Below are 57,671 nucleotides of genomic sequence, written 5' to 3'. Positions count from 1 at the left end.
ATAAAACTCTTTGAACTAAGAATTTTCAATGAGTGACCACACATTTAGACAAGCTAGATATAATAAATGCTTGACCTAAAAATGTTGTGTAGGTCAAGCATACGGAGGTTAGCAGAATGTAGTTTTTAGGATTGGTAGTTTAAATGGATAGAGTCTCGTTCTGTTTTATGTGTGATGTTGCTCCATATTTATGGCGTTTAATGTATTGACCGCTTCCTGCTTTTCCGACATATTGCTTATCACGGACAACGAACTCACCCCGTACCATAACAGAAACTGGTTCCCCCGTTATTTTCATCCCTTCAAAGGCATTGTAATCAACGGCCATATGATGGGTCGTAGCGGATATGGTCCGTTCTTGGTTTGGATCAAAAATGACGATGTCTGCATCCGCACCAACGGATATGGTCCCTTTTTTCGGGAACATACCAAATAGCTTCGCTACCCGTGTGGATACAATATCCACAAACTGGTTGATGGATATACGTCCCTTCTTCACACCCTCGGAGAAGAGAATGCTTACTCGGTCTTCAATCATAGGTCCGCCATTCGGTATCTTTGTAAAGTCACCCTTTCCGAGACTCTTTTGCCCGTTAAAGTCAAAAGAGCATTGATCAGAACCGAGGGTTTGAAGCTGACCGCTTTTGAGCGCATTCCATAAGACTTCCTGGTGCCATTTTTCACGCAATGGTGGTGACCAGACATATTTTGCACCTTCGAAATTCGGTTTTTCCAAATAACTCTGATCCAGTGCCAAATATTGAGGACATGTCTCCCCCCAGATCTCCACCCCTTTGTTCCTTGCCTCCGCAATCTTTTCTACTGCCTCTGCACAGGAGACATGCACCACATAGAGCTGGGATTCTGCAAGGGAAGTTAGTTGTGCCGCCCTGCCTGTCGCTTCCCCTTCCACCTCTGGCGGTCTCGTAAGCGCATGATAAATCGGATCTGTATTGCCTTTTTTCAATGCTTCTTTCGTCAGATAATCGATGACATCCCCATTCTCTGCATGAACCATGACAAGAGCACCGAGATCCTTGGCTGCCTTTAAAGTGTGGAATAACGTGGCATCATCCGCCTGGAATACATTTTTATAGGCCATGAACACTTTGAAGGAGGTGATCCCCTCCTCATCTATGACTTTAGGAAGTTCCTTTAAAACGTTCTCATTCATTTCTCCTATCATTAAGTGAAAGCTATAATCAATGACCGCTTTGTCTTTTGATTTGTCATGCCATGTCTGGATGGCATCTTGTAGTGGCTTGCCCTTATCTGTCAGGCAGAAATCGATCACCGTTGTCGTCCCACCAAAAGCTGCGGCCATCGTTCCGCTTTCGAAATCATCCTTTGTAACGGTCCCCCCAAAGGGCATATCCAGATGAGTATGCGGGTCGATTGCTCCAGGGAAGATATAGCAACCCCTTGCATCAATTACTTCCGCGTCTGCGGATGAAAGGTTGAATCCAATGGAGGAAATTGTTTCACCGTCAATCAAAATGTCTGCTTCATACTGGTCGCTTGCCGTTACAATTATTCCGTTCTTTATTAACTTTTTTGCTGCCATTTTATCAATTCCCCCTTATTTAACCGTATCCACTTCACATTCCTTCAATAATCCAAGGGCGGTCTGGCGCTCATTCCAAGTCATTGGCGGCTGTTCATGCGGGAGCTCCACCATGGTGATGACATCATCCACCGGACAGACGATCGAGCATAGATTACAGCCCACACAATCTTCTTCCCTCACCTGTAAATAGGATTTACCAGAAGGGTCCTTCAGCATATCGATGCACTGATGGGACGTATCTTCACAGGCGATATGACATTTATTGCAGTTAATACAGGTATCCTGGTTAATTCTAGCGACAATTTTATAATTTAAATCCAGGTTGCCCCAATCCGAGTACTTTGGTACGGATTTCCCAACAAGATCCATGACTTTAGCTAACCCTTTTTCATCCAGATAATTGTTCAGCCCATCAATCATGTCTTCCACAATACGGAAACCGTGATGCATAGCGGCTGTACAAATCTGCACGCCTGTTGCTCCCATCAGCATGAACTCCACCGCATTCTGCCAATTCGATACTCCACCCATACCTGAAATAGGCACATTGATCCTAGGATTTCTTGCACATTCCCCAACCATATTAAGTGCTATCGGTTTTACGGCAGGACCACAATAACCGCCATGAGCACCCTTGCCGCCTACATGCGGTACTGTATTCCAGCTGTCTAGATCCACCCCGGCCAGACTGTTGATTGTATTGATCATACTTACCGCATCAGCTCCACCCCTGACCGCAGCCTCTGCTGTCACGGTGATGTCCGTGATATTTGGGGTCAGCTTTACAATGACGGGAGTTTTAGCTGCTTCTTTTGCCCAGTATGTCTGCTTTTCCACCAGATCTGGAACCTGGCCTGATGCAGAACCCATTCCCCGTTCCGCCATTCCATGCGGACAGCCGAAATTCAACTCCAGTCCATCAACGCCTACCGCTTCTACCTTTTTCACAATTTCATGCCATTTTTCCCGTTTTGGCTCCACCATCAAGGACGCAATCACAGCCCTGTCCGGAAATCTCTTTTTGGTTTCCTCGATTTCCCTTAAGTTCACTTCCAATGGCCTATCCGTAATAAGTTCGATGTTATTGAACCCTGCCACTCGCTGTCCGTTGAAACTCACAGCAGCAAACCGGGATGACACATTAATGATTGGGTCCCCTAGCGTCTTCCATACTGCCCCTCCCCAGCCTGCTTCAAAAGCTCTTTGTACCTGATAGCCAGAGTTTGTCGGCGGTGCAGAAGCCAACCAAAAAGGGTTTGGAGATTTGATTCCTGCCAAATTTATCGATAGATCTGCCAATGCTTTCCCCCCTCACAAAGATTGTTAGGCCGTTTCTATTCGGCTTTTCACCAATTTTTCATAAAGTGCATAAGCGGTAATCTTGCCCTGTTCAGCAGCCGTTACCACCATCGCCTCACCTTGACCTTTTCCAAAGACGACATCTCCACATGCAAACACCTGCTCATGGGATGTTTGGTGGGTGAGCGGGTCAATTTTTACCACTCCGCCGTCGTGGGAGAGACCAAATGCATCAATTAGTTTCGTATATCTCGTCTGACCAATCGCTTTGATGACAGCATCCACTTGTAGGGTGAATTCTGAGCCTTCCACTTTTATAGGTCTTCTTCTACCATCTGTACCAGGTGCACCAAGCTCCATTTGCACACATTCTATTGCCGTGACTTCACCATTTTCATTTCCGATGATTCTATTTGGTGCAGTAAGCCAACGAAATTCCACTCCGTCCTGCTTTGCGAACTCATACTCAAAATCGTAGGCAGACATCTCTTCCAGAGTTCTGCGATAAAGAATCTTTACATTCTTCGCACCAAGTCTGACAGAACAAGTTGCACCATCAATAGCAGTATTTCCTGCTCCGATCACCACCACATTTTTCCCCTTGAGTTCAGTGGAAATTGCATTTGTTTTGGTTTCTTTGACAAATTCTATCGCGTCGAATACTCCCTTTAGCTCTTCTCCTTCAATTCCAAGCATCGGGACGCTTGCCATCCCCACCGCTAGGATTACTCCGTCATAGTTAGAAAGGATTTCTTCTACGGAAATATCCACACCCACTCTTGTACCTGTCCGAATTTCCACATCTAGGCTTCTGACCTGCTCCACTTCCCAATAAGAAACCCTCTTTGGAAGACGGAACGACACGATACCATACGTATTCAAGCCTCCAGCTTCCTTCTCGGCTTCAAAAATTGTTACTTGAAATCCGAGTAACGCAAGTTCCCTGGCTGCTGAAAGACCTGCTGGCCCCCCTCCGACAATCGCCACTTTCCTCCCATTGGAAGTGCCTTTTTCGAAAAGTAATTGATCGTTTTGTATTGCCCAATCAGTGGCATATCGCTGGAGATCCCCTATGACGATCGGTTTTGTGTGATGGTTCAGAACACAGGCTCCCTCACACAACTCCTCTGTCGGACACACACGCGAACAGCTTGCACCTACAGGATTGGCACTCATGATCGTTTTCGCGGAGCCCTTCAGATTGCCTGATGCAATCTTTTTGATAAAAGAAGGAATGTCAATACTGGTTGGACAGGCAACAATACAGGGTGCATCATAGCAGTACAAACAGCGATTCGCCTCTTCCACTGCTTCCCTTTCCGTCAATCCAGGCTTTGCTTCCAAGAAATTCATAGCCAAATTTTCAAGATCTATTCTTTTCGTTGCTCCTTTCACACAGCCACGCTCCTTTTTTGCAGATTTGCAAGAAAAAAAGTGACCCAAATCGACGCATGTGCCCAAGATTCTATGTAGGAATTAGGTTCACAAACTACGAATGAGCCACCTTTTAACCTTTACGGTAAAAGTGCTGTCATTTCTTCATATGTTTCAGGTCTTCTGTCACGATAAAACTGCCATACATCTCTCACTTCACGAATTAGTTTCTTGTTCATTTCACCGATTATCACTTCATCCTTATCTCTACTTCCAATGGATACGAAAGTCCCACGGGGGTCCACCAAGTAGGACTGTCCATAAAATTCGCCCATTTTCCAAGGTCCTTCCACGCCTACCCTATTGATGGCCCCGACATAATAGCCGTTTGCCACAGCGTGTGCTGGTTGCTCAAGCTTCCACAGGTATTCTGAAAGTCCCGCCACCGTAGCAGATGGATTGAATACTATTTCCGCCCCTTTTAAACCAAGTAAACGGGCTCCTTCAGGAAAATGGCGGTCATAACATATGTACACGCCAACCTTTGCGTATGCCGTATCAAAAATCGGATAACCAAGATTACCCGGCTTAAAGTAGAATTTTTCCCAGAAACCATGTCCCTGGTCTCCCACCCCGACCTGAGGGATATGTTGTTTTCGATATTTACCAAGGTATTTCCCATCCGCGTCAATGACTGCAGCGGTATTATAATAAGTCGCAATCCCTTCCCTTTCATAAATCGGAAGGACAATAACCACTTCCAATTCCTTTGCCAGATCCTGAAATAGCTTGGTTGTCGGACCATTTGGAATTTCTTCTGCAGCCTCATACCATTTTGCATTTTGTTCACTGCAAAAGTATGGGCCATAGAAAATCTCCTGGAGGCAGATGATCTGCGCGCCTTTTGCTTTCGCTTCTCTTACCAATTTAATATGCTTTTCAATGGCCGTCTTCTTGTGGACCTCTACAGCTTCTTTGCCATCCACATCATTCGACGCCTGAATTAAACCAATCATCACTTTATCGGACATACATGAACCTCCTTTTAATGAATTATTGGTAAATTGTTAGAATAATTAGAACTTTATGTTTATTCTACTGTCTTTAAGTAAGTATTTCACTATACATAATGTTAAATTGTAATGGGTGGGGACTGTCCAAAATGTAAAACGACAGTTACCTAGTTGATTGTAGTGGAAGGCGCGCAGACGCTCGCGGGAGGAAGGGACAGGTGAGACCCCCGAGCGGAGTGAGGAGGCTCATGGACCGCCGCAGGAAAGCGAATCGCCTGGAACGGAAATCAACTGCTCAAAAGTAAAAACCCGCTCCTATAAAAGGAACGGGCTCACATTAAGAAAACAATCGCTTGGCTTGCTTTCTCATCTTTTTCATATTCCGTTTGGAAGTGATATCTCCCAGGAAGTTTTGTACATCGTTGTTACGGCTTAGTCGAGTGGCAGCGGCTCCAAGGCCAATCATTAATAAGGATGTCATAGCTCTGTTCATGCGACTCACTCCCAAATTTTAGTTACATACTGATTTGTCGATCGTCTTCATGAAACAAATCATCCAAAGAACTTAACGTCCCGTCCTCTTCCACCTGATGAGTATGGACCATTCCTTTGGATACGGAAAGCTCAATAAAACAACCCCAACAATAATACTGGTTCACTCCGATTTTTCCGATATCTTTGCTTTTGCAGTTAGGACAACAAAGGACCATCTTAGACACCTCGCGTTAGGATAATACAGAAACGACGACGGTATCTTTTCCTATGACAAGATCAGAAGGATTCTTTACTATCTTTTTTCCTTCTGACAAATCTGCAAAAAAACCGTCCGTTACTTCATATCCTACGATTGTGCCCGTTTTCTCCTCGAAATATACATCATCCAAAAGGCCAAGTTTATCTCCTTCTCCAGTAATAAAGGACTTGCCTTTGATTCCATGGAAGTGGTGATAATATACTTGCCCCTCCTCTTTGGCAATGGGATTCAGGACATGACTTCCCACCATGATTCCTTCATCACCGAAAGAATGAATATATTCAAAGGGAAGAAACTTCGCTCGATGGAAAATGCCTTTACCATCGATAATCAGTCCTTTTACTTGTCCTGGCTCTTCAATGCAAAGATCCTTCACTCGGCCAATCTTATCCCCTGATGCCATATCGTATATTAGCATCCCAATCACTCGAGAAAATGTTCTCAAAGAATCCACCTCTTTTCGAACATTACTAGCTTTTGTCTGATTAGATCACCTCATACTGCGAAAGGTTTTCCATTTTAAAATAGGTGTTCTAAAGCAAAAACAGGCTAAAATTCTCCATCAATTGACCAAGCAGTATTTCTTAATTCGAATAAGATGTAAAGAATTCAATGGAAGGAGGTGAAAATTCATGGCAAAATATTATTACTACAAGAGTGAACGCAAAACGGTTATTGATGACAACGCAGCAGGATATGACTACAAGAAACATGATAAAAAGGGCCATTGTAAAAAGCATGATTACGATTATGAGTATGATTGTGATTATGATAAGAAGAAACATTGTAAAAAGCATGATTATGATTATGACTGTGATTATGATTATGATAAGAAGAGACATTGTAAGAAGCATGACGATGATAAAAAAGACAAGAAAAAGCACGGTTCCAAATTAGTGGAATTTGCTTATCAAACATTTGAACCAATTACTTCCACAACGCTACCACTAAATTTCCCACTCAGTACGCAACCACAAGTTGTTGCTACAGCTACTCTGAAAAATGTCGAAAAAGGCAATGTTGTATGGTTGAATGGCCTTTACCATGTGAACAACAACTCTTTTGAATTCGCTGACGTGATTACAAGAATTTACCGTGGCAACATTTCTCCTGCAAACTTGATTTATCAAAGCATCGTAGAAGTTGATGCGGAAGGAAACGATGATGCAACGGAATCTGTCACTCAGTTTGTGGATGTTATTCCAGCGGACGGAAAAGAAACAACCTATTATCTGACTGCTCAAAAGGGACAGTTTTCAGAAGACTTGAATGTCTTCGCATACGGTCCTTTCACATTCACCGCTGCAGAAATCAAACAGGAAGACTAATCTCATAAGTAAAAAGAGGCTGGCCCATAGTTGGACTAGCCTCTTTCCCGTAGTAAATTTTATCGTTTTGGAGCATCGCTTATTCGTCATCCATAAAATCATATGGACTGACGTTTTCCATGCCGATATTCGCATCTCTCCAGAATGGGATCTCTTGTAATACAGGGTCATCCATTTCCTGTTCAGTTATATGTTTTGACTGCTTCACTTGTAACCGTTCCCTTAAAGACGTTTGCCTTGCCTGCTCATCCGCTCGCTGCACACCAAGCTTCAATGCATCTTCTTCCCCGCATAATATCAAAAAGCGTTTGGCACGTGTGACAGCCGTATACAGTAGGTTCCTCCTCAACATCCTGTAATAGCTTTTCACCACTGGCAAAACTACTATCGGGAACTCACTTCCTTGCGACTTATGTATGGAACAGCAGTATGCGTGTGTAAGCTGACCGAGATCCTGTTTCGTATAGGTCACCTCATTCCCATCGAACGACACGATGACCATGTCCTGTTTTTCTGTGTTCTCTTTCGCATAGAAAATAGAAACAACTTCACCGATATCCCCGTTGAACACATGGCTTTCCGGTTGATTCACAAGCTGCAATACCTTGTCACCAGTTCTGTACACGACATTCCCAAAGCTGAGTTCACGCCTTTGCTCACTTTTAGGGTTGAACAGCTCCTGGAGCATTTCATTCAGTTTATCTATCCCCGCATTTCCCCTGTACATAGGAGCGAGTACTTGGATATCCTTTGCTGTGTACCCTTTGCTTTGTGCATTGGCACAGACCTTTTTTACTACATCTAAAATTTGTGCCTGCCCGCATTTTATAAAGGAACGATCTTTTTGTCCCGAAGATATATCAGCAGGTACTACTCCACCCTTCATATCATGTGCCAGTTCAATAATGGAGGATCCATCCGCCTGTCTGTAAATATCCGTCAGCTGCACAGTGGGAATGACTTTGGATGCCAGAAGATCCTTTAACACCTGTCCTGGTCCCACTGAAGGCAATTGGTCTTCATCCCCCACCAAAACTACTTGAATGTCATCAGGAAGGGATTTGAAAAGTTGATTGGCAAGCCAGATATCAACCATTGATACCTCATCGACTATGAGTAATTTTCCTTTTATCGGATTTTCTTCATCATGTTGAAACCCTTCCGAACCGTTCCAGCCCAAAAGCCTATGTATCGTCAAGGAAGGCAGGCCCGTTGCTTCACTCATCCGTTTGGCAGCACGGCCAGTTGGTGCCACAAGCATGATGGGAAATGGATCATCTTTGTCATAATCATTCGGTTCAAGGGAACAACCGTGCAGGTCAGCATATAATTCTACAATACCTTTGATAACAGTCGTTTTCCCGGTACCAGGGCCACCTGTTAAAAGCAGCATCGGGGTCATAAGTGCCTGCTGGATGGCTTCTTTTTGAGAGGGGGCATATTGTACCTTCAACCTGTCCTCAAGCTCACCTAATGCAAGTAGGAACTCGGACTCAGGGAACTGTTCGGCATATTGCGTTTGCTCCAGGACTTTTTTAATATTCGTGACTACACCTTGTTCGGAAAAATAAAGGCTTGGAAGGTATACTCGACCTTCCTCCGCTTTCAGCTTCCCTTCTTCTGTCAATTGCAAAATTTCCCGAGAAATGTCAGAGTCTGAAACAAGCCCATGCTGTTTCTCATTTAAAAGTCTTACCACTGCCTCTATAAGTTGGTCTTCCTTTACATAGCAGTGCCCTTCTTGCATGGAATGTTGCTCAAGCATATATAGGCAACCTGCCCTGATGCGATCTGGGTGATTTCCGGATATCCCGAAGTGATTGCCAAGTTCATCTGCACGGGCAAATCCGATGCCTTCCACCGTTTCCACTAGTTGATATGGATTTTTTTGGAGGGTTTCAATGGTCTGATCTTTATAGGCTTGATAAATCTTCATGGAAAGCTGAGGTCCGAAGCCAAATTGAGACAATGCGATCATGACCTGTTCGAGACCTTGATGCTCCATCAGGCTATCATAGAGAAGTTTTGCCTTATCCCCAGCAAGCTTTGGAATGGAATCCAATACGGAAGGGTTTTCTAGAATTTTTGAAATAGCATTCTCTCCGAGGGCATCGGCAATCTTTTCTGCCGTCTTTCTTCCGATTCCTGAAAACAAGTCACTTGATAAATACTGGATGATCCCCTGCCTTGTTTGTGGAATATCCTTACGGAAGTGCTCTACATGAAACTGAAGCCCAAACCTGGGATGATCCTTCATTTGTCCAAAAAATATGTAAGTCTCATCTTCATGTATCCGAGGGAAATAGCCTGTGACGACCGCTTCCTTTTCATCATAAGCAACATTCGTCTCCGTCACTCTGATCCGCACGACCGAATACATATTGGATTCATTATGGAAGATAGTAACAAGATGCGAACCTTTTATAAACTTTTCATGTTCCTCGAAAAGATCGAGAGAGGATTGCTGCTTTTGGTCCTTCATGGGAATTTCCCTCCGTTCCCTAGTTTTCTGTCAGGATTTTCTTAGCATGTGCCGCAAGCATGTGATCTGCCTGAACATCCAATGCTTTATCAAGATTTTTTAATGCTTTTTCCCTGTTTTCTTGATAAGCATAAGCAACTCCTAAGTTGTAGTATGCATCTGCATGCAACTCATCGGCCTCTACCACTTTCTCAAACTCCACTGTAGCCTCTTGAATCAGGCCTTGTCCGGCCAAGCAAAGACCGTACTGGAATCTCGCTTCGGAATCTTCAGGCTTTAATTCTACAGCACGTTGAAAATAAGGGAGAGCAAGTTTTGGCTGTTCAAATTGCAATAGAGTCATCCCCAGCATAAAGAAGATATCACTGTCATTAACACCTTTTTTCATCGCAAGTTCAAACTGATCTTTTGCTTCATTCCATTTTTCAAGCTGGTAAAATACATTTCCAAGCCCATAGTGAGCAGTTCCGATTGTGCCGTCTTTTTCCAATGCCCGTTCGAAAAACTTCATCGCTTTTTCTAGTTCGCCCACAGCACTCAGGACGTTTCCGAAGTTAACATACGCTACCGCATTATCTGGATTCTCTTCTATTTCTTTTGAAAAAGCAGCAAGTGCTTCTTCATATTTTCCTTCTTGAAGGTACTGGATACCCAATGCATTATTGTCTTTCATCTATTAGTACACCTCGTTAATTATTTCTTTGTTTATAGAATATTGTTGAATTATGAAAGTCTTTAGCTGTTGATTGGAGTATAGGGCGTAGACTCCTACGGGAGGTAGCGCTTAGCAGAGACCCCGCAACGAAGTGAGGAGGCTCTGCAAGCGCCCCGTGGAAAGCGTAGCCCGGTGCGTAAATCAACAGCACCGTTGAAAAGAGTCTTTTACTAGTCTTTTTAGTATATCACAGAGAAAACCTCCATTCCCTATGGAATCGAGGTTTTCACTTTTATCCTACATACCAAAGCTTTTCGTTGTCTTTGAACACATGATCAATCGTTCCCCCACCAAGACACTCGTCGCCATTATAAAAGACAACAGCCTGTCCGGGTGTGATCGCTCGTACCGGTTCATCAAAGATAACTTTTACTTTGTTATCTTCTAAGTGCTGAATGGTTACTTTATTATCGGACTGGCGATAACGGAACTTGGCTGTACAAGCTGTTCTGTCAACAGGTGGATGATCGGATACCCAACTGATATCGGTTGCGGTTATGGAATCGGAGTATAGCAACTCATTGTGGAAGCTTTGCCCCACATACAGTACGTTCTTTTCCAGATCCTTACCGATTACGAACCACGGATCTCCGCTTCCACCGATTCCAAGACCATGACGCTGTCCAATGGTATAATACATCAATCCATCGTGCTTACCTTTTACTTCTCCATCCATCGTCAACATGTTGCCTGGTTGAGCTGGAAGGTAACCGCTCAGGAATTCTTTGAAATTGCGTTCACCAATGAAGCAAATTCCCGTGCTATCTTTTTTCGTTGCTGTCGCAAGACCTGCACGCTTTGCAATTTCACGAACTTCTGACTTTTCGATATTGCCAATCGGGAACATTACTTTAGAAAGTTGTTCCTGACCGAGTTGATTTAAGAAATAGGTTTGATCTTTATTGTCATCAAGGCCGCGAAGCATTTTGTATTCGCCATCACGGAATTCCACTTGTGCATAGTGACCTGTTGCCAAGTAGTCTGCTCCAAGGTCCAATGCATGCTCAAGGAAAGCCTTGAATTTGATTTCTTTGTTACACATAACATCAGGATTTGGTGTGCGTCCCGCTTTGTACTCATCTAAGAAGTATTGGAATACTTTATCCCAATATTGTTTTTCAAAATTTACCGCGTAATAAGGGATTCCGATTTGGTTGCAGACACGAATGACATCATTGTAGTCTTCCGTTGCCGTACAAACCCCAAATTCATCGGTGTCGTCCCAGTTTTTCATGAAAATACCGATTACATCGTAGCCTTGTTCTTTTAGAAGAAGGGCTGCTACGGATGAATCCACTCCACCAGACATTCCTATTACTACACGGGTATCTTTTGGTGCTTTTGTCATCTTGATCACCCCGTATTTAATTTAAATATTCTATATGACCCTTTTGCTTTGCGTTTCAGGAGTTCGCTTATCCTTTGGGCGGTGCTTGAGCCTCCTAGCTGCGCTGCGGGGTCTCAACCTACCGCTATCTCCCTTAGGACAAGGAACGCTTCGGCAGCGACTCATCGCACGAAGAAAATGCGCTAGCATTTTCGAGGAGTCTCACACCTTGAACTTCAATCTACAGGGAGAAACTTATTTATTTCGTGTTAGTCTTTTTACGACTTTGGCTGTTTCTTTAGCAGCTTGTGTGATGTCTTCCATCGTGTTGCCAAGTCCGAAGCTGAAGCGGATGGAGGAAGCGATCTTGTCTGAGTCTTTTCCGAACATGGCTACTAGGACGTGGGATGGATCGATGGAGCCTGCTGTGCAAGCTGATCCGCTTGATACGGCTATGCCGGCCAAGTCTAGGTTCACTAGCAAGGATTCCACATTCGTCCCTGGAAAATAAACATTGAGTACATGCGGTAATGTTTCTTCCGCACTACTGTTTATTTCAAACCGAACTTCTTCTTCCTGCCATACTTGGATCATCGTTTCCTTGAAGCTGATATACAAAGATACCTTCTCTGCCGCTTCCTCTATACTGAGTTCAATCGCGGTTTTCAAGCCGACAATACCTGCCACATTTTCTGTCCCAGCACGGCGTTTCCGTTCCTGTTCCCCTCCATAGGTAAGAGTGGAGAAATTCGCTCCTGACCTTGCATATAAAAAGCCTACACCCTTTGGACCGTTGATCTTGTGGGATGACATGGAGAGAAAATCTATGCCTTGTTCCTCCACATTGATTGGAAGAAGACCGAAGGCTTGGACGGCATCCGTATGAAAGTAGGCTGGATGTTCTTTCAGCATTTCCCCTATTTCTTTAATTGGCTGCACGGTGCCCACTTCGTTATTCCCAAACATGATGGTTACAAGGATGGTTTGATCTGTCAATGCTTCTTTTAAGTCTTCTAGCCCGACCTGCCCTTTTTCATCAACAGGTAGATAGGTAACCTCAAAGCCTTCCTTTTCCAGTTGTTCACAAGTATGAAGGACGGCATGGTGCTCCACTTGCGTTGTGATAATATGCTTGCCGCGAGAGCTGTTTGCCCTGGCTACGCCAAGAATGGCAAGGTTGTCCGCTTCTGTCCCGCCGCTTGTGAAAATTATTTCCGTTTCTTTCGCACCAATAGCTTTGGCAGCAACATGTCTTGCCTCATCCACCAAATGTCTCGTTTTTCTGCCAAATCCGTGGATGCTCGAGGGATTTCCGAAATCTTCTCTCATGGCAGGAAGCATACTATCAAGGACAGCCGGGTGCAATGGTGCCGTTGCTGCATGGTCTAAATAGATCTGTTTCAATGAGGACGCCTCCTTTCATACTAGTTACTGTTCCCTTGTTCCACTCCTTGCATAACACCTTTGGCGGGAACTTAGATGTAAAACATATATGCTTCTTGATCTCCGCCTTCATAATTGGCCAGATCATCTAATGTTGTGCTATCCAATACGTCTTTCACCGCATCACGGATTCTAATCCATAGTTCACGCTTTGCCGGCTCTTCATCATCAATCACTTCAACCGGGCTGATTGGGCCTTCGAGTACACGAATAATGTCTCCAGCCGTAATTTTCGTCGGCTCATCTGCTAAGATATAGCCTCCGTATGCACCTCTTATACTTTTGACAAGGCCTGCATTACGTAATGGAGCGATTAGTTGCTCCAAATAATGCTCTGACAAATCATGCGTCTGAGCAATGGTTTTTAAGGAAAGCGGTCCTTCCCCTACATTTTTTGCCAGTTCAATCATAATGGTTAACCCGTAACGTCCCTTGGTTGAAATTTTCATTTCCGAACACCCCTACTTTTTCGATTCAGTTCCTATATTTGAAGAGTAACTTTTTTATCGTTTCTATGTTGAATTTTATAAAGTATTAAGTCCGTGGCTTTTTGACAGGCTGGCAAAGTCAAGCCGACGATGCTTCCAATGGTAAGACTGAAAAGTATGGTACCGATGAAAATCGGACCACCCAATAGCCAACCTAAACATAATACTACTAATTCCATTCCTAATCTAATATATTGCACTTTCCAGCCGGTCACTTGGGTCAAGGAAATCATCAAGCTGTCCCTTGGCCCGGCACCGCAACGCGATGAAATATATACACCAATACCAATTCCGATGATCATGATCCCCAAGACAAGCATCGCAATTTTACCCATGATTGTATCTGGCGTATGCAACTGCGGAACCATCAAGTACAGATCAATGAAGATCCCAACCATAAGCATATTCAGAAATGCTCCAATCTGAGGCAACTTTTTGGAAATAATGGAAGAAATCATCAAAATAAAAAAGCCTACAATGATGGACCATGTACCGATCGTCAAACCAATCTGGTAGAAGAGTCCAATATGAAAAACATCCCATGGCGCACTGCCAAGATTTGCACGTATCATCAGTACAATCCCAAAGGCCATGATGAGTAGGCCGATGAAATAGATGGACCATTTCGCAAAAAACAATTTTCTCCCTAAACTCCGCTCTCCTTGCATGCTTCTCTACCCTTCTGTCTTCGCTAATTTCTGTCTCTATTTAAAATCTATCCCATTATAGCATAATTCCATAGGTTTTACATTTTAAACCATGATGATAATTGTGGTACATTGGGTATGGGACATTACATGTCATTGTAAGCAGGAAGGTGTTTATTTCAATGAATAACAAACCACTGGCCTTTCGGATGAGGCCGAGAACGATAGATGAAATGGTTGGTCAGGAGCATCTTGTGGGAGAAGGGAAAATCATTCAAAGAATGGTAAAAGCCAAACACCTCTCTTCCATGATCCTTTACGGGCCGCCCGGGATAGGAAAAACGTCGATAGCAACAGCCATTGCCGGTAGTACCCAATATGCTTTTCGCACATTGAATGCGGTCGTCCACAATAAAAAAGACATGGAAATAGTGGCAGAAGAAGCGAAAATGTCTGGCAAGGTCATCCTTATCCTGGATGAGGTGCATCGCTTGGACAAGGCAAAACAGGACTTTTTGTTGCCTCACCTTGAAAATGGCCGAATCGTTCTGATTGGGGCAACCACAAGCAACCCCTATCATGCCATCAACCCTGCCATCCGGAGCAGATGCCAGATCTTTGAGCTACACCCCTTGTCAGTAGAAGAAATCAAGCATGTCATCATGCAAGCATTGCAGGATAAAGAACGGGGACTTGGAGCACAACAGGTTAATCTTGATAATGGAGCACTAGAACATTTTGCAAACGGGTGCGGCGGGGACGTGCGCTCGGCGCTGAATGCATTGGAACTTGCAGTACTTTCCACAAGTCCAAATGAGGATGGAAGTAAAGTCATTAATTTGGAAACGGCCGAAGAGTGCCTGCAGAAAAAAAGTTTTTACCATGACAAGGACGGAGACGGGCACTATGATGTTCTCTCTGCTTTCCAAAAGTCCATCCGGGGTAGTGATGTAGATGCGGCCCTTCATTATTTGGGTAGATTGATTGAAGCGGGAGATCTCGTGAGTATCGGAAGACGGTTGCTTGTCATCGCATATGAGGATATCAGTTTGGCCAACCCACAGGCGGGTGCACGTACACTCTCTGCCATTGAGGCGGCAGAAAGACTCGGATTTCCAGAAGCACGTATTCCTTTAGCAAATGCAGTCATTGAACTTTGCCTGTCTCCTAAATCCAATTCTGCCTATAAAGCGTTGGATGAAGCATTGGCCGATATCCGGAAAGGGCTGGTCGGGGAAGTGCCCATCCACTTAAAGGACGCCCATTATAAAGGGGCGGCTGATCTTGGCAGAGGGATTGAATATAAATATCCACATGACTATCCAAGCGGATGGGTTGCACAGCAATATTTACCTGACAAGTTGAAGCACAAATCTTACTTTAAACCGAAGGATACAAGTAAATTTGAAACGGCCCTAGGTCAGATATATGAAAATACGAAGAAGAAAAAGTAAGGGGGGATCAACTCCCTCCTTATTTCTTTTCAATAAGTCCTATTCCATTTCCAGTAGGGTCCGCGAGATATGCTAGAAAGAAAGTCTCAAACTCCATCTTTTCTCTCACAACCATCGCGCCGCTCGCCTTTGCTTTTTCAAGGGCTGTTTCGATGCAATCCACTTCAATCTGGATGCGCGTTCCTTTAGGATAATCACTCGGACCTTTTGCAATTCCACCATTAATGCTGGTTTCACCCGTACTGACAGGCCAATAATCCCAGTTTTCTTCACCGATGTTCCAACCGAAGACTTCTTGATAAAATTTCGTTGCCTCTTTCGGATTTTGGCTGCTAATCTCGAATCCTACCACTTTTCCCATATCCATTCCTCCCACTTTTCTCATGAATGCTATACATCTTCTCGTAAACTAAAGAGTTTCCCTCTTTTTTCTAGTAATCTTCCGTATATTTCTTTAGTTTTGTGGAAATGATGGGTAAAAAAGAGCGTTTCAAGGAGTGGATAAAGATGAAAGTAAGACAAGATGCATGGTCTCACGAAGATGATTTATTACTTGCGGAGACTGTTTTACGATACATACGTGATGGCGGTACACAGCTTGCCGCCTTCGAAGAGGTTGGCGATGCGTTAAACCGCACTTCAGCTGCTTGTGGATTCAGATGGAATGCAGAGGTCAGGAAGAAGTATGAACCTGCCGTTGCCATAGCCAAAAAGCAACGAAAAGAAAAAAAACGTGCGCAAGAAAAATTAGCTAAACTACAACAGAAACAAAAAGGAGAGCCGGTTTCCGTTAAAAAAATTACCACACCTTCTTTGGAAATGGAATGGCTGCCAGCACCTAAAACAGCTTCAAACGAAAATGAAAACAAGCTTCCGTTCGAATATGACATGGAAGATGAAGAATATGCACCTCTTCCTGTAAGGAATGCAGCAGTTGATACTTCAACTTCGATTACCTTGGATGACTGCATTCATTTCCTACAAAACTTCCAACAAAATCAAAACTCTGATTATCGTTTGCAGTTGGAAAGTGAAAGATTACAAAAGGAAAATCAGTTACTAAAACAGAAGAATCAGTCCCTTGAACAGCAGCTTAAGAATTTAGAAGAACAGCAAGTTGCCATAAACGAAGATTACGAAATGCTCGTCCAGATCATGGACCGTGCAAGAAGAATGACCGGCGGAGTTCAGGATGAAGTGATGTAAGTACATGTAGGGAGGTCTTCATCAATGTGATGAAGATCTTTTTCTTGTGGGATTTAGGCAAACGGAGGTCTTCAGGTCAGTGATGAAGACCTCTCTAAATGGAAAATGACGCAAACGGAGGTCTTCATCACAACAACCATGAAGACCTCCGAATCAATTATAAGTTTATTGCTGTCCACCAACACGTTGAATCTTAACATCCTTCAGGATATCGTTAATCACATATCCGCCAAGAATAAGCCCTGCAACTGATGGTACGAATGCATTGGAGGAAGGTGGCATTTTTGCTTTGCGAATTTCTGCATTATCGTTCCCAACTGTTTTACGAACATCTTCCCTAATAACAATCGGGCTTTCATCCGAGAAAACCACTTTGATGCCACGGTGAATACCCTCTTTGCGAAGTCGTGTACGTATAACCTTCGCAATGGGATCTGTGTGAGTTTTAGAGATGTCGGCCATTTTGAATCTTGTTGGATCCATTTTATTTGCCGCTCCCATACTGGAAACCATCGGAATCTTGCGCTTTAGACACTCTTTCATTAGATGAATTTTATAGGAAATCGTATCAGAAGCATCAATGACATAATCCAAACCATAGCTGAAGAACTCTTCATAAGTCTCTTCTGTGTAGAACATTTTAAGAGCAATGACTTCACAGTCAGGATTGATATCCTGGATACGCGCTTTCATAAGGTCCGCTTTCGGTTGTCCCACTGTGGACATGAGTGCGTGAATCTGACGGTTAACATTTGTGATATCCACATCATCTTTATCCACTAAAATAAGGCGTCCAACGCCGGAACGTGCCAACGCTTCTGCTGAAAAAGAACCGACCCCACCGATTCCTAATACTGCAACCGTGCTATTTTTAAGGGTTTCCAAGCCTTCTTTTCCTATTGCCAATTCATTTCTTGAAAATTGGTGTAACATTGCATATCAACTCCATTTATCGCTTGTTTCATTTCAAATGTCTTGTAAAGATTGTACCCGAAATCGAATATAACATACTTTGGGTGAAAAGCAAGTAGTCGGATAGGAATTTTGTTTTTTTACAAAAATAGGTTTATATGCCTTATAATAAAGGGAATAGTTACTGGATATTTATTTTTATTGAAGGCGGGGAGTTTGTAATGAAAAATCTGTTTAAGGCCTTATCTTTCTTCTTAGTGATTGGCAGTGGGTTAGTAGCAATCTTTCGCTTGAACAAAACAAATAAGCAGTTAATCGTACGGGAAACTACTTCTTTTCAAGTGAAGCAGACATTGGAGGCAATTGCTGCGACACTGGAGAAAACGAAGGAAAATGAGCGTTTATCGAAGGTAGAGGGTAATCAAAGTACATTGGAGGTTACTAATGAAGAACCGAATCTCCAAAGCTCGAAAGCTTTAGAAACATCAAATGAACAAGTAGAAGAGATGGACCAACAAGAGGATCCGCCTTTGATCAAAGCCAACAAAAACGCTCGTGGAGAGTATATTTATCATGTTCCGGGAGGCGTTTTCTATAACCGGACGACCCCGGTGGAATGGTTCCATACAGAGGAAGAGGCGCAGGCAAAGGGATATCGGAAGTCTGCAAGGTAATAAATAATTATTAGACAACCTTCATTTCGGATGAGGGTTGTTTTTTTGATTACTAAGGGCAACAATCTTTGAGAAAAGAGACTAACAAAAAAACCGGCACCGCGCCATAGAGCGCAGAACCGGTTTTTGATCCGTATGTAGGCAAGTCCCAATCGTGCCGTCGTCGATGCCTTCGTTTTGATCCCCGCTCACAGCAGGTGGGTGCTCTGTTTCATGCATGTAGTAAGTCCTCACGAGGAAGGCATTTACGCAGCGACGAAAACTCTGAGCTCCCGTATAATCTATTGTTCGGTCAAAACAATAGGTTATACGACGAACACATCAGGACTTGCGACTTCTTGAAGTAATCTTAACATAGGGGAAAGCTATTTTCAAGCTATCACCGTATAGGAAAATCTACTCTTTTTTGACAGCTAGCGACAAATGTAGCTCGTCTAATTGCCCACCTGCCACAGGACTTGGGGCTTCTGTAAGGATACAGCTTGCACTCGCTGTTTTCGGGAATGCAATGGTGTCACGAAGGTTCGTTCTGCCAGCCAACAACATAACTAGACGGTCCAAGCCTAGTGCGATTCCACCATGTGGAGGTGTTCCGTATTCGAATGCTTCAAGCAGGAAGCCAAATTGTTCGGTTGCCTCTTCTTTACTGAATCCAAGTACTTCAAACATCTTCTCTTGGATATCACGTTCATAAATACGTAGGGATCCTCCGCCAAGTTCATATCCGTTCAACACCAAGTCATAGGCTTGTGCACGGACTTCACCAGGGTTTGTCTCAAGTAACGGAAGGTCTTCACGTACCGGCATCGTGAATGGATGGTGAGCGGCAAAGTAGCGGCCCGCTTCTTCGTCATACTCCAATAACGGCCAGTCTGTCACCCATAAGAAATTGAACTTGCTTTCGTCGATCAGGCCAAGCTCTTTTCCTAATTTCAAGCGAAGTGCGCCAAGTGCATCGGCCACAACGGACTTTTTATCAGCCACAAATAGGATCAAGTCCCCTTCTGCCGCGTCCAAGGATTGGATGAATCCTGATTGCTCTTCTTCGTTAAAGAATTTCGCAATTGGTCCTTTTAATCCTTCTGCTTCCACCTTTAACCATGCTAGACCTTTTGCTCCATATACAGCAACATATTCAGTCAAGGCATCAATGTCTTTACGGGAGTATTTTCCTGCAGCACCTTTTACATTGATTGCTTTTACCTGTCCGCCATTATTGACTGCTGCGCTGAATACCTTGAATCCGCAGTCTACCACTTGTTCGGATAGGTCAACAAGTTCCATCTCAAAACGAGTGTCCGGCTTGTCGGAACCATACCTGCTCATGGCATCCTGATAGGTGATACGAGGAAAGTTTTCTGGAACATCCACACCCTTCGTATTTTTCATCACCATTCTCATCATATCTTCCATCATGCCAATGATCTCTTCTTGAGATAGGAATGATGTCTCGATGTCGACTTGCGTGAACTCAGGCTGCCTGTCTGCACGAAGATCCTCATCACGGAAGCAGCGGGCAATCTGATAATAACGTTCCACACCGGAAACCATCAAAAGTTGCTTAAAGATTTGTGGTGATTGTGGAAGAGCATAGAACTCACCAGGGTGTACACGGCTTGGTACTAGATAATCGCGCGCCCCTTCTGGCGTGCTTTTGGTTAAAATAGGGGTTTCCACTTCCATGAATTGTTGGTCATTTAGGAATTCACGGATGGAGCGAGTCACATCATGGCGCATCTTCAACGTGTCGAACATCACCGGTCGACGAAGGTCTAGATAACGGTATTTCAGACGGATATCTTCATTGACTTCTGTTTTGTTGTCCAATACGAATGGCGGTGTTTTTGCTGCGTTCAGCACTTCGATCGTATCAGCTTGCACTTCGATGGCACCCGTTTTCAAATTAGGGTTCACAGTAGCTTCGTCACGCGCAACCACTTTCCCTTTTATATATAAAACATATTCATTACGTACATTTTCTGCTGTTTGAAGAGCTTCTGCAGATACATCGGGATTGAACACGATTTGAACAATTCCAGTACGGTCGCGAAGGTCTAGGAAAATAAGTCCTCCAAGATCACGGCGCTTTTGCACCCAGCCTTTTAATTCGATTACTTCACCAATTGATGATTGTGGTACTTCGCCACAGTTATATGTTCTTCCTTGCATCATTTATCTCTCCCTACTTTTCTTTTCTGAGATGAATGCAACTGCTTCTTTGAAAGAAATCTCCTGTTGCTCACCTGTTTCCATTTCTTTTATGGAGACAACGCCTTTATCCAATTCGTCATCCCCAAAGACGATGGTATACTTCGCTTGCAGACGGTCGGCCGCTTTGAATTGCGCTTTAAGTTTTTTGTCCTGATAGTCTTTTTCCGCGACAATTCCTGCTTTTCTTAGATCGAATAGTAGCTTCACTGCCGTTTCCTTCGCTTTGTCACCCAGAGCGACAACATAGCAGTCGATAGAATCTTCAAACGGGAACTTCACATTTTCCGCTTCCATTGCCGAAATGAGGCGTTCGATGCTGAGTGCAAATCCGATACCAGGTGTTTCCGGTCCGCCGATTTCTTGGACCAGTCCATTGTATCGTCCCCCACCACATAGAGTCGTGATGGCACCAAAGCCTTCGGAAGTGCTCATGATTTCAAATGCTGTGTGGTAATAGTAATCAAGTCCGCGCACCAAGTTCGGATCAATCTCATATTGAATGCCTAGTGCTGAAAGATAAGCTACCACTTTATCAAAATAAACCTTGGATTCTTCGTTCAAGTAATCAAGGATGGATGGTGCTGTTGCCATCAATTCATGATCGCGGTCTTTCTTGCAATCAAGGATTCTAAGTGGATTCTTCTCCAGACGTCCCTGGCAATCTCCACAAAATTCGTTGATTCTTGGTTGGAAATGATTGATCAACGCATCCCTGTGTGCTTGTCGGCTTTCCTTGTCACCTAAGCTGTTGATGACCACCTTTAAATTGTTAAGACCTAAGCTTTTGTATAACTCCACTGCTAATGCAATCACTTCTGCATCGATAGACGGATCATTACTTCCAAGTGCCTCTATTCCGAACTGCACGAACTGGCGGAAACGTCCTGCCTGTGGGCGCTCATAACGGAACATCTGTCCGATGTAGTAAAGCTTCGTCGGCTGTGTCGGCGAGCCGAACATTTTGTTGTTTACATAAGAACGCGCCACTGATGCCGTTCCCTCCGGACGAAGTGTCAGGCTTCTGCCACCTCTGTCTTCAAAGGTGTACATCTCTTTCTGTACGACATCCGTCGTATCCCCAACCCCTCTCAAGAACAACTCCGTACTCTCAAAGATCGGCGTCCTAATCTCCTTATAATTATAAAGCTCACAAATCTCCTTCGCCTTCGCCTCAATAAACTGCCACTTCTCCACCGTACCAGGTAAAATATCCTGCGTACCACGCGGTATCTGAATCGCCATTCGCGGTTCCTCCTTTAAAGGGGGTCAGACCCCTTTTCGTTATTTAAAGTGGTAAAGAGGGTCTGACCCCCTCTCCGTTAATACGTTACACCATTAAAGAATTTCTCTTTTATCTTTTATCCATACAAAAAACTCCCGTCCCTTGTTTATTTCTAAACAAGGGACGGGAGTTATAGATCCCGTGGTGCCACCCTAATTGAAGTATAAAGGCATTTCAAAATTGCTTTGTGCCTTCGGTTACTTCCACTCAAGCAGTTAACGCCTGCAACGTCCATCTCCTAGTAAAGCAATTGTGCTGCCTGCAATTAAAACAACTATGCAGCTGACTGGCAATGCTTTTTCAGAGCGGATCCTACGGAGTGTTCATTCATTAGGTCATCAAGGGGAAATGCTTTCAGCCCAGGGCATTTCTTCTCTTTCCATGTGGTTCCCAACTACTGTTCTCCATCATCGGTATCTAGTATTTTAGTCCATTAACGCGACTGTTTGTTATGTAAGATACTTGCTAGTATATATACTTTCAATTCTAGTTGTCAAGGCTTTATTGAATTCGGTTCAATTGTTTTTTTAATGACTTCACATCGCGCATGGTTATCCCGAACTCCGAAGCAAGCTCCATATAGGTGGAATCCTTCTCTTTTTCAATGAAATCATGAAAGCTTACTCCAAAAACATCTCTACTACCATATGCTCGGTTATGTTTATCGCTGAATTTCATCTTTTTACGCTCCTTTTTTGCTACACTAGTATCTATCCTGTCCCTTTTTTGCTTATTTCTTTCAGATTTAGCAGGAATTTTTTTCACATTTGTAGAAAAAGAAAGTTTGAACTTTCTTTAAGGAGGCCGAGTATTGCGTCATAATTTACCTATTTTTCTTACTGCACTATTATTATTTACTACCATCTTTTCCTTTGTGGATGCTTCACCCGCAGAGGCCAATAGGACCGTCGTGGTTGCGACCGACGTATTGAATGTCCGAGAAACCCCCGACGCGGACGGGGTCATCATTTCAAAAGTCCAAAGAGGAGAATCCTATCCAGTTGTGGACAACCAAGGGGAATGGCTGAAGATACAAGTTACTTCAACCAAGGCCGGATGGGTGGCTTCATTCCTTGTAACAGAAAGCAGCCAAGGAGCACGTTCCACCGCTTCAAGGGCGGCAAGTGATGCCACTGTAAAAGTATTGACAGACGATCTGAGGATGAGGTCAGGTCCCGGAACTAATTTTTCCGTGGTCGGCTATCTTCATTCTTCCTCTTCCACTGTCCAATATCTTGAAGAAAATGAAAACTGGGTAAAGGTTCATTTTGACGGTGTGCAAGGATGGGTTGCCAAAGAGTACGTTACCATCCTAGCCAAAAAGAAAGAAGAAACTGCTGAACAGCCTGAGGAGGCAGCGGAAGATGCCAATGGGCAGGTTGCCGTCATTACAACAGACGGCCTGAACATCCGAAGCGAGCCTTCCACCCAAAGTGAGGTGCTTGGGTCGTTATCGAATGGACAACAGGTGGCTGTACTGGCAATTCGAGGAGATTGGTTGAACATTTCTTATGATGGCACCGTGGGCTGGATTCACAGGGATTATGCAACGATTGGGACATCTGGTGCGGGAGGCCAAGGAAGGAACGCACCTAAAACTGGTGCAACCATCAAAGTTTCCGCACTGAATGTGCGGAGCGAACCATCACTCAATGGAAAAGTATTGGAGCAACTTTCGCAAGGAACGGCAGTAACAATTATCAACGAAAAAAATAATTGGTGTGAAATTGAATACGGCAACGGGGAAACTGGCTGGATCGCAGGCTGGTTTCTGGAGCGAAGTGGCGTTTCTAATCCCGCTCCGCCCACAAGCAACGAAGGGACAATCGTAATCGTTGACGATGGCACTAATATTCGAAATGCGCCTTCCACTAATGCCAACGTAGTTTTGCGGGCAAATGAAGGGGAGGAATTTTCAATTGTCGGCGTAGAAGACAACTGGTATAAAATAAAGCTAAAAGATGGCTCAGAAGCATATGTTGCCGGTTGGATTGTCGCCACAAAAGGTAGCACGCCTAATATTGCAAGGGCAGGTGCAGAACAATACCTGTCAAGCAAGGTGATCGTAATTGATCCTGGGCATGGCGGTAGAGATGTTGGGGCAATAGGTGTGCAAGGAACGCTAGAGAAAGATTTAACACTTAGAACCTCCTTGCTGTTGCAGGATAAGTTAAGAGCTGCTGGAGCGACCGTGTACATGACAAGGCAGCACGACACATCCGTCCCACTTCAGGCAAGGCCTCAAATGGCCAATTATCACCGTGCAGATGCTTTTATCAGCGTGCATTACGATAGCATTGACGATAGTAGTGTCACAGGTACCACCACATTCTACTATAGTCATTCCGATAAAACGCTCGCCGACAGTGTGCATTCTTCTCTCATCCAGTTCACCAACCTGCGTGACCGTAACGTTCGCCAGGAGAACTACCTAGTATTGAGAGAAAGCATGCAACCCTCCTTGCTTTTGGAATTAGGTTATATCAGCAACCGAGGAGAGGAATTAACGGTAATCTCCGGGGATTTTCAAGAAAGAGCCTCCACTGCCATCTACCAGGGATTGGCACAATATTTTAGGGGGAACTGATTAAGAGGACCTTTTTGAGGTCCTCTTAGTGAGTAGACAAAGTTCATAAATGATTGAATCTCTAGTTGATCGCAGTGGAAGGAGCGGAGACTCCTGCGGGAGGAAGGGACAGGGAAGACCCCGCAGGGCGTAGCCCGAGGAGGCTTCCGGACCGCCCGTGGAAAGCGAAGCTCCTGCAACGGAGATAAACTTTTTCAATTGGTAACTAACTACAGTCAGAGAGGACCTAATTGAGGTCCTCTTTTTTTGTTAATGGCAAGAGGTTTTATGTTATTGTGATTATTTAATTGGTTATTGTGACTTTTGTGTAGGTTATTGTGACTTTTTCAGAGCTTATTGTAACTTTTCCAGCCATTATTGTGACAATGGTACAATTTGACCACCAGTAAGAGAAGCCCCCTCCCCACACCTACAAACAGCCACACCCCAACCCACAAAAAAAGCCGGCCACACACCTTTAAATAAAGGCATGCAACCAGCTTCACAAATTATTTACTCTCGACAATCAACGTCACCGGTCCATCATTTACAAAATCCACGTCCATCATCGCACCGAACTGGCCGGTTTCCACTTTCACGCCTTTATTGCGCAACGCTTCGTTAAACGCTTCATAGATGGTTTCTGCATGGTCTGGCTTGGCAGCCTCCATAAAGTTGGGACGGCGGCCTTTGCGGCAGTCTCCATATAAGGTGAACTGGGATACGGAAAGGACCTGTCCTTCCACATCCAGCAAGGACAGATTCATTTTGTCCTGATCATCCTCAAAAATACGCAGGTTGGCCACCTTTTCGGCAACATAGGCTGCATCTTCATGGGAATCCTCATGTGTAACTCCGACTAGAAGCATCAATCCATGATCGATTTTCCCGACGACCTCACCTTCGACACGAACTTCGGCTCTTTTCGCTCTCTGTAAAACCACTCTCATATCAATAAACCTCTCTTACTGCATTATTCGACGGACCGCATATATATCGGAGATCTGTTTGATCCGATCTACCACTTTTTGAAGATGGTTGATATTATGAATGGCAATGGCCATATGGATGGTCGCCATCTTGTTTCGGTCCGAACGGCCTGACACCGCGGTAATATCGGTCTTTGTCTCATTTACAGCCTGTAGCACCTCATTCAATAATCCGCGGCGGTCGTAACCTGTAATTTCAATTTCTACGTTGTATTCGCGATTATCTTTAACATCACTTTCCCAGTCTACATCAATGAGGCGGTCGTTTGTCCCCTCTGCTTCCACGTTTGCACAGTCGGCACGATGGACGGAAACGCCACGGCCTCTTGTGATGAAGCCAACGATGTCATCTCCAGGAACAGGATTACAGCACTTGGAAAGTCGGACAAGCAAGCTGTCGATCCCTTGAACGACGACACCTGCGTCTTTTCTCTTCTTTACCGGCGCTGTTTTCTTCTTCTCGGCATTTTCGGTAATATCTGTTATTTGTTGTTCCTTGTCACGCTGACGTCTCTGTTTTTCTGTCAGACGGTTTGCTACTTGAAGAGCGGTGATTCCGTTATACCCTACTGCAGCAAACATGTCTTCCGCTGACATGAAGTTGAATTTTTCCGAAACGCGGTTGATGTTTTCGGCATTCAGGATTTCCTTCAGATCAAAGTCCATTCCTTTGATTTCTTTTTCAACTAGATCGCGGCCCTTTTCCACATTTTCTTCACGGCGTTGCTTTTTGAAGAACTGTCGGATCCTGTTTTTCGCTTGGGAAGTCTGTGCAAGCTTCAACCAGTCCTGACTCGGTCCATAAGAATGCTTGGACGTCAGGATTTCGATGATGTCCCCTGTTTTTAATTTATAATCCAGGGTCACCATTTTACCGTTCACTTTCGCACCAATTGTTTTATTCCCGATTTCCGAATGGATACGGTAGGAAAAGTCGATTGGTACAGATCCGGAAGGAAGTTCGATGACATCCCCTTTAGGTGTAAATACAAAAACCATATCGGAGAATAGATCAATTTTCAGGGATTCCATGAATTCTTCCGCATTGGTTGCGTCATTCTGCCACTCCAAGATTTCACGGAACCATGTCAACTTCTCTTCGAAGGAAGCACGGTCATCAGCTTCTTTGTCTTCCTTGTACGCCCAGTGCGCAGCAATCCCGTACTCTGCGATCTGGTGCATATCGCTTGTGCGGATCTGCACTTCTAACGGGTCTCCCTTTGGTCCGATCACAGTTGTATGCAGGGACTGATACATATTAGGCTTTGGCATGGCAATATAATCTTTGAAGCGGCCAGGCATCGGTTTCCAACATGTATGAATGATTCCAAGAACCGCATAACAGTCTTTGATACTGTTAACAATGATGCGCACGGCTAATAAATCGTAAATTTCGCTAAACTGTTTGTTTTGTTTAGCCATTTTACGATAGATGCTATAAATGTGCTTTGGACGTCCGGACAGCTCCGCAGTGATTTCAACTTCTTCCAGACGGTCGTTCACTTCATTCATCACTTCTGAAATATATTGCTCACGTTCAGCACGTTTGCGTTTCATCAGGTTGACGATACGGTAATATTGCTGTGGGTTTAAATAGCGTAAAGCAGTATCCTCAAGCTCCCACTTTATTTTACTGATACCCAAACGGTGGGCAAGTGGCGCAAATATTTCAAGGGTTTCGTTAGAGATACGGCGTTGCTTTTCTTGTGGAAGATGCTTTAAGGTCCTCATATTATGAAGACGGTCAGCGAGCTTGATCAAAATGACACGGATATCTTGGGCCATTGCCACAAACATTTTACGGTGATTTTCTGCTTGTTGTTCCTCTTGGGACTTATACTTAATTTTCCCGAGCTTTGTTACACCGTCCACAAGCATTGCCACTTCCGCATTGAAGGCTTCCTTGATCTCCTCAAGAGAAACAGATGTATCCTCTACAACATCATGAAGAAACCCAGCCGCAATGGTGGATGGATCTAGATCAAGGTCCACAAGGATTCCTGCGACCTGTATGGGATGTATGATATAAGGCTCACCGGATTTTCGATACTGTTCTGCATGAGCGTTTTTGGCAAACTCATATGCTCTTTCCAAAAAGGCGATGTCCTCACCCTTTAAATAGCGCCTCGCATTATCAATCACCTGGTCTGCAGTTAATACTTGCTCATTTGCCATATTTCTACTCACCTTTTTGACTTCTTTTATTTGAAAAAACTATTAAAAAGCGCACGCGCTATGGTAGTCTTGTTAATTTTATCATTATGGTCAAGATTCTTTCGTTCTTTACTTGGATAGAACGAAAAAGTATATTGTTATTATTATCGTGAAATTTTACGTAGATGTAAAGAGATTATGAGGGAAAAATAAAGATTTGTCGACAGATTTTTCAGGAATTAGTGTAAAAAAAATACTTTTCTAAAAATAGAAGCCTTTTTACCTATTATAACATCATATTGATTCTACCTAAAAACAGTACTGGGTAATTTACATCATATATAAAGACTGTATACGTAAACTGGGTTGCTTTTTCGACTTTTCACTAGAGAAAAGCAACAATCTTTAAGAAAAGAGACTATATACAAAAGAACTAGAGCAATCACGTTGCTCTAGTTCTTTTCATTACTACCTTAGTACTTCATCAATGTCAGGATATCAAATCCGTCCAGCTTGTCACGGCCATCCAGGTAGGATAACTCAATGAGGAAGGCAATTCCTGCAACCACTCCTCCAAGCTCTTCTACAAGCTTGATTGTCGCTTCAATCGTTCCGCCTGTCGCAAGAAGGTCGTCTGTGATCAATACACGTTGTCCTGGCTTGATTGCATCCTTATGGATGGTCAGTACATCTTTTCCGTACTCCAATCCGTATTCCACACGTGCTACTTCACGTGGAAGTTTTCCTTCTTTACGAACCGGCGCAAAACCAACTCCAAGAGAATACGCAACCGGACAACCGATGATAAATCCACGCGCTTCCGGTCCAACAATTAAATCTACTTCTTTATCACGAGCATATTCAACGATTTGGTCTGTTGCATAACGGTATGCGTCTCCATTATCCATCAACGTTGTAATATCCTTGAACTGAATTCCAGGTTTTGGCCAATCAGGAACGATTGTTACGAATTTCTTTAAATCCATCTTCTATTTTCCTCCTATGAATGAACAGTGCATTGCTTGGTTAGATGCTGATCAAACCACGCTTTTAATTGTTTATATGATGAATATAAAAACAAGTTTTCAAGCATCACTTGCTGTTGCTTTTTACGATAAGTGGGAGACTCTTCAAAGTCTCGTTTTTTCGCTGCATGGTTTAATGCGATAAAACCCTTGTCTATTGTAACAAATTCTAAGTCAAAAAACACCTGCGATATAAAATCTACCGTTTCTTTTGACCATCCACGGTGTTTGGCGATATCTTCAGCATGCTTGTTTAAATCAAACGACCCTTTTTTGGATAATAGGGCATAGAACCATTTGAAGTGCTCCCTTGTTGGGATGGTAGAGAAAAAATGATTCTCTTTTTGATAGAATGAGGCATAGATTCTCTCTGGTGCGGCTTTCTCCAACAGACTGGAAAGCCATGCTTCCTCAGCCGGGATATCTAAAATGACTACGAATTTCCCTGTTATATCCGGTGTGGCATCCCCATTTATATGGGTGGCAAACGGACGCAGTTCCGCTTGGAGCATCACGTCATCCAACGTTCTTTCATTGAAATATAGGATGTGAAGTTTCTCTTTATCTATACCTGCTAATGTCTGGTTAAGCTGTTTAATAGAACGGATATCAAATAGCTGCCAATCTGTCACTCTGATATCTTTCAGAAAAAGTTGCGGCTTGCGGAAATTATTCCATTCATTGATGGAAAGCTCCCCGAGCACATCAAGCGATGCTCCCGGTGAGACGTGATGGTAAATTTCCCCGAACCCGAATCCCACACAATCAAGGGCGCTTCCTTCCTGTTCAATGACAAGCTTCAAGTGATTGCTTTTATTTCCAATCTGACGGATCTGCTGTGGAAGCACACCTTTGACAAGCACTTTTGGTTTGGGGTTGGACACACCAAATGGAGCAAGCATCTCTAGCTGCTCAATCGTTTCCAATGTTACCTCGTCCACTCTGCACTCCATGTCCACTTCAGAAATTGGAATATAATCCTCTTCGGATAAAATTTCAGATGCCTTTTTATTCATTCTTTGTCTTAGCTCTTGCACATCTTCCATTTTCAACGTCATACCGGCTGCCATCGGGTGACCGCCAAAGTGTGGAAGGATATCCCTACACTCTGAAAGGTTCTCAAAAAGATCAAAGCCTACAATCGAACGTGCCGATCCCTTTGCCAGTCCTTTTTCCTCGTCAAGGCTCAGTACGATGGTCGGCCTATAGAATCGGTCGACAAGGCGTGATGCCACAATTCCGATAACTCCGGCATTCCAATCATGGCCTTCTACGATGATGAAGCTGTTTTCGTGGGGTGGGTATTTTTCTTCCACCTGTCGAATTGCTTCTTCCGTAATACCGGTCACTATTTGCTGCCTTTCTTTGTTGTAGCTTTCCATTTCTTCTGCAAGCATTTTGGCTTCTTCTGCATCGTCCGTCATCAGCAAATGTACAGCTGGATCTGCATTATCCAGTCGCCCTACCGCATTGATTCTCGGCCCGATGGAAAATCCTACCGTCTCTTCCGTTACCGTATGCAACTCGACGCCGCACTTTTGAAGTAGTGCCTTCAGTCCGACTCTGGTGGTCTGTTGCATCTTTTTAATTCCTTTAGACGCGAGCAGTCTGTTCTCCCCCACTAATGGGACCAAGTCTGCAATGGTTCCAATTGCAGCCACATCCAGGAGGTGTTCTGGGTTTTTCCCAAGCAAAGCATGTGCAACTTTATAGGCAACACCAACACCAGCCAGGTCATCAAATGGATAGGAACAGGTCTCTTTCTTAGGATGAATAATCGCATAAGCACTTGGCAATTCCGGGCCAGGCTCGTGGTGATCAGTGATGATCAAGTCGATGCCTAGTTCTTTTGCCACTTCTGCTTCATGAAGGGCAGAGATACCTGTGTCGACAGTAATGATAACAGAATATCCGTTTTCTTTTGCTTGTTTAAAGGCCTTTTCATTTGGCCCATAGCCTTCTGTAAAGCGGTTCGGGATATAAAAACCAACAAGTGCCCCAACTTCACGGAGGGCAGTCACCATAACGGTGGTGCTACTGACTCCATCTGCATCATAGTCGCCGAACACAAGGATCTTCTCTTCCTTTGCGATCGCCTGATTTACTCGCTCCACAAGCTTTTCCATATCCTCCATTAAAAAAGGATCATGGAATTCTTGTTCATTTGTATATAAAAATTCTCTTGCTGTATCAATTGTGTCAAATCCTCTGTTTATCAAAAGAGAAGCAATAAGAGGGGCAATATCCAATGAAGCTGCTAACTGTTCAACATGTTCACTATTTGACTCATTTACATTCCATCTAGATTTAGAAGCTAACAAACTAATTCCTCCCTTAGCCTAACTAATTATACAAGAGAGTGAAAGTAGCTTCAATAACCCCAGGTAAACCAAAGGAACCTACATCGATGATAATTTCACTTATTTCTGTGTCACTAATGCTAGAGGAGGGGATGGGGGGGACCGTAGATGCAATTATTAACAGTGTCCGAAGATTTGCTGAACTTGTCCGAAGTTTCTTGAAAGTTGACCGAAGATTTCGCATTCTTATCTGAAGTTTTTAAAAAGTTGTCCTCAAAAATTCAAATGTCCGAACCCACTACCTTCTCTGTCCGAACGATCACATCCAACTGTCCGAAGATGGAAAATAAATGTCCGAACCATATTTTCTCAGCATAAATAGGTATTTTTTTTAAATATTGATGCGATTCACCAGTAGTATCCAACCTAGGTTCCCTATGCCAAATATCCCAAATGCACTCACCGCTTTGGTCTGCAACCGCACAAAAAAAACACAGGCCCCATTATCGCGACCTGCGTCTCTTACCAACCGTTTCTACCGTATTTTCTTTGTCTGCGTCCAGCTTAGAAGCTACAGGAGTTGCTACCGTTGCCTCCGTTTCCTTTTGCTGCAGCCTCCGCTTCACCATGATCACCTGGTAGATCCCAATGGATCCTGCAATCACGATTCCCATCAGCGTGGAAAATAAAATCACGAGTACCAATGGCCATTCGGCGGTACCAAAAAGGAAATTCACTTCAACGGGAGCTACATTCAGCACGGCGAAAATGGCCACCACAATGGTGAACAACACCCCTGCCAATAAATACCATTGAGTTTTCATATTCATCCCCCCTCTACTTCTTACTATTCAGAGTATGGATTGATGTGCACGAAAACATCCTGCACCTCTTTGTTTTCCATCAGCTTGGCCTTTACCTGTTTGCCTATCAGATGGCCATCTTCCACTGTAATATAAGGGTCCACAGATATTTTCAAATCGATGATGACATAGTGGCCATGCTCCCTTGCGTGCAGGCTGTCAAGCTTCATTACACCAGGTACCGTTACGACAACATCACGGAACTCCTCTGTATCCTCTTCATGCATGACATGATCCATCGTGTTATGAATGGATTCAGAACCCAGCTGCCAAGAAATTTTGATAATCAGGAGCGCAACGACGATTCCCGCGACCGGGTCAAGATAGACAAGCCAGTCTACTCCAATATAACCGCCAAGTACCGCTCCGGCGATCCCTATTAAAGCCGCGATGGAAGAAAATACATCTGAACGATGCTCATACGCATTGACGATTATCGCATCACTCTTAATTCTTTTTCCCAAATTATACTTATATCGAAACATCGCCTCTTTGACAATGATGGAAATGACGACGGCATAGATCGCTAGCGCTTTGGGCGCTTCAATCGGTTCAAAGAAGGCCTGGAACGAAGATTTTCCAATTTCAAACCCTACAATGAGCAAAAGCACCGCAACGATGATTGCGGCAATATTTTCAGCCTTCCCATGACCATATGGATGATCCTCATCAGGAGGTTGTTTTGCCGCTTTGAGCCCTATGTATACAGCCATTGACCCTGCAACATCGGAAGCGGAATGCACAGCGTCCGCAACAAGCGCGCGACTGTTGGCCACCACCCCGACCCACCCTTTCAATATAGCCAAAATGATGTTTCCCACCACACCTATCAATGCGGCAAATTCAGCTTTTTTAAAACGTTCATTATGGTCCATACCGCACACCTCTTTCTAATCTCTTCTTCTATTGTACCCGAACGGAAGCAGAATCCCCGAAAAAAATAAAAAAACGTCGCAAAGCAACCATATGCTCTGCGACGTACTATTTATACCTCAGGTTCCGGATCTTCCACCGGTGCCTTTTTAGGTTTACTTAACTGCTTATGTTTCCAAATCAACCATAACTGTGCTGCGATGAACAAGGAAGAGTACGTACCAACGACTAATCCCACCAACAACGCGACAGAGAAGTTTGTGATTGATTCACTTCCGAAAATCAACAAGGCGATAACGGCAATCATGACCGTTCCGACCGTATTGATAGAACGGACAAAAGTTTGCTGTAAGCTTCTGTTCACCACTTCAGCCAGGTCTTCAAAGGTTTTGACACGCTTTTTACGCTTCAGATTTTCACGTATCCTGTCAAAGGTGACGATCGTATCATTTATCGAGTACCCGACAATGGTCAAGACGGCGGCAATGAAGGTAATATCAACCTCCAAGCGAACGAGGCTGAAAAACGCAATGATAAAGAAAGCATCATGGAACAGTGCGACAATGGCCGCTAATGCAAAGAGCCATTCAAAGCGGATCGTCACATAAATGATTATTCCGATAGCCGCGATTAAAACCGCAAAGAATGCGTTTCTGGCGAGCTCCTGTCCTACGGTAGGAGATACCGTGCTGACACTTGGTTCAGATCCATATTTTCCTTCAATAAATTGCTTGATTTCCGCAATTTCCGTTTGCGTGAAATCATCCACATAACGGGCAACCGCTATTTCATTATTCGTGCCAGCTAAGACAACATCCTTTGGCTCATAGTCAATGGAGGCAAGCTCTTCTGTAATTTCTTCAGCTGTCAAACGGCTGTCACTCATGATTTCCACACGCGTCCCACTTGCAAAATCAATACCCAGGTTCAAACGGAAAGCTGCAAGAAGAATAATTCCGACTACAATCATTGCTCCTGAGAACAGGAAGAACTTTTTGCGATGCTTTACAAAGTCCCAATTAGAGAAACGGTTTGGTGGCTCCGTGTTCTCATCTGTCTTGTTGATATCCAGCATTTCCTCTTTTTTCACACCAAAAAGATGAGGCTTATTATTCATAAACCTACTGCTTACCCATAGGCCGAGCAATAATCTTGTACCAAGGACCGCCGTAAGGAAGCTCAACAAGATACTCACAATCAACATGGTAGCAAATCCTTGAACAGAACTTGTTCCATAGACAAACATGACACCTGCTGCAAGCAACGTTGTAATGTTCGCATCCAAAATGGTAGACAACGAGTTGCGGTTTCCTGCACGGAACGCAGACATCGCCGACCTGCCAAGCTTTAATTCCTCTTTGATCCGTTCATATGTGATGATATTGGCATCTACCGCCATCCCCACCCCTAAAATCAGGGCAGCAATTCCCGGAAGGGTAAGGACACCATTCATCAACTCAAATACTAATAGGATTAAGAAGATATAAGCACTTAATGTCAGCACAGCTACCAAACCAGGTAAACGGTATGCTACAAGCATGAACAGAAGGATGGCACTAATACCGATCATCCCAGCAAAAACCGTTTTCTGAAGCGCTGTTTCCCCGAATTTTGCTCCTACAGATGTAGAGTAGATCTCTTCCAATTCTACAGGAAGGGAACCGGCATTAAGCAACTCGGCAAGCTCCTTTGCCTCTTCAATGGTAAAGTTACCGGTAATCTGTACATTCGTATCATTGAAAACGCGATCTACACCTGCAGCTGAAAGGTATTTTGGATCAGCCTTCCCTGCTTCTGCTTCATAGGAATCCACGCCTTCTTCAAAATCCAGCCAAATAACCATCAGGTTACGACCGGTACCAATACCCATGTCACGGACTTGACGCGTTACTTCGGCAAATTCAGAAGCGTCTTTCAATGTGAGCGCCACACTTGGACGGTTATTGGGATCAAACGATTGAGAAGCACCGTTTTCCGCCAAGGAAGAACCATCCATCAACAGATTGTCATCAACGTCCCGGAACGACAGTTTAGCTTCTGTTGATAACAGTTCCCGGGCTTTTGATTGATCATCCACCCCTGCAAGCTGAACGCGGATCCTGTCTTCGCCTTCAATCTGGATATTAGGTTCGCTAACTCCAAGCACATTGACACGTTTATTTAACGCGCTGACGGTGCTTAGTAGAACATCCCTGTTTATTTCACTATTTTCATTGATTGGCTTAACCTCATAAAGAACTTCAAATCCGCCTTGAAGGTCAAGGCCAAGTTTAATGTCTTTTGTAATTGGGTTCGTAAACACTCCTATTGTGCTTCCGATTAAAATAAGAAGTAAAAAGAATGCAACGATCCGTCCTCTTTTGACCATGCGTAAAAAATCCTCCTTCTGCTCTTACAATCGATGAAATGAATTTGTAGTATGGACACCTGGCTAACTTACACGCTTCACATTCCTGTATGTATAATTATGTAAAAATGTTCAATAAAAGCCGTTATCATGCCATCATGTACCATTATGATTCATCCATTAATGCCTGTCAATTTTTGCTGAAAATTTAATCTTTTTGTGATGCAAAGTAGTTTGGTGCCTTATATGCTTCAATCGTGATGTAGCTCATATAATCCGTGATCGATAAACTGTACACATCATTGACCAGCTCAAACAGCCTTTTCGTTTCTGGGCGCTTCCATTTCTTTTTTGTCAAGCACTCCCACAGTTCATCTTCTGATACGGTATCATATCCGAATAACTGAAATTCCTCCAGTTTACTTTGTAGAACTGGCCCCAATTCGTACCGGAAAAGATCATAAGCATGCTGTGCATCGGTTTCCTTCTTCATTGTTCATTGAACCCCCATTCAATTCACTCTCTGATCTAAATTTAAATCGGATAACCATCTTTCGCTATTCCATGCACCTTCATAATACTTGTCATGCTTGGCCTACTCCACTGCATATAGATAATTGTATATGAAATCTCCGTAATTGAGAAGGCAGGGAATCGCATGACTAAGCAAACATTTCTAAAAGGGACATTAATATTGATTGTTGCAGGACTTATAACGCGCGTATTAGGTTTTGTGAATCGAATTGTGGTGGCAAGATTTATCGGGGAAGAAGGCGTGGGACTATATATGATGGCCGTTCCAACCCTTGTCCTGACCATCACCATCACACAGCTTGGGTTACCTGTTGCCATTTCTAAATTGGTTGCAGAAGCTGAGGCACAGGGTAATCATCGCAAAATCAAAAAAATACTGGTCGTTTCCCTGGCAACAACCGGAGCACTCAGCCTTGTCTTCACTCCCGCCATGATTCTCCTCGCTCCGTATCTGTCCAACCACCTGTTTACAGACCCAAGAACCTATTATCCTTTAATGGCCATAGCACCGGTCGTGCCAATCATTGCCATCTCCTCTGTTTTGCGCGGGTACTTCCAAGGCAGACAGAACATGAAACCATCGGCCATTTCACAGGTCATCGAGCAAGTTGTAAGAATATCACTTGTAGCAGCCTGTACAAAAGCGTTACTGCCATATGGCATCGAATACGCTGCTGCAGGTGCCATGCTATCAGCTGTCGTCGGTGAGCTCATGTCATTACTGTACATGTTATTCGTTTTTAAAAACAAAAAAGCGTTCCGCTTGCGCGCAAAATTCTTTAACTATGTCGGGGAAGGAAAGGAAACCTTCCGGGATTTGATGAGAATCGCGCTGCCTACAACCGGAAGCAGAATGATTGGTTCCATTGCCTGGTTTTTTGAGCCGATCGTCGTCGCACAAAGCTTGGCGATCGCAGGTGTCGCAACCGCCATGGCCACCAAGCAATACGGGGAACTGGTAGGCTTTGCCCTGCCGCTCATGATGTTACCATCCTTTATTACTTATTCCTTATCCACCGCCCTTGTTCCTGCCATAAGTGAAGCGGCTGCCAAAAAAAATAGCATCCTGATTGAGCATCGCCTACAGCAAGCACTGAGACTTTCCTTTGTAACAGGTGGTCTTGCAGTCGTCCTCCTTTTTGTTTATGCGGAGCCCATCATGCTACTGATGTATGGCAGCAGCAAAGCAGCCATCTATATTAAAGTGATGGCACCATTCTTTTTGTTCTATTACTTCCAGGGGCCTCTCCAGGCAACCCTTCAGGCACTCGATCTTGCAAAGGCAGCCATGATCAACAGTTTTATCGGTGCAGCAGTAAAAACGGCGGTCATCTTCATTCTGGCGAGTAAACCCACATTTGGAATCATGGGGGCAGCGCTCGGAATCGTCATCGGCATGATGCTCGTTACCTTATTGCATATGGCAACCATCATGAAAGTCCTTTCCTACTCGCTTTATATACGGGATTATGTGAAGAGCTTTATTACGATGGGTGTGTGTGTGGTATTTGGTTTGTGGATGCACGACCACCTCTGGCTCACTCTTGGAGTTGGGCAACGGAGCGGGTTGATGATTTTATTGACCTGCCTATTGTATATGGTGTTATTGTTGATTTTCGGTCTAGTTAAAAGAGAGGAGCTCGCCAGGTTGCCATTTTTGAAGAAATGGCTGGCGAGGTGATTAGGAGATATTTGAGGAATCCGGCTTTTGGGCAGGGTTCTTTTTTATTGGCTATTTTTGTAAACCTTTTTGGTATGTACGTATTTTTGTGGTAACCGTTATTTTCTTGCTTTCGTGCTCTTTTCTCCATTACTGAATATGCTACGTGCAGATTTTGAGGAAGTACGCAGTAACTAATTATTAGCAACAATCTTAGAGAAAAGAGCCTTTTTATAGCTGGTCCATAAGGGTGGGTATCTCCTTGGACTTAAGGGCGAGTCTGATTTGGGAGACTTTAGGCATTTTCAGCGTTCGCCCGATTGCACTCTGCTATCGCCCGTAATGTTGAATTTTCGCCCGTAAAAACTAATAATCGCCCGATTTCTCTGATTTCCGCCCGTATTTTTGAAAAATCGCCCGTAAAATTGAATTTCCGCCCGATTACAAAAGGAGTATCAAATTCAAAAAGCGGATACCTTCCGCTCTTTTAAGTGACCTCCACCTCCCCCCCGCTATTCATCCTTCAAGTCAATGAAAAACACACCTTTATCATAGCTACAAAAAGAAATATTTTTAAAATCTTTATATCCAAGCGATCTTAATTGCTGCCTTAGCCAAAGGTTGGTTTTGTTCATCTGCTTGAGATGTTCCTCTTGTATGATTCCATCCATTATGAGTGGAAGGTTTAAAGTACCTTCTTCCTCCTGTTGTCCTTCGGTGGACGTTTCTTCCTCTTCTTTTTTCTTTTTCTCAAATACAGACAGCTTTCCGGAAGGTTCAAGAATGGCAAACTCCACATCTGCCACGTTCTTCACATTTTTATCTCTGAGCTGTACAAGCAGGTCGTCAAAGTTGTAGCGTTGCTTTTTCATCATATTTTCGTCGATTTTTCCATTGTTGATGATCACACTGGGCTTCCCGTCGATGACATCCCTGATTCGTTGATTTTTTAAGGAAACATATGCTAAGAGTATTTGTATTCCCATCAGTAAGAACATTGGCAACACGGAATGACTAAGTTTATCCTTGGGGTTTTCTATAGCCATCACGGCCATTTCGGCAATCATGATGAAGACGACAAGATCCAAAACACTAAGTTCACCTATCTCCCTTTTTCCCATGACACGGAAGATAATAAGGATGACAATATATAGAAATATGGTCCTGGCTATAATCAGCAAGTACTCTTCCATCATCCAACGCCCCCTTACTTTAGTTCCCAAAAATAAACATGATTGTATTTAGTCTTTTACCAGAAATTGAATTTTATGACATGAAGTGTTTACCAAATTAGAAAGTAAAGGTTTGGCTTGAAAAAATATTTATATTCTATTTGTATCAACTCCTGAATATGCTTGTATTACTTAGCATGTACCAAGAAAGGGGAAGAATCCAGATGGAATCAAAACGACTTGGATTGGCCATCATGTATGGTCTGATCACCGTTTTTATGTTCGCGATAGGAATCAGTCTTCTATTTTCATTGCTCTTACGTTTCACCTCTCTGCAGGAAACCAGTGTAGCCTGGATCATTGTGACATTATCTTTTATTACACTTTTCATCGGAGGCTTTGTATCTGGGGGGAAGGGAAAGGAAAAGGGTTGGTTGCTTGGGGGTGCAACTGGTGGGGCGTACACCTTGGTCATCTTCCTTTTTCAGTATTTAGGAAACGACTCCTTATTTACCCTGCACCAATTACTATTCCATCTTGGATTTATTGGGACAGCCGCCCTTGGGGGAATTATCGGGGTGAACCTGAGCGGGGGATATGTGTCCAAAGCATAACTTCATTTACTGCATGAAAAAAGAGCATGGTCCCAAGGGTTTCATGCTCTTACTTTTCCATTAGTCTTGAACTACATCTCTAACCGCTTGGCGATCGTATGTAAGACGAGATCCGTCTCCTGCTTTGATGACGATTTTGTCCTCATCCAATGCATCCACGATACCGTGTAATCCACCGATTGTGACAATCTTGTCCCCTTTTTGCAGGTTAGTCTGCATTTCACGAACTTGCTTTTGACGCTTTTGTTGTGGGCGAATTAACAAGAAGTAGAAAATAGCAAACATTAATACTAAAGGTAAAATAGCACCAGCCATTCCTTCCATGTTGTAACGCCTCCTTTCTCACTAGTCATGTATGGGAAGAGATTTTAGAAGTTTTTCGCATTCGGTTTATTGAATCCATATTTCTCAAAAAACTCTTCTTTGAAGTCCCCCAGACGATCTTCACGGATCGCTTGTCTGACATCCTCCATTAATTTTACCAGAAAATAAAGGTTATGGTAAGTTGTAAGTCTAATTCCCAAAGTTTCGTCACATTTGATTAGGTGACGGATGTAAGCTCTGGAATAATTTGTGCAAGTATAGCAGTCACACTCCGGATCCAACGGTCCAAAGTCACGTGCAAATTTTGCATTTTTCACTACCAGGCGCCCTTCACTAGTCATTAATGTCCCATTTCGGGCAATTCTAGTCGGCAATACGCAGTCAAACATATCAATTCCTCGAATTGCTCCATCAATAAGGGAATCAGGAGACCCAACTCCCATCAAGTAACGTGGTTTATCCGTCGGCAGCCAAGGTGTCGTAAACTCCAGCGTGCGGTTCATCACGTCTTTTGGCTCTCCAACAGAAAGACCACCTACCGCATAGCCAGGGAAGTCCATGGAGACAAGATCCTGTGCACTTAACTTACGTAGGTCCTCATACTCCCCACCCTGAACAATACCGAAAAGGCCTTGGTCTTGAGGACGTTGGTGTGCTTCTAAGCAACGCTCTGCCCAGCGGGAGGTTCTCTCCACTGACTTTTTCATGTATTCATGTGTGGCTGGGTATGGCGGGCACTCGTCAAAAGCCATCATGATGTCCGAGCCAAGGTCGTTCTGGATATGCATCGCTTTTTCTGGTGATAGGAAAAGTTTATCCCCATTCATATGATTCCGGAAGTGGACACCCTCTTCCTCGATTTTCCGAAGGTCGCTCAGGCTGAAGACCTGGAAACCTCCTGAATCTGTCAGGATGGCACGATCCCAGTTCATGAATTTATGAAGTCCACCTGCTTCTTTGACAATCTCGTTACCTGGACGCAGCCATAGGTGGTAGGTGTTGCTCAGGATGATTCCCGCACCCATTGCTTTGACGTCTTCAGGGGACATGGTCTTTACCGTTGCAAGTGTTCCCACCGGCATGAATACGGGAGTCTCAAAGCTTCCGTGTGGCGTGTGGACGATGCCCAGGCGCGCACCTGTTTGTTTACATGTTTTGATTAATTCGTATCTGATTGCTGTCATTGTATTCTCCTTAGGATTTCTATAAAGCATGTTCTTGGTAACTCCTTTAGATTTCCGTTCCGGGTATTCGCTTTCCGCAGGCGGTCCGGAAGCCTCCCCACTTCGTTGCGGGGTCTCAAGATTGTCCCTTCCTCCCGCAGGAATCTCACACCCTGCACTTCCATCTACAGAAGGTCATATTATTCATAAACAGCCTATTACAGTATTAGCATGGCATCGCCGAAACTGAAGAAGCGGTATCTTTGGTTGACTGCTTCTTCGTAGGCGTGCATGACATTTTCACGACCTGCAAGTGCGCTGACAAGCATGATCAAGGTTGATTTTGGCAAATGGAAGTTTGTGATCATACCGTCAATGGCAGCAAACTCATATCCTGGGTATATGAATATGTTTGTCCAACCGCTCGCCTCTTTAAACTTACCATGATCCCTTGCGATGGTTTCAAGCGTCCGTGTAGAGGTGGTCCCCACCGTGATGATTCTTCCCCCATTGCTGCGCACATCATTCAGAAGTCTTGCAGTGCCTTCTGACATCTGGTAAAACTCTGCATGCATATCATGCTCTTCTACAGAATCCACACTAACGGGGCGGAATGTTCCAAGTCCTACGTGAAGGGTAATGAAAGCGGTATGTACCCCTTTATCCTTCAATGCTGCTAGTAGTTCTTCTGTAAAATGCAGACCCGCAGTCGGAGCTGCAGCGGAACCTGTTTCTCTTGCAAAAACAGTCTGATAACGGTCACGGTCCTCTAGTTGTTCCTTGATATAGGGAGGAAGTGGCATTTCACCTAGACTGTCTAATACTTCGTAAAAGATGCCTTCATAACGGAAATCAAGCTTTCTGCCACCATGCTCGCTTTCGCCGGTGCATACTGCAGTCAGCCTTCCGTCACCGAAGGACACCATAGTCCCTTCTTTTACACGTTTGGCAGGCTTGATGAGTGTTTCCCATGTGTCGCCTTCAAGCCGCTTTAATAGGAGCACTTCAATCTTTGCTCCTGTCTCACTTTTCACACCAAAAAGTCTAGCAGGCAAAACCCTAGTATCATTTAAAACAAGGCAATCGCCTTCATGGACATAATCCAATATGGAACGGAAAGTGGGTTCATGTGTAAGTTTTCCTGTTTCCTTGTTCAGAACCATCAGACGTGAGGCTTCTCTTTGTTCAAGTGGGGTTTGTGCTATCAGTTCTTCTGGTAAGTGGAAATCAAATAAATCTATCTTCATACTGTCACCTTTTCTTGTTTGCTTTCTTAGTAACTCGTTAACTCCTGTATCCTTGCGTTCCAGGTGTTTGCTTATCCAGAGGACGGTGCTTGAGCCTCCTCGGCTTCGCCTGCGGGGGCTCAACCTACCGTTATCCCCCGCAGGACAAGGAACGCTGCGACAGCATTACATCGCACGAAGAAAATGCGTTAGCATTTTTGAGGAGTCTCACACCTTGCACTCCAGTCTACAGGTATATCCTTATCTAAAGCGGCCAATAAAATAAAAAATCAAACTGAGTACGATACTGATGATGATGGAGGTCACGATAGGGAAGAAGAATGTCATATTCCCTTTTTTCACAACGATGTCTCCCGGTATCTTGCCGACGACTTGCCAGAGCAATCCTACAATTAAAAGTACCGCTCCGACCACCATCAGCATTTTAGGCAGTTCCATTATTCTTTTGGCACCTCCATATTGAAATGTCGATACACCAGGTCTGTTACAACGCGACCTCTTGGGGTTCGTTGGAGAAATCCGATTTGCAGAAGGTATGGTTCATAAACATCTTCAATGGTGTGGGATTCCTCTCCGATAGTAGCGGCAATGGTATCCACCCCTACAGGTCCCCCTCGGAACTTTTCCATGATTCCCATCAACAATTTATGGTCGATATGGTCGAGTCCAAGTTTATCCACCTGCAAACGGTCCAGCGCTTCTTTTGCAAGGGAGGCACTAATGGTATCTTTTCCTAATACCTGTGCAAAATCCCTGACACGACGTAGAAGACGGTTGGCGATTCGCGGTGTTCCCCTCGCTCTTCTGCTTATTTCTGTTGCCGCATCCTGCTCTAAGCCTATCTCCAGAATCTGGGCGGTCCGTAGGCAAATCTCTGTAAGCTGTGCTTCGTTATAATATTCTAATCTGCTAAGGACGCCAAAGCGATCTCTTAGAGGTGCCGTCAGTAATCCAACCCTTGTGGTGGCACCAACAAGTGTGAAAGGAGGAAGATCCAGACGGACAGATTTTGAGGTTGGGCCTTTTCCTATCACTATATCCAAGCAATAATCCTCCATTGCTGGATAAAGGACCTCCTCTATGGAGCGATGAAGGCGGTGAATTTCATCAATAAACAATACATCTCCAGGTTCAAGGGCAGACAGGATAGCAGCCAGATCACCTGGGCGTTCAATCGCAGGACCTGCAGTCGTGCGAAGTTGCACCCCCATTTCATTGGCGATGATCGCAGCAAGGGTCGTTTTACCGAGTCCTGGCGGGCCATAAAGTAGAACATGATCCAATGTTTCCTGGCGCATTTTCGCCGCTTGGATAAATACTTCCAGGTTTTCTTTCACTTTATCTTGGCCTATGTATTGCTGAAGCGTCTGTGGTCGTAAGCTGTATTCCAAGGAATGCTCTTCTAATGTCGCATCTTGTGATACCATGCGGTCATCCATCATTTGGTTCCCCCTTTCCGGGACAGGATAAATTGTCCCTTATAATAATATACGTTTCTAAAAAAGCGCCGCTGTTGATTTCCACGTCTTTGCTTTCAACGGAATGCTCGCGGAGCCTCCTCAGGTTTTGCCCGGGGTCTCAAGATGGTCGAAATCTCCCCGCTGGAGTCTTCTCCGGTGTACTTCATTCAAAAACATGGTTAACTATTAAAGTCTATTTGAGAAGCAGCTGTAAAGCCTTTTTTACATATTGATCGGTTGATAGATCTTCCTTTTGCAAAGCAGGTACAACTTTCTTGATTTCCCTATCACCATAGCCTAGTACCTTTAAAGCTTCCAATGCTTCATCCAATGCAGTGCTCGTCCCTCCAGGAACGCTGACTTCCACATCAGGCTGAAACAAATCGGGAAAGGCACTTGGTACAAGGTCATTCAATTTGCCTTTCAAGTCAAGAATGATCTGTCTGGCTGTTTTCTTTCCGACACCAGGAAATTTCACCAAGAATTTTTCATCTTCGTTTTCAATAGCATGAACAACTTGTGCCGGCTGTCCGGAAGCTAAAATAGCAAGCGCCCCTTTTGGCCCGATCCCTGTGACATTTAAGAGTTTCATGAACAAGTTTTTATCTTCTCGTGTTTTAAAGCCGTATAGGGCCAATATATCTTCTCTCACATGTTGATATGTATAAATGGTCACTTCTTTATCCGCATCTACTCGGTAAATAAAAGGATTAGGGGTATTAACTTGATAACCCACTCCCATCACTTCCACCACCACATATTCCGGTGACACATAGGCCACAAAACCTTTAATAAAATCAATCAACGTCCAAATACTCCCCTTTTATGTTCAACTTCTATTCTCCATTTTACCATGAATAGAACAAACAATCGGCTCAAAAGAAAAAGATAGCATATTTTAGTATAATTGTTAAGCGTACAACGCTAAAAAACAGACCAGCAGAGTGCCGGTCTGTCTATTGTTTATTGGTGGTATAAGGCTTGAATGTTTCGAGCACCTGTACATAGTCATCCTTGTTTACCACTTTAATTCCGCCTTTTAATTGTTCATGCTGGTGGCTTTCCAGCTTGCCAACATCAATTTGGAAGAAGGATTGAATGATCTTGGATGCTTCTGTGGGCTTCCCTTCATAGATAGTCAGAATGCCTTCCTCAGAAATACCGAAATAGCCATTCGATTTCAAGAGCGGGGAGATATCGTCAATATACTGTTGAAACACCACTTGCTCACTATCAAGATCAATGACTTGCCAATCCTCATATTGAGCCCAGAAATCTTCCATTGCCCAAACAGTTTCATCCAGGATCTCTTCACTTACTTCTCCATCCAGATAGATTCGCTCCAAGACGACTTTAAGTGTCACAGGACCATTTACTTCAAATGCATCCTCCAACACCTCTTCATCTACATATTCATTCTCATCTGCAGCACCTTCAAATGTGGCAAACGTATAAAACAATCCAAACGCGGTTGCAAAAACTGTTACAAGTAAAATCCACTTTTTTAGTATGATGGGTTTCATTGTTACATTGCCCCCTCACATTCTGTTTAGTTTAATTTCTAAGTAATTTGCTAGTCTTATCTTTTTTAGTTTGACCATATTTAGAAATAATAACCATGCATTGTGGATGATTTTTCTAAAATAAAAACAGCCTCCGTCTTACAGAGGCTGCTCAAAAGGGTTTATCTAGTCATCGTCCGTGTAAGCCCACGCATGGTATCATCCAAGTCTCGCAAGTGCCACTCGCCGTCTCTCAAGTCATTATCCACACTTTGGACAGTGTTATAGACACCTTCCTTTGTAGAGATACGTAACTCTTTGTTTTCCACAAGAGGTTTCACAGCACGTTGTACCTCACGCTTTAAATCACTTGTATCTGCATTGTTTTCTGGAATTACTGCTACGATAACATCATCCCCATTGACTAAGGCACGGGCATTTCTCACTCCGTCTACCTGCTCCGCACGCTTAACCAAACGATCGGCTAATCTTCCATCGTAGATATTATAATAAGATGGGTTGCCGACATGATCAATGCCATTCAAGCTTTCGTGATAATTTCTATCTGTACGGCTGAAACGTGGGGTATCATACCCGATGTTCATAAACCCTCTGTTGTCCGTTCTATTTCTTGTTTGTCTGACTCCTTTGTCCTTATTACGTCTTACTCTGTTTTCGTCATAGACAACAGAACGGTCCAAAATTTCATTCAATGGACCATCATTATCTTCCAGAAGGCGGGCATTGCCCCTTTCTTCCGGTTCGCGACGTGTACGGTCATTGTTTACATAAGGATTGTGTTCGCTTGTGTAGTACCCAATAGGTCTGGTTTCTTCATAATACCTATTGTCTGTAGCACTTTCCTTTTGGCCGCATCCCGCTAGACCGCCAAGTAAAAGTGCCGCAGAGGTAACAGTGAATAGTGACTTCCTCAATGTAAAAACCCCCTAACGAGTCAGTTGAGTACAATAGATGTACTCTCCATTAGGGTGACAAGTTCAGGGGGTTTTTATTTTGTTAGTTCTCTCCAACTTCTTAAAATTTTGGAGGACCGTATGCCAATTGACGTTTATGTTCCGTACGTTTATGCATTCTATCAATGATTTGCTTGTCTTTTTCGGGGATTTCTTCCCCCTTAAGGTAGCTGTCAATCATGTTGTAAGTTGTTCCCATTTCGTTTTCATCCGTTTGACCCTCCCAGAGTCCGGCACTTGGTGGTTTATTAATGATGCTATCCGGTACTCCAAGCACTTTTGCCATTTCACGAACTTCGCCTTTGGTGAAATTCACAAGAGGTACTAAGTCCACTCCGCCATCTCCGTATTTTGTAAAATAACCAGTATGCCATTCAGCTGCATTATCCGTTCCAACTACCAGATAACCATAGTTGTTAGCTACTGCATAAAGGGTGGTCATGCGAAGGCGTGCACGCGTATTAGCATCTCCAAGGCGGGATGTTTCCTCGTTCCATTCCCCTTTTTCCTTCAATTGTTTTTCCATGGCGGAAAAAAGGACGGTATGCGTTTCAGAAAGATCGATGGTCGTATGGGATATTCCACAGCTCTCGATTACTTCAAGAGCATATTCTTGGTCTTTAGGGTCACTTTTACACGGCATAATCACACCAAGGGAATCATCAGGGAATGCTCTTTTGATCAGATGTGCGACAACTGCAGAATCAATTCCTCCACTAACACCGACAATTGCTCCATTCAATCCTGATTCCTTCACTTTTTCTTGAATCCATTGTACTAACTTGGCAATTTTTTCTTCCATTACGTTTTCTTCCCTCCATTTAGCTTTATTGATTATTGTATCAGATTGTTGAAATTCGTCAAAAACTGTTTGCGATGATTCCAGGTAGAGATAAAAAAGGAAAGATTCGCATAACTGCTTGGTACCCCTTCACCATCCATGGATTGGGAAAATGAATTTCCCTCCCTTAGGATGTCCATCGGAAAAGAAAGCGCCGTCCAACACCATGGGTGCTTGTTGAAAAGCTCCTCTAAAAAGGAATGCGATCCAAACAGTTTCCTATCCCATCTAAGGAAAGGGAGAATCCTGCTAGCGTACTGAACATAGTCCCATTCAGCATTCTCTATGGAAAGGAGGTCATAATCGATTAAATACACTTTATTATCTGTACTTCGAATAAAATTATGACTTGCGACATCCCCGTGCAGGACTACAGCTTCCGTATCCTTAAAATTGGCAGGCAAGGCATCAAGCGCAAGATGACTATAGTATTGAATTTCACTAATTACTCCAGAGTTAAACCATTTTGATAAAAAAGGTGCGTTCTGCTCAAATAAATTAAGGCGTGTTTTCCACTTTTGGACCGTTGTTTCAACAGGTAGCCCTGGTAGGAGATCAGGTAAAACCTTTTTGGAATGGTGATGAAAATCCTGGAGAGCCATCAACCCATCCACCCTGTCCTCCTTCTTCAAATAAGTGAACTTTCTTGTAGCAGAAAGAAAGCGTGTGAGCACCCAATAACGCCCTTGTTCGTCCATCACATACCTTCCCTGGCCCAACTGCTCATACGTAAGACCGTTATGAAAACCGCTTTTATGTAGAAGGCGGCTGAAATGGATGATGGAATCAAGGTTTCCGTATTCATAATAGCCCTTAATAATATAACTCCCATCATCCGTTAAGATTTTGTAAAGATTATCTTTTATTTTGTTGTAGGATAGAATGTTCATATTTGTTTCATGTGCTAAACGGAAGAAAAGACGATTTCGGTTGAAATCGTCCCTAAAAGTGGGTTGGTTAGCTTTCATCATCATATTCTGGACCTTCGAAATCTGATCCCTCAGCACGCTCTTCATTCGTGTATCCATACCCATAACCTTGTGGATTATAATATCCCGGAGGTGCCATTGGGTAGCCATAAGGAGCATAGCCGTATGGCACATCGTTACGATAACCTTGTGGTGCTCCACAGCCACAGTCGCCACCAGCGTTGGTCCCTACTCCTGCTACCTGTTGTTGGTCATTACCCATCGGTCCGAAACCTGAACCAGGAGCAACCGGCCCCATTGGATAACACGGATAACCACCCATTCCACCCATCGGACCCATTGGCATTCCTTGTGGCATCATTTGTGGCATTCCCATTCCTTGCATTCCAGGCATCATCCCTGGCATTCCCATTCCTTGCATCCCAGGCATCATCTGTGGCATTCCCATTCCTTGCATGCCGTTTTGAGCCATCTGATCTTGAACACCCATTACTGCGCTTTCCATATCTTCGTGACTCATGTTCGGCATTTGGCCCATTTGTTGCAACTGTTGCATTTGCTGCATCATTTGCTGTTGCATTTGACCATAATCCATGTCAGGAGATTCTTCGCCTTGTTGAACTCCCATTACTTGGGATCCATCCATTCCTTGCATCCCTGGCATCATCCCCGGCATTCCCATTCCTTGCATTCCAGGCATCATCCCTGGCATTCCCATTCCTTGCATTCCAGGCATCATCCCTGGCATTCCCATTCCTTGCATTCCAGGCATCATCCCTGGCATTCCCATTCCTGGAGCTCCCCAGCCTGGTCCCCAACCATGGTGGTGATGGTGGTGTTTTGGCGGACATGGTGGTGGACATAACCCGCTACCAGGTAAAACCGGAGAAATTGGATAGCACTCTTCCATCTGAGGAGCAGGTTGTTGGACACCCATTACTTGCTCCGGACTTTCAGGACTTTCCTCTTTCGGTTTTGGTATGTTCACAGGCATGTTAACATTAGGCATATTTATGTTCGGCATTTTCATGTTTGGCATTTTGAGATTAGGCATTTTCATGTTCGGCATCTTCTCATTAGGCATCTTCATGTTTGGCATTTTCTCGTTCGGCATTTTTACATTGGTTGGTTGCTTCTGGAAGTAATTATTTACTTCCACTTCAGGAAAGTAAGGTTTCAGCTGAGGCATCTTAGGTGTGTATGGTGTTTTCGGCGCCTCTTTTACCGGTTGCTCTTTCACTGCAGGCTTTTTCGGCATTTCCTTATATGGATGCTGCGCTTTCGGTGCCTGTACTCCCATCACTTGCTTTGGTGCTTCTTTCGTCACACCCATCACTTGGCTTTCTTTCTTGACAGGTACTCCTGCCATCGGCACTTTTATTTTCATTCCAGGCATAATCATGTCAGGATTGCTTAATTGTGAATTCGATTTCTTTAGCTCTTCAAAATTCACGTTATATTTCTGGGCAATCTTCCACAATGTATCCCCTTTTTGGACAATATGGATTTTCAAGGATTTTCCCTCCTTAGCAAAGTCTCTACAGTCTATGAGTTGTGTAGGCATTTTGCCACTATTCTTCACATCAACATATGCGTGAAAAAGAAAGTTTATGATAAAAAACATGGACACCGCAGGGAAAAAAGGATTTTTCCGAGGCGGCGCCCATTTTTTAAATTGACTATTTTTTCAATGTAGCTTTTCTTGAGAAGACCCTACTAACCAGGGACTTTTAAAAATTCATGCCAAAAGGAGGGGAGTTGAAGCCAAAATGACTCGAGTTCGTGCCAAAACACGCCAAGTTCATGCCAAAACCCACCGAGTTCATACCAAAGCTCATTTTCACAGCTGTCACGATACTCCATAGTTCACATATTGCTTCCTACAGCCCGCTGCCTAAGCCCTGAACATATCAAGCATGTTCTAGCATTTTGTCCAAGGCGGAGATAGCGTGGTCGGCTATTTCTTTTTCTACTGTGATGCGATTGATGACTTCTCCGTTCTCTATCGACTCTAACGCCCATAATAGATGGGGGAGGTCAATTCGGTTCATGGTGAGGCATGGGCACATGTTAGGGTTGAGCGACACAATTTCCTTATCGGGATGCTGCTGAATGATTCGGTTCACCAGATTCATTTCGGTCCCGATAGCCCATTTGCTTCCTGCAGGAGCTTTTTCGATTGTTTCTATAATATATTTCGTACTGCCTGCAAGGTCGCTTTTCTGCACCACTTCCCACGTGCATTCAGGATGGACGATTATTTTCATGTCAGGCTTCTCTGCTCTTAGATCGGTAATATTGTCGAGTGTGAACTTTTCATGGACGGAACAATGGCCTTTCCAAAGAATGACCTTTACATTTGATGGGTCCCCTTCGTATTCTAATTCGTCTGTAATCGGATTCCAAACTGCCATTTCATCCAAAGGAATGCCGAGATCATAGGCTGTATTTCTCCCAAGGTGTTGATCTGGCAAGAATAAGATTCTTTCCTTTTGGGTGAATGCCCACTTTACCATTTTGTGCGCATTCGATGAGGTGACAGTTGCCCCTCCTCTTTTTCCGCAAAATGCCTTGATAGCAGCCGTCGAATTTACATAGGTGAGCGGCAGCATCGTATCGCCAAAAACTTGTTCTAATTTTATCCATGCGCGTTCGGTCTGATGAATATCAGCCATGTCAGCCATGGAACAGCCTGCACGCATATCCGGCAGCACCACTACCTGATCTGGATTTGTAAGGATATCCGCAGTTTCCGCCATAAAGTGAACACCACAAAAGACAATATTGGACGCTGTTGTCTCGGCAGCGGCTTGAGCCAACTGAAGAGAATCCCCCGTAGCATCTGCAAATTCAATCACTTCATCCTTCTGGTAATGATGGCCCGGTATAAATAGATCAGATCCCATTCTTTCTTTTATTGCCTTTACTTTCTCTTTCATTTCCTCTGTTGTCATATCACGATATTTTGCGGGCAACATCCCGTTGTCTTTTTTCACTAATTCTAATATATTCACCCTGTTAAACCCCTTTCGCCCCAACATTAAAACTTATATCCAGCGCTCGTGCAGAATGGGTAAGGAAGCCGAGCGATATATAATCGACACCTGTTTCACGGTAGGAAGCGATAGTGCTGAGATTGATCCCACCAGATGCCTCCGTAACAATATGCTTTGGTACATGTTGGAGGTACTCTTTTATCTCTTCGGGTGTACGATTATCAAACATGATGACGTCCGCTCCAGCTTCCACTGCTTCTTGCACCTGTGCCAGCGTTTCTGTTTCGACTTCGATTTTGATCATATGGCCAATTTTCTCTCGCACTCGTTTTACCGCTTCCGTGATGCTACCGGCAAATTCGATGTGATTGTCCTTAATCATCACCCCGTCATATAATCCAAACCGGTGGTTATACCCCCCACCGCATGTGACAGCATATTTTTCTAGCATTCTAAGTCCTGGTGTGGTTTTTCTCGTATCACAGATTTTAGAATGGTCACTTGAAAGGTCGGATACAGCTTCTGCGGTCAATGTGGCGATTCCGCTAAGTCGCTGGATCAGATTCAGGGCGACACGTTCTGCACCTAAAAGCGCCCTCATGCTTCCCTCCACTGTTCCGATGACTTCCCCTTTTTCCATCCACTCGCCATCTTTTTTGAAAAGGGTCACCACAATGTTGGAATCAAGCATGGCAAATGCCTCTTGAATTACTTGTTCGCCGACAAATACCCCATTCTCTTTTGATAGGAATGTCCCTCTTCCCTTCTCCTCTTTTTGAAAAAGAACGTCGGAAGTGACATCCCTTTCACCCATATCTTCTTTAAAAAAACCACGCAGCATCTCTTGCAGCATGATGGTATTCATTTGACTCCCTCTCCTTTAGCCCTGATTTTTTCTCTGTATGGATAATTCTGACCTTTCTCCACGCTTCCTTGGACACAGGATAGTCAGACCGGTAATGCGCCCCCCTGCTTTCCTGTCTTTGGAGTGCGGATTCTGTTATAAGAAAACTTAATTGAAGCATATGAATTTTTTCTATATCTTCCATTCCAAAAATTTCTGTAAAATGATGAACCGCCTGCCAATATGGCTGATAGGTTAGCAGCCAGTCTCTTAATTCGGCCAATCCGTCCTCATGCCGGACAATGCCAGCATGCTTCATCATCATTTGCTGGATGTCTGATTTACTTGGAAGTGGCACTGCCCTTTGTTGCAACAGGTCCAAATCTCTTGTCATCATGGAGCTTTGATTCCAAGACACGTCTTGATTGAAAGGCTCTCTTTTCAGAAGATGCTCTGCAAGCGTTTTGGAAAAAACAATGGTCTCTAATAAAGAGTTGCTCGCCAATCTATTAGCCCCGTGTACTCCATTACAAGCAGCCTCCCCAACAGCATATAATCCAGGCAATGTCGTTTCACCATGGATGGTCGTTTGAATTCCCCCCATATAAAAGTGAGCGCCGGGAACTACTGGAATAAGCTTTGTCTTCGGATCAATGCCCTGGTTCTTGCAAAGGTTGGTTATGGCAGGAAACCTCTCTTCGAATCTATCCACTCCATCAATATTTAAATAAACTTTTTCCCCTTGCTCCAACTCATGAAAAATTGCCCTCGAGACAACATCTCTTGGCGCCAGGTCCTTTAGTGGGTGGATCAATTCCATGAAGCGGTCACCCTTACCGTTTTGGAGAAAAGCGCCTTCCCCCCGCACCGCTTCCGAGATCAGCCCCACCACTTTTCCATCCAAAGAAAGCATGGTCGGATGAAACTGCATAAACTCCAAATCTGTCAGGGCAGCACCAGCTTGATAAGCAAGGGACAGGGCCATCCCGTTGATACTTTCATTATTGGATGTGTAAGGATAGAGTGCTCCTGCCCCGCCTGTAGCAAGCACCACATAAGAAGCAAAATAATTCGTTCTTTCTCCGTTAAGATTGAATGTCTGCACCCCACAACAGTCATTGTTGTCAACCAAAATTTTGATAACGGTTTCATGTTCCACCATCAGGACCTTCTCAGATAGTGTTGATTGCAGCCACTCCATCAGTTCCTTGCCGGTCTGGTCTCCGCCTGCGTGCAGGATGCGGCGTTTTGAATGGGCACCCTCCAACCCAAGCATATAATCGCCATGGCCATTTTTATCAAATTCCATGCCTTTTTGAATGAGGTGCTGCAATTCAGCCGGCCCCATCTTCGTCAGTACCTCCACGGCATCTTCCTCGTTATGGTAGCAGCCAGCCGAAAGTGTATCCTCATAATGTAATTTCCATGAATCTGTATGTTCGATGGCACAAGCAACTCCGCCTTGTGCAAGAAAAGAATTATTATCGTTTTTACTCGACTTTGTGAAGATAATCACATTCATATGCTCACTTAAATAATTTGCAGTCAAGAGAGCAGACAATCCGCTTCCAACTACAATGACATTTGGTCGTAAAATAGACACAAAAAAACCTCCTGTGTATATAAGTGTCTTGACACCTATATTTACATATTTTTATACTGATGACAAGAGATTTTTTTAAAGACTAGAAGATTGCTAGATGAACCCGGTTTGGCACACTTCATTCGAGAAGGAGATTTACTGATGATATATTTGGATTATGCCGCAACTACACCGATGAGCAAAGAAGCCTTAGAGGCCTACCAACAGGTTGCACGCCAATATTACGGCAACAGCAGCAGTTTGCATGATTACGGCTCAGCCTCTACCAACCTTCTTGAAACATGCAGATCTGAGCTTGCCCGGATGATCTCCGGCAAAGCAGAGGGGATCTATTTTACAAGTGGCGGAAGTGAAGCAAACTATCTGGGAATCCGCTCCCTCCTAAAGGGAAATGAACAGAAAGGGAAGCACATCATTACCACCAAAACCGAGCATGCTTCCATTCATGCTCTATGCAAGACACTCGAAAAAGAAGGCTATGACGTAACATGGCTACCTGTGGACGCTAATGGCATCATCGCTTTATCTCAGTTAAAAGCCGCACTGAGAGAGGATACATGCCTTGTTTCCATCCACCATGCCAATTCGGAAACTGGTATTTTGCAACCACTTGAAGCTATAGGTTCTCTATTAAAAGAGAAAAACATCCTCTTTCATAGCGATTGTGTACAAACTTTTGGTAAAATACCAATAGATGTGGAAAAGTTTCATCTGACTAGCTTGTCCCTCTCCGCCCATAAAATTTATGGTCCAAAGGGCGTGGGTGCACTATATATCGATCCGAAGGCACCTTGGAAGTCACCGTATGAAGAGGCCAGTCATGAAAAGGGAATGCGTCCAGGAACCGTAGATGTTCCTGCAATCGCCTCCTTCTTGACCGCCGCACAGGTGTTGGAACCTTTGCAGAAAGATCTAAAAGAAAAATATGAAATGCTTCGGATCTTTTTCTTGAGACAGATCCAAAAGGCATGGCTACCAATATCCGTAGAAGGCGAGCATGCCAACGGGTTGCCACATATACTCGGCCTGAGAGTCACAGGATTGGAAGGGCAGCATGTTATGCTGGAGTGCAACAGAAAAGGCATCGCGATTTCTACAGGAAGTGCGTGCCAGGTTGGTTCCCAATCTCCTTCCCGCACGATGCTAGCCACAGGCAAAACAGATGATCAAGCACGGGAATTCATTCGCATCTCATTCGGAAAACACACAACAATCAAAGATTTAGAGCTTGCGGTGCAGGCCTTAAAAGAAATCATAGAAGAACAGATGAAAAGGAGCGGCTGATTAATGACCCAAGAAAAGAAAGTCCTAGGGGAAGAGCGTAGGAATCTTCTGCTGCATTGGCTGCAAACGGAAGACAAGCCGCTGACCGGCGGAGAATTGGCTGGACGGACCAATGTAAGCAGACAGGTAATTGTCCAGGACATCTCCCTCTTGAAAGCTAAAAACGAACCAATCCTGGCAACAAGCCAAGGCTACGTCTACATGAAACCTTTTGGAGAGCAAGTGAAAAAGGAGCGCATCATCGTATCCTTCCATGAACCCCATCGCACGAAAGAAGAGCTGTATATCTTAGTCGATCATGGCGTAACCGTGAAAGATGTGCGGATCGAACACCCGGTCTATGGCGACTTAAATGCATCGGTGATGGTATCGAGCCGCGCGGAAGTCGATGCGTTCATACGTAAAATTAAACAGACGAAGGCATCCTACCTTTCCCAACTGACAGATGGGACGCACCTGCATACGATTGAAGCGGATTCGGACGAAAAGTTGGATGCAGCATGCGCAGCATTGAAGGATGCGGGGATGATAGTGGAGTAGGTCAAATCCTTCTACTAGAGCCAGATAAAATGGGAACCTAAAAAAGCCTGTCTAGAATGCACCGACACCGGCATTCTAGACAGGCTTTTTCATTTTTTATCTCAATGGCTCTGTTAACACCGCTGTTGATTTCCGCATTAGGCTTCGCATTCCTAGGGGCGTTTGGGGAGCCCTGCGGGGTCTCCCCTAAAACGCTATCTCCCTCAGGACAAGGAAGGCTTCGACAGCGATACATCGCACGAAGAAAATGCGTAGCATTTTCGAGGAGTCTTCGCCTATTGCTCCAACCAACAGCTAGGTTGCTGCACCAAACGAAAGTATGCTTTAACAGGGCTATTTCAATAAATAACTATTATATCTCCCCAACACTTTCACCGTACACCCTAGCGCCTCCAGCTCCTCGATGGCTGGCGGTATGAGCGGATGGTCCATTGCCTCATTCACATCAATGATGAAAAAATAATTGCCTAATCCTGTTTTCATCGGTCGTGATTCAATCTTGGACAAGTTCAGTTTTCTCCACGCAAACACAGACAACACTTGGTGTAGTGCACCTGATTGATCGGTCGGGAGCGTCACCATCATAGTGGTCTTCTCTCCCTCACTTTTGTATTCCTCATTATATAGGTTTACCGCTTCATCACGGTGAAGAATGATGAATTTGGTATGGTTGTTATCATAATCATGGATGTTTTCTTGAAGGATTTTCAAATTGTATTCCTTTGCGGCAAGCGCATTGGCAATACACGCAGCCTTTTTGGAAACCCTGTGATCGGAAATCAATTTAGCTGCGGCGGCCGTCGATGATGTCGTTTCATAGACTGCATTTGGGTAGTTCTTATGTAAAAACTTATGGCACTGAGCAATCGCATGCGAGTGGGAATAGATTACTTCCAATTCGTCGCCATTGTGAACATTTTCAGGATGTATCAAAAGATGCTGGCTGATGGGAATCGTCAATTCCCCCACTATCGGAAGAGGGCAATCATGAATCAGGTAATCCAGCGTTACATTCACAGACCCTTCAATCGCATTTTCAAGCGGTACAACCGCAAAATCAACCTTCCCCTCTAACACCGCGTCCATACATTCCGGGATGGTGGAAAAAGCCTTTTTCCTAGCTTCCGGAAAAAATCTTGTCACGGCCATATCGGTAAACGTTGCTTTCGGTCCTAAAAATCCTATTCTTTGTTGTGATGGTGTCATTCTCTCTACTCCCCTATCTAAACTATGCTTACTCAGGGTGGCACCTTCCGATCTTAAGCGCCTGTCCCCAAGATCTCTACTTTATCTACAAATTCTAATCGCTTTAACATCGAAAGTAAAGCGTTGATATCACCTTTTAACCCGGACATATCAAGGGAAAGGGTGACGTTTGCTTTCCCTTGAAGCGGAATGGTCTGGTGAATGGTCAAGACATTGCATCCTACGGTGGCAACGGTTGCAAGAAGTTGTGACAACGCACCTGTTTGATCTTCTAGGTGAAAGAATAAAGTCATGATTCTTTCCTTTACCATGGTGTGGAACGGAAAAACGGTATCTCGGTATTTGTAAAAGGCACTGCGGCTGAGGTCCACCTTCTGGACTGCTTCGGCGATGGAATCCACTTTCCCCCGAGCAAGCATTTCTTTCACTTCAAGCGACTTTTTCATCGCTTCGGGCAGGACATCCTCCCGCACTAAAAAGAACTTCTCCTCTAACATCGGATCTCTCTCCTTTTTCTCATCAGGCATTTTAGGATGAAAAATTTGGTTTACTTCCTGTGGACTTCGTTCCAGGTGTTCCGTCAACAGGATATCGCTATATGTAAAGAAGAGAGGATAATATGCATTATCCCCTCCGGTAAATCTATTCTACAAATTCAAATTCGTATTTCTGAAGACGTACGATGTCGCCGTCTTTGGCGCCGCGTGCACGCAATGCTTCATCCACACCCATTCCGCGAAGCTGACGGGCAAAACGCTTGATAGACTCTTCATGATTAAAGTTTGTCATCACAAACAGTTTCTCCAGTTTTTCGCCAGAAAGTACATAAGCACCGTCAGGATCCCTTGTGATTCTGAAGTCTTCTTCCTCTTTCTCATGCTTGTAAACCACGCGTTGCTCGATCGCTTCTTCTTCTTCGTAAAGTGGATACTCCGGCGCATGCTCAAGCTCGTCCGCCACTGCGTACAAGAGGTCGCGAAGTCCGCTGCGGGTTAGAGCAGAGATAGGGAATACCTTCACTTCCTCGCCCACTTGTTGCTTGAATATCTCCAGGTTCTCCTCTGCATCCGGCATGTCCATTTTGTTGGCAACAACAATTTGTGCACGCTCTGTGAGACGCAGATTATATTCTTTTAGCTCTTCATTGATGGTCTTGTAATCCTCATATGGATCACGGCCTTCTAGTCCGCCCATATCCACTACATGGATAATGACACGAGTACGCTCGATGTGACGAAGGAATTGATGTCCTAGCCCTACACCTTCATGCGCACCTTGAATCAGTCCAGGTAAATCGGCCATGACAAAGCTGCGGCCGTCTTCGGTCTCCACTACCCCTAGATTTGGTACGATAGTAGTGAAGTGGTATTCGGCAATTTTCGGTTTGGCTGCTGAAACAACCGATAAAAGTGTAGACTTCCCTACACTTGGGAAACCGACAAGTCCAACATCGGCAAGCACTTTCAATTCAAGTACGACATAGCG

At 44.1% G+C, this 57,671-nt stretch carries 53 protein-coding genes, 1 other RNA gene and 1 other annotated feature (1 of these 55 only partly in view); of the genes, 9 read left to right on the top strand and 45 right to left on the bottom strand.

Annotation, left to right across the window (positions count from 1 at the left end; all coding sequences use genetic code 11):
* Positions 1-139: 139 nt before the first annotated feature.
* The 7 genes from hydA to EKQ44_RS11485 form a co-directional block, all read right to left on the bottom strand.
* The gene (gene hydA, locus EKQ44_RS11515) at positions 140-1,564 is read right to left on the bottom strand and encodes a dihydropyrimidinase (protein WP_237663700.1); all 1,425 of its coding nucleotides are present in this window, start codon (positions 1,562-1,564) and stop codon (positions 140-142) included.
* 15 nt (positions 1,565-1,579) lie between these two features.
* Complete coding sequence (gene preA / locus EKQ44_RS11510; RefSeq protein ID WP_237663699.1) at positions 1,580-2,866, bottom strand: NAD-dependent dihydropyrimidine dehydrogenase subunit PreA; 1,287 nt, start codon at positions 2,864-2,866, stop codon at positions 1,580-1,582.
* A gap of 24 nt (positions 2,867-2,890) precedes the next feature.
* Positions 2,891-4,219 (bottom strand): NAD(P)-dependent oxidoreductase, encoded by a 1,329-nt coding sequence (locus tag EKQ44_RS11505; RefSeq protein ID WP_237663840.1) that lies wholly within the window; start codon positions 4,217-4,219, stop codon positions 2,891-2,893.
* A 161-nt stretch (positions 4,220-4,380) separates the two neighbouring features.
* Complete coding sequence (locus EKQ44_RS11500; protein WP_237663698.1) at positions 4,381-5,271, bottom strand: nitrilase-related carbon-nitrogen hydrolase; 891 nt, start codon at positions 5,269-5,271, stop codon at positions 4,381-4,383.
* A gap of 319 nt (positions 5,272-5,590) precedes the next feature.
* Entirely contained in the window at positions 5,591-5,746 is a 156-nt protein-coding gene (locus EKQ44_RS11495; RefSeq protein WP_156515689.1) for a YrzQ family protein, read from the bottom strand.
* A 22-nt stretch (positions 5,747-5,768) separates the two neighbouring features.
* Complete coding sequence (locus tag EKQ44_RS11490; protein WP_047969446.1) at positions 5,769-5,963, bottom strand: hypothetical protein; 195 nt, start codon at positions 5,961-5,963, stop codon at positions 5,769-5,771.
* A gap of 15 nt (positions 5,964-5,978) precedes the next feature.
* A complete protein-coding gene (locus EKQ44_RS11485) occupies positions 5,979-6,452 on the bottom strand; it encodes a PRC-barrel domain-containing protein (protein ID WP_237663697.1) in 474 nt (157 codons plus the stop codon).
* 187 nt (positions 6,453-6,639) lie between these two features.
* Between EKQ44_RS11485 and EKQ44_RS21455 the strand changes: the two genes are divergently transcribed.
* Positions 6,640-7,335, top strand: a complete 696-nt coding sequence (locus EKQ44_RS21455; protein WP_269151633.1) for a hypothetical protein — start codon at positions 6,640-6,642, stop codon at positions 7,333-7,335.
* 79 nt (positions 7,336-7,414) lie between these two features.
* Here EKQ44_RS21455 and recD2 read toward each other — a convergent pair whose 3' ends face one another.
* The 6 genes from recD2 to EKQ44_RS11450 form a co-directional block, all read right to left on the bottom strand.
* Positions 7,415-9,817: an SF1B family DNA helicase RecD2 gene (gene recD2 / locus EKQ44_RS11475; protein WP_237663696.1), complete on the bottom strand. Its 2,403-nt coding sequence runs from the start codon at positions 9,815-9,817 to the stop codon at positions 7,415-7,417.
* A 19-nt stretch (positions 9,818-9,836) separates the two neighbouring features.
* Positions 9,837-10,490, bottom strand: coding sequence for a tetratricopeptide repeat protein (locus EKQ44_RS11470; protein WP_237663695.1), 654 nt, complete (start codon positions 10,488-10,490; stop codon positions 9,837-9,839).
* A gap of 274 nt (positions 10,491-10,764) precedes the next feature.
* A complete protein-coding gene (gene mnmA, locus EKQ44_RS11465; RefSeq protein ID WP_237663694.1) occupies positions 10,765-11,880 on the bottom strand; it encodes a tRNA 2-thiouridine(34) synthase MnmA in 1,116 nt (371 codons plus the stop codon).
* Between the two features lie 234 nt (positions 11,881-12,114).
* Positions 12,115-13,263, bottom strand: coding sequence for a cysteine desulfurase family protein (locus EKQ44_RS11460; RefSeq protein WP_237663693.1), 1,149 nt, complete (start codon positions 13,261-13,263; stop codon positions 12,115-12,117).
* Between the two features lie 71 nt (positions 13,264-13,334).
* Positions 13,335-13,751 (bottom strand): cysteine metabolism transcriptional regulator CymR, encoded by a 417-nt coding sequence (gene cymR / locus EKQ44_RS11455; protein ID WP_047969452.1) that lies wholly within the window; start codon positions 13,749-13,751, stop codon positions 13,335-13,337.
* A 32-nt stretch (positions 13,752-13,783) separates the two neighbouring features.
* The gene (locus EKQ44_RS11450) at positions 13,784-14,458 is read right to left on the bottom strand and encodes a YczE/YyaS/YitT family protein (RefSeq protein WP_237663692.1); all 675 of its coding nucleotides are present in this window, start codon (positions 14,456-14,458) and stop codon (positions 13,784-13,786) included.
* 161 nt (positions 14,459-14,619) lie between these two features.
* Here EKQ44_RS11450 and EKQ44_RS11445 point away from each other — a divergent pair, with 161 nt between their 5' ends.
* Positions 14,620-15,891, top strand: coding sequence for a replication-associated recombination protein A (locus tag EKQ44_RS11445; protein WP_237663691.1), 1,272 nt, complete (start codon positions 14,620-14,622; stop codon positions 15,889-15,891).
* 19 nt (positions 15,892-15,910) lie between these two features.
* Here the strand turns inward: EKQ44_RS11445 and EKQ44_RS11440 are convergent, their stop codons facing one another.
* Positions 15,911-16,252, bottom strand: coding sequence for a VOC family protein (locus EKQ44_RS11440; protein WP_237663690.1), 342 nt, complete (start codon positions 16,250-16,252; stop codon positions 15,911-15,913).
* 146 nt (positions 16,253-16,398) lie between these two features.
* Here EKQ44_RS11440 and EKQ44_RS21450 point away from each other — a divergent pair, with 146 nt between their 5' ends.
* Positions 16,399-17,097, top strand: coding sequence for an RsfA family transcriptional regulator (locus tag EKQ44_RS21450; protein WP_269151630.1), 699 nt, complete (start codon positions 16,399-16,401; stop codon positions 17,095-17,097).
* A gap of 165 nt (positions 17,098-17,262) precedes the next feature.
* On the opposite strand, the gene EKQ44_RS11430 is transcribed toward EKQ44_RS21450, so the two are convergent.
* Positions 17,263-18,030 (bottom strand): tRNA threonylcarbamoyladenosine dehydratase, encoded by a 768-nt coding sequence (locus tag EKQ44_RS11430; RefSeq protein WP_064100078.1) that lies wholly within the window; start codon positions 18,028-18,030, stop codon positions 17,263-17,265.
* A 200-nt stretch (positions 18,031-18,230) separates the two neighbouring features.
* Here EKQ44_RS11430 and EKQ44_RS11425 point away from each other — a divergent pair, with 200 nt between their 5' ends.
* A complete protein-coding gene (locus tag EKQ44_RS11425) occupies positions 18,231-18,683 on the top strand; it encodes a sunset domain-containing protein (RefSeq protein WP_237663689.1) in 453 nt (150 codons plus the stop codon).
* A gap of 141 nt (positions 18,684-18,824) precedes the next feature.
* Here EKQ44_RS11425 and ssrS read toward each other — a convergent pair.
* From ssrS to EKQ44_RS11405, 4 genes are all read right to left on the bottom strand, one after another.
* A non-coding RNA gene (gene ssrS, locus EKQ44_RS11420) (6S RNA) lies at positions 18,825-19,014 on the bottom strand.
* A gap of 65 nt (positions 19,015-19,079) precedes the next feature.
* Positions 19,080-20,852 (bottom strand): aspartate--tRNA ligase, encoded by a 1,773-nt coding sequence (gene aspS / locus EKQ44_RS11415; protein ID WP_237663839.1) that lies wholly within the window; start codon positions 20,850-20,852, stop codon positions 19,080-19,082.
* A gap of 3 nt (positions 20,853-20,855) precedes the next feature.
* A complete protein-coding gene (gene hisS / locus EKQ44_RS11410) occupies positions 20,856-22,136 on the bottom strand; it encodes a histidine--tRNA ligase (RefSeq protein ID WP_237663688.1) in 1,281 nt (426 codons plus the stop codon).
* Positions 22,137-22,292: 156 nt separating this feature from the next.
* Positions 22,293-22,596 (bottom strand) — a binding site (T-box leader).
* 81 nt (positions 22,597-22,677) lie between these two features.
* Positions 22,678-22,854, bottom strand: coding sequence for an RNA polymerase subunit sigma-70 (locus tag EKQ44_RS11405; protein ID WP_237663687.1), 177 nt, complete (start codon positions 22,852-22,854; stop codon positions 22,678-22,680).
* A 133-nt stretch (positions 22,855-22,987) separates the two neighbouring features.
* Between EKQ44_RS11405 and EKQ44_RS11400 the strand changes: the two genes are divergently transcribed.
* On the top strand, positions 22,988-24,763 hold the full coding sequence (locus EKQ44_RS11400) for an SH3 domain-containing protein (RefSeq protein WP_237663686.1): 1,776 nt from the start codon (positions 22,988-22,990) through the stop codon (positions 24,761-24,763).
* A gap of 488 nt (positions 24,764-25,251) precedes the next feature.
* Here EKQ44_RS11400 and dtd read toward each other — a convergent pair whose 3' ends face one another.
* From dtd to EKQ44_RS11360, 8 genes are all read right to left on the bottom strand, one after another.
* The gene (gene dtd, locus EKQ44_RS11395) at positions 25,252-25,692 is read right to left on the bottom strand and encodes a D-aminoacyl-tRNA deacylase (protein ID WP_237663685.1); all 441 of its coding nucleotides are present in this window, start codon (positions 25,690-25,692) and stop codon (positions 25,252-25,254) included.
* Positions 25,693-25,707: 15 nt separating this feature from the next.
* Complete coding sequence (locus EKQ44_RS11390; RefSeq protein ID WP_237663684.1) at positions 25,708-27,906, bottom strand: RelA/SpoT family protein; 2,199 nt, start codon at positions 27,904-27,906, stop codon at positions 25,708-25,710.
* Between the two features lie 452 nt (positions 27,907-28,358).
* The gene (locus tag EKQ44_RS11385; protein ID WP_060665151.1) at positions 28,359-28,871 is read right to left on the bottom strand and encodes an adenine phosphoribosyltransferase; all 513 of its coding nucleotides are present in this window, start codon (positions 28,869-28,871) and stop codon (positions 28,359-28,361) included.
* Positions 28,872-28,885: 14 nt separating this feature from the next.
* The gene (gene recJ, locus EKQ44_RS11380) at positions 28,886-31,231 is read right to left on the bottom strand and encodes a single-stranded-DNA-specific exonuclease RecJ (protein ID WP_237663683.1); all 2,346 of its coding nucleotides are present in this window, start codon (positions 31,229-31,231) and stop codon (positions 28,886-28,888) included.
* A 482-nt stretch (positions 31,232-31,713) separates the two neighbouring features.
* A complete protein-coding gene (locus EKQ44_RS11375) occupies positions 31,714-32,034 on the bottom strand; it encodes a LapA family protein (RefSeq protein WP_237663682.1) in 321 nt (106 codons plus the stop codon).
* A gap of 23 nt (positions 32,035-32,057) precedes the next feature.
* Positions 32,058-32,948, bottom strand: a complete 891-nt coding sequence (locus EKQ44_RS11370) for a cation diffusion facilitator family transporter (protein ID WP_237663681.1) — start codon at positions 32,946-32,948, stop codon at positions 32,058-32,060.
* A 110-nt stretch (positions 32,949-33,058) separates the two neighbouring features.
* Positions 33,059-35,314, bottom strand: a complete 2,256-nt coding sequence (secDF, locus tag EKQ44_RS11365; RefSeq protein ID WP_237663680.1) for a protein translocase subunit SecDF — start codon at positions 35,312-35,314, stop codon at positions 33,059-33,061.
* A 187-nt stretch (positions 35,315-35,501) separates the two neighbouring features.
* Complete coding sequence (locus EKQ44_RS11360; protein ID WP_237663679.1) at positions 35,502-35,786, bottom strand: post-transcriptional regulator; 285 nt, start codon at positions 35,784-35,786, stop codon at positions 35,502-35,504.
* 165 nt (positions 35,787-35,951) lie between these two features.
* On the opposite strand from EKQ44_RS11360, the gene spoVB reads away from it, so the two are divergent.
* Positions 35,952-37,508, top strand: a complete 1,557-nt coding sequence (gene spoVB / locus EKQ44_RS11355) for a stage V sporulation protein B (RefSeq protein WP_237663678.1) — start codon at positions 35,952-35,954, stop codon at positions 37,506-37,508.
* Between the two features lie 491 nt (positions 37,509-37,999).
* Here spoVB and EKQ44_RS11350 read toward each other — a convergent pair whose 3' ends face one another.
* Complete coding sequence (locus EKQ44_RS11350; protein ID WP_237663838.1) at positions 38,000-38,680, bottom strand: DUF421 domain-containing protein; 681 nt, start codon at positions 38,678-38,680, stop codon at positions 38,000-38,002.
* A gap of 203 nt (positions 38,681-38,883) precedes the next feature.
* Between EKQ44_RS11350 and EKQ44_RS11345 the strand changes: the two genes are divergently transcribed.
* On the top strand, positions 38,884-39,273 hold the full coding sequence (locus EKQ44_RS11345) for a TIGR04086 family membrane protein (protein ID WP_237663677.1): 390 nt from the start codon (positions 38,884-38,886) through the stop codon (positions 39,271-39,273).
* Between the two features lie 60 nt (positions 39,274-39,333).
* Here the strand turns inward: EKQ44_RS11345 and yajC are convergent, their stop codons facing one another.
* The 14 genes from yajC to nadB all read right to left on the bottom strand — a co-directional run bounded on the left by yajC (position 39,334) and on the right by nadB (position 53,150).
* On the bottom strand, positions 39,334-39,597 hold the full coding sequence (gene yajC, locus EKQ44_RS11340; protein WP_237663676.1) for a preprotein translocase subunit YajC: 264 nt from the start codon (positions 39,595-39,597) through the stop codon (positions 39,334-39,336).
* Positions 39,598-39,641: 44 nt separating this feature from the next.
* Positions 39,642-40,781, bottom strand: a complete 1,140-nt coding sequence (gene tgt / locus EKQ44_RS11335; RefSeq protein WP_010195974.1) for a tRNA guanosine(34) transglycosylase Tgt — start codon at positions 40,779-40,781, stop codon at positions 39,642-39,644.
* A gap of 197 nt (positions 40,782-40,978) precedes the next feature.
* Positions 40,979-42,007, bottom strand: coding sequence for a tRNA preQ1(34) S-adenosylmethionine ribosyltransferase-isomerase QueA (queA, locus tag EKQ44_RS11330; protein WP_237663675.1), 1,029 nt, complete (start codon positions 42,005-42,007; stop codon positions 40,979-40,981).
* Between the two features lie 240 nt (positions 42,008-42,247).
* The gene (locus EKQ44_RS11325) at positions 42,248-42,448 is read right to left on the bottom strand and encodes a DUF2905 domain-containing protein (RefSeq protein ID WP_237663837.1); all 201 of its coding nucleotides are present in this window, start codon (positions 42,446-42,448) and stop codon (positions 42,248-42,250) included.
* Positions 42,445-43,446, bottom strand: a complete 1,002-nt coding sequence (gene ruvB, locus EKQ44_RS11320; protein WP_237663836.1) for a Holliday junction branch migration DNA helicase RuvB — start codon at positions 43,444-43,446, stop codon at positions 42,445-42,447. The genes EKQ44_RS11325 and ruvB overlap by 4 nt, the downstream gene beginning before the upstream one ends.
* A 214-nt stretch (positions 43,447-43,660) precedes the next feature.
* On the bottom strand, positions 43,661-44,272 hold the full coding sequence (ruvA, locus tag EKQ44_RS11315) for a Holliday junction branch migration protein RuvA (protein WP_237663674.1): 612 nt from the start codon (positions 44,270-44,272) through the stop codon (positions 43,661-43,663).
* Between the two features lie 151 nt (positions 44,273-44,423).
* Positions 44,424-44,990 carry an intercompartmental signaling factor BofC gene (locus tag EKQ44_RS11310; RefSeq protein ID WP_237663673.1) on the bottom strand — a complete coding sequence of 189 codons (567 nt, stop codon included), beginning with the start codon at positions 44,988-44,990 and terminating at the stop codon, positions 44,424-44,426.
* A gap of 161 nt (positions 44,991-45,151) precedes the next feature.
* Positions 45,152-45,904, bottom strand: a complete 753-nt coding sequence (locus tag EKQ44_RS11305) for a YhcN/YlaJ family sporulation lipoprotein (protein WP_237663672.1) — start codon at positions 45,902-45,904, stop codon at positions 45,152-45,154.
* 100 nt (positions 45,905-46,004) lie between these two features.
* Complete coding sequence (gene nadE / locus EKQ44_RS11300) at positions 46,005-46,745, bottom strand: NAD(+) synthase (RefSeq protein ID WP_237663671.1); 741 nt, start codon at positions 46,743-46,745, stop codon at positions 46,005-46,007.
* A gap of 32 nt (positions 46,746-46,777) precedes the next feature.
* Positions 46,778-47,758, bottom strand: coding sequence for an aminoglycoside phosphotransferase family protein (locus EKQ44_RS11295; protein WP_237663670.1), 981 nt, complete (start codon positions 47,756-47,758; stop codon positions 46,778-46,780).
* Positions 47,742-49,226 (bottom strand): SafA/ExsA family spore coat assembly protein, encoded by a 1,485-nt coding sequence (gene safA / locus EKQ44_RS11290; RefSeq protein WP_237663669.1) that lies wholly within the window; start codon positions 49,224-49,226, stop codon positions 47,742-47,744. The genes EKQ44_RS11295 and safA overlap by 17 nt, the downstream gene beginning before the upstream one ends.
* A 397-nt stretch (positions 49,227-49,623) precedes the next feature.
* On the bottom strand, positions 49,624-50,727 hold the full coding sequence (nadA, locus tag EKQ44_RS11285; RefSeq protein WP_237663668.1) for a quinolinate synthase NadA: 1,104 nt from the start codon (positions 50,725-50,727) through the stop codon (positions 49,624-49,626).
* Between the two features lie 4 nt (positions 50,728-50,731).
* Complete coding sequence (gene nadC, locus EKQ44_RS11280; protein ID WP_237663667.1) at positions 50,732-51,574, bottom strand: carboxylating nicotinate-nucleotide diphosphorylase; 843 nt, start codon at positions 51,572-51,574, stop codon at positions 50,732-50,734.
* Positions 51,531-53,150, bottom strand: coding sequence for an L-aspartate oxidase (gene nadB, locus EKQ44_RS11275; protein ID WP_237663835.1), 1,620 nt, complete (start codon positions 53,148-53,150; stop codon positions 51,531-51,533). Before nadB ends, nadC begins: the two co-directional genes overlap by 44 nt.
* A gap of 144 nt (positions 53,151-53,294) precedes the next feature.
* Here nadB and EKQ44_RS11270 point away from each other — a divergent pair, with 144 nt between their 5' ends.
* Positions 53,295-54,440, top strand: coding sequence for an IscS subfamily cysteine desulfurase (locus EKQ44_RS11270; RefSeq protein ID WP_237663834.1), 1,146 nt, complete (start codon positions 53,295-53,297; stop codon positions 54,438-54,440).
* A gap of 3 nt (positions 54,441-54,443) precedes the next feature.
* Complete coding sequence (locus EKQ44_RS11265) at positions 54,444-54,980, top strand: transcription repressor NadR (RefSeq protein WP_237663666.1); 537 nt, start codon at positions 54,444-54,446, stop codon at positions 54,978-54,980.
* Between the two features lie 333 nt (positions 54,981-55,313).
* Here the strand turns inward: EKQ44_RS11265 and pheA are convergent, their stop codons facing one another.
* The 3 genes from pheA to obgE form a co-directional block, all read right to left on the bottom strand.
* The gene (gene pheA, locus EKQ44_RS11260; RefSeq protein ID WP_237663665.1) at positions 55,314-56,186 is read right to left on the bottom strand and encodes a prephenate dehydratase; all 873 of its coding nucleotides are present in this window, start codon (positions 56,184-56,186) and stop codon (positions 55,314-55,316) included.
* A gap of 53 nt (positions 56,187-56,239) precedes the next feature.
* Positions 56,240-56,683 (bottom strand): ACT domain-containing protein, encoded by a 444-nt coding sequence (locus EKQ44_RS11255; RefSeq protein WP_237663664.1) that lies wholly within the window; start codon positions 56,681-56,683, stop codon positions 56,240-56,242.
* 145 nt (positions 56,684-56,828) lie between these two features.
* Positions 56,829-57,671, bottom strand: the 3' portion of a protein-coding gene (gene obgE / locus EKQ44_RS11250; RefSeq protein ID WP_237663663.1) for a GTPase ObgE. 444 nt of this gene lie beyond the right edge of the window; 843 of the gene's 1,287 nt are visible here — the last part of the coding sequence; its start codon lies beyond the right edge, outside the window; its stop codon occupies positions 56,829-56,831.

The organism is Sutcliffiella horikoshii, assembly GCF_021991925.1.
GTDB lineage: Bacteria > Bacillota > Bacilli > Bacillales > Bacillaceae_I > Sutcliffiella_A > Sutcliffiella_A horikoshii_F.
Note: the sequence above shows the minus strand (reverse complement) of the source record. Positions and strands in the feature narration are given on the sequence as shown.

What these genes read in the sequence shown, in the direction of transcription:
- hydA (WP_237663700.1), bottom strand. Translation starts at nt 1,564, where the DNA reads ATGGCAGCAAAAAAGTTAATAAAGAACGGAATAATTGTAACGGCAAGC.
- EKQ44_RS11505 (WP_237663840.1), bottom strand. Translation starts at nt 4,219, where the DNA reads ATGAATTTCTTGGAAGCAAAGCCTGGATTGACGGAAAGGGAAGCAGTG.
- EKQ44_RS11500 (WP_237663698.1), bottom strand. Translation starts at nt 5,271, where the DNA reads ATGTCCGATAAAGTGATGATTGGTTTAATTCAGGCGTCGAATGATGTG.
- EKQ44_RS11495 (WP_156515689.1), bottom strand. Translation starts at nt 5,746, where the DNA reads ATGAACAGAGCTATGACATCCTTATTAATGATTGGCCTTGGAGCCGCT.
- EKQ44_RS11490 (WP_047969446.1), bottom strand. Translation starts at nt 5,963, where the DNA reads ATGGTCCTTTGTTGTCCTAACTGCAAAAGCAAAGATATCGGAAAAATC.
- EKQ44_RS21455 (WP_269151633.1), top strand. Translation starts at nt 6,640, where the DNA reads ATGGCAAAATATTATTACTACAAGAGTGAACGCAAAACGGTTATTGAT.
- recD2 (WP_237663696.1), bottom strand. Translation starts at nt 9,817, where the DNA reads ATGAAGGACCAAAAGCAGCAATCCTCTCTCGATCTTTTCGAGGAACAT.
- EKQ44_RS11470 (WP_237663695.1), bottom strand. Translation starts at nt 10,490, where the DNA reads ATGAAAGACAATAATGCATTGGGTATCCAGTACCTTCAAGAAGGAAAA.
- mnmA (WP_237663694.1), bottom strand. Translation starts at nt 11,880, where the DNA reads ATGACAAAAGCACCAAAAGATACCCGTGTAGTAATAGGAATGTCTGGT.
- cymR (WP_047969452.1), bottom strand. Translation starts at nt 13,751, where the DNA reads ATGAAAATTTCAACCAAGGGACGTTACGGGTTAACCATTATGATTGAA.
- EKQ44_RS11450 (WP_237663692.1), bottom strand. Translation starts at nt 14,458, where the DNA reads ATGCAAGGAGAGCGGAGTTTAGGGAGAAAATTGTTTTTTGCGAAATGG.
- EKQ44_RS11445 (WP_237663691.1), top strand. Translation starts at nt 14,620, where the DNA reads ATGAATAACAAACCACTGGCCTTTCGGATGAGGCCGAGAACGATAGAT.
- EKQ44_RS11440 (WP_237663690.1), bottom strand. Translation starts at nt 16,252, where the DNA reads ATGGGAAAAGTGGTAGGATTCGAGATTAGCAGCCAAAATCCGAAAGAG.
- EKQ44_RS21450 (WP_269151630.1), top strand. Translation starts at nt 16,399, where the DNA reads ATGAAAGTAAGACAAGATGCATGGTCTCACGAAGATGATTTATTACTT.
- EKQ44_RS11430 (WP_064100078.1), bottom strand. Translation starts at nt 18,030, where the DNA reads ATGTTACACCAATTTTCAAGAAATGAATTGGCAATAGGAAAAGAAGGC.
- EKQ44_RS11425 (WP_237663689.1), top strand. Translation starts at nt 18,231, where the DNA reads ATGAAAAATCTGTTTAAGGCCTTATCTTTCTTCTTAGTGATTGGCAGT.
- aspS (WP_237663839.1), bottom strand. Translation starts at nt 20,852, where the DNA reads ATGCAAGGAAGAACATATAACTGTGGCGAAGTACCACAATCATCAATT.
- hisS (WP_237663688.1), bottom strand. Translation starts at nt 22,136, where the DNA reads ATGGCGATTCAGATACCGCGTGGTACGCAGGATATTTTACCTGGTACG.
- EKQ44_RS11405 (WP_237663687.1), bottom strand. Translation starts at nt 22,854, where the DNA reads ATGAAATTCAGCGATAAACATAACCGAGCATATGGTAGTAGAGATGTT.
- dtd (WP_237663685.1), bottom strand. Translation starts at nt 25,692, where the DNA reads ATGAGAGTGGTTTTACAGAGAGCGAAAAGAGCCGAAGTTCGTGTCGAA.
- EKQ44_RS11390 (WP_237663684.1), bottom strand. Translation starts at nt 27,906, where the DNA reads ATGGCAAATGAGCAAGTATTAACTGCAGACCAGGTGATTGATAATGCG.
- EKQ44_RS11385 (WP_060665151.1), bottom strand. Translation starts at nt 28,871, where the DNA reads ATGGATTTAAAGAAATTCGTAACAATCGTTCCTGATTGGCCAAAACCT.
- EKQ44_RS11375 (WP_237663682.1), bottom strand. Translation starts at nt 32,034, where the DNA reads ATGAAAACTCAATGGTATTTATTGGCAGGGGTGTTGTTCACCATTGTG.
- EKQ44_RS11370 (WP_237663681.1), bottom strand. Translation starts at nt 32,948, where the DNA reads ATGGACCATAATGAACGTTTTAAAAAAGCTGAATTTGCCGCATTGATA.
- secDF (WP_237663680.1), bottom strand. Translation starts at nt 35,314, where the DNA reads ATGGTCAAAAGAGGACGGATCGTTGCATTCTTTTTACTTCTTATTTTA.
- EKQ44_RS11360 (WP_237663679.1), bottom strand. Translation starts at nt 35,786, where the DNA reads ATGAAGAAGGAAACCGATGCACAGCATGCTTATGATCTTTTCCGGTAC.
- spoVB (WP_237663678.1), top strand. Translation starts at nt 35,952, where the DNA reads ATGACTAAGCAAACATTTCTAAAAGGGACATTAATATTGATTGTTGCA.
- EKQ44_RS11350 (WP_237663838.1), bottom strand. Translation starts at nt 38,680, where the DNA reads ATGGAAGAGTACTTGCTGATTATAGCCAGGACCATATTTCTATATATT.
- EKQ44_RS11345 (WP_237663677.1), top strand. Translation starts at nt 38,884, where the DNA reads ATGGAATCAAAACGACTTGGATTGGCCATCATGTATGGTCTGATCACC.
- yajC (WP_237663676.1), bottom strand. Translation starts at nt 39,597, where the DNA reads ATGGAAGGAATGGCTGGTGCTATTTTACCTTTAGTATTAATGTTTGCT.
- tgt (WP_010195974.1), bottom strand. Translation starts at nt 40,781, where the DNA reads ATGACAGCAATCAGATACGAATTAATCAAAACATGTAAACAAACAGGT.
- queA (WP_237663675.1), bottom strand. Translation starts at nt 42,007, where the DNA reads ATGAAGATAGATTTATTTGATTTCCACTTACCAGAAGAACTGATAGCA.
- ruvB (WP_237663836.1), bottom strand. Translation starts at nt 43,446, where the DNA reads ATGGATGACCGCATGGTATCACAAGATGCGACATTAGAAGAGCATTCC.
- EKQ44_RS11310 (WP_237663673.1), bottom strand. Translation starts at nt 44,990, where the DNA reads ATGAAACCCATCATACTAAAAAAGTGGATTTTACTTGTAACAGTTTTT.
- nadE (WP_237663671.1), bottom strand. Translation starts at nt 46,745, where the DNA reads ATGGAAGAAAAAATTGCCAAGTTAGTACAATGGATTCAAGAAAAAGTG.
- EKQ44_RS11295 (WP_237663670.1), bottom strand. Translation starts at nt 47,758, where the DNA reads ATGATGATGAAAGCTAACCAACCCACTTTTAGGGACGATTTCAACCGA.
- nadC (WP_237663667.1), bottom strand. Translation starts at nt 51,574, where the DNA reads ATGAATACCATCATGCTGCAAGAGATGCTGCGTGGTTTTTTTAAAGAA.
- EKQ44_RS11265 (WP_237663666.1), top strand. Translation starts at nt 54,444, where the DNA reads ATGACCCAAGAAAAGAAAGTCCTAGGGGAAGAGCGTAGGAATCTTCTG.
- pheA (WP_237663665.1), bottom strand. Translation starts at nt 56,186, where the DNA reads ATGACACCATCACAACAAAGAATAGGATTTTTAGGACCGAAAGCAACG.
- EKQ44_RS11255 (WP_237663664.1), bottom strand. Translation starts at nt 56,683, where the DNA reads ATGTTAGAGGAGAAGTTCTTTTTAGTGCGGGAGGATGTCCTGCCCGAA.